The organism is Anaerobiospirillum thomasii (genome assembly GCF_900445255.1).
In the GTDB taxonomy this organism is placed as follows: Bacteria; Pseudomonadota; Gammaproteobacteria; order Enterobacterales; family Succinivibrionaceae; genus Anaerobiospirillum_A; species Anaerobiospirillum_A thomasii.
In genome coordinates, this window is the sequence record NZ_UAPU01000006.1 from 57,422 (window position 1) to 100,000 (window position 42,579).

Genomic DNA, 42,579 nt, shown 5'->3' on the forward strand with positions numbered 1-42,579 from the left:
TTGCTAACAGTAAATTATTTAATAAATAATAAGTAAATATAAATGGCCGAGCAAACTACTATATATTGCATGAAAAATTTAGGTTAAAACTCCTGTAAAGGATTAAGTTGCAACTATTGTAGTATAGAGGGCACAGAAGCTATTGAATTGGATACAGTAAAGTCTATCTATGTTCTGATAATAATAAGATTTAACAGTAATACCCTGAGATGAAATCTCCTGATTCATTCTGTCATAATCAGCGCTTTTAAATCCTTTATTGCTCATGACCCACTCCTATATATCTGGTATGGGTCTATTATTACAAGCAGGAAGGATGACGTCTGAGGGATCATGGATATCTTACAAAATATCTATTCAAACAAATTTTTAATTTTCACTTATCTTTGCACTTTCTCCAATACTATTATCTGTACCCAAGAATAGTATCAATTAGTAGCCATTTCATTTTTAAAATCATCATATGATCTAATATAGTCAGACTCATTATAAAAGTCACTGGCCAATACCAGCAATACAGCATCTGGAGAAAAATCAAACATTTCTCGCCACACAAGTCCTTCCATATAGAGCCCTTGAGATGGAGAGTTTAAACTATGAGTTTCTATTTTATCTTGATATTCACACTTAATATTTACACTTCCTGATACGCATATTAATAGCTGTTTTAATTTTTTATGGGCATGAAATCCCCTAGCCACATCTGTTTTTGTTCCAAAAATATAATATATTCTCTTGATTTCAAAAGGTACTTCTTTTAGGTTCTCTACAGCAATTAGTGAACCTCTATCATCACCTTTTATATCAAGCTCAACCTCATAAACTTTAGATACTGCCATTTTTATCTTAATACTCATTTAGTACAGAAATAATTTTATTAACCTCTTGTTCTGTCAACACAGGAGACATAGGTACAGAGATAATTGTATCAGCTATTTTCTCTGTTATTGGTAAAGAAAAACCATTCATTTCTTTATAGGCATTCTGTTTGTGTGGAGGAATTGGATAGTGAATCACTGTTTGGATTTCATGTTCTGTCAGATATTGCTGAAGCTCATCTCTTTTTTCTGTACGAAGTGTAAATAAATGCCAGACAGACTCTAGATCAGGTGTAACTTTTGGAAGTATAAGTTTTTCATTCTTGATATTGTGCAAATACTGTTTAGCAATTGCTCTTCTTTTGTTATTGTCCTCATCAAGATATTTGAGTTTTACATCTAGAATTGCAGCCTGTATTTCATCGAGCCTAGAGTTTACACCTTTATAGATATGATGATATTTATAGTCAGAACCGTAGTTTGCAAGAGCTTTAACTCTGTTGTAAATGTTCTCATCGTTTGTGACAACAGCGCCACCATCACCAAGACATCCTAAATTCTTTCCTGGATAGAAGGAAAAAGCCGCAGCGTCAGAAAGATTGCCAACTCTATTTCCATTATAAATAGCACCATGCGCTTGGGCGCAATCTTCAAAAACTTTTAAATTATACTGTTTAGCAATCGTATTGATTTGATTCATATCAGCGACAGAACCATACAAATGCACTGCCATAATAGCCTTGGTCTTTTGACTTATATGCCTATCAATCAGTAAAGGATCAATATTATAGGTCTTTATATCAGGTTCAACCAGGATGGGAGTACATCCGCAGGCTGTGATAGATAAAATAGTTGCTATATATGTATTTGCAGGAACTATAATTTCATCGCCTGGACCAAAGCCATGCGCTTTTATGAGCAATGTAAGAGCATCAAGTCCATTGGCAACACCAACACAATACTTTACTCCACAAAAGTCGGCAAAATTTTTACAAAACTTTGTATTTGCTTCTCCACCTATATACCATCCAGAGTTTATAACGTTGTTTATTGCCTGATCTATCTCTGTACGATACCGCTCATTTATAGCATGTAAATCTAAAAATTTAATCATTTTTGCCTCTACAGATATATTCTATAGGTGTTATAACAATATTGTTTGCTAAGTACAATAACGCTATTTTACAACTTCATGGGCAGGGTTGCCCACAACAATTGTATTTGGCTTTACATCTTTTACAACGACACTCCCGGCACCTATCATTGCATTTTCACCAATTGTAATTCCTGGCAGGATAGTAGCATTAGCTCCTATTGATGCTCCTTTCTTCACTTTAGTGTACATAAGTTTAAAGTCATTGTTTTTAGACCTTGGAAATATATCATTGCAAAAAGTTACATTAGGTCCAATAAACACGTTATCTTCTATAATTATACCATCCCATAGCTGTACACCACATTTAACAGTAACGTTATCTCCTATAACTACTTGATTCTCAATAAAAACGTGTGAGCAGATATTGCAATTATCTCCTATTTTAGCGTTTGGAAGAACAACGCAATACTGCCATATATTGGTATTAAGCCCTATATTTTTTGTCTGTACATCAGATAATTGATGAATCATAGTTTTATCCTACCTATATATTTGTTAAAAGATATACACAAAACCGTAAAACTATTCATATCCATGATTTTAACAAACTGTAAATTGTGCTTCAAATGCTGATGTGCATGCGCCTTCCTCCCTCATTTTGAGTACTGAATCTGCAGTATTTAGGTTTTCTTGTTTTTTACGCGACTGAAGGCTCATCTTATAAAGATGCGTGTAAGATATTCATGACCCCTTAGACGTCATCCATCCTGCTTGTAATACTAGACCCATACCAGATATATAGGAGAGGGTCATGAGCTATAAAGGATTTAAAAGCGCTGATTATGAAAGAATGAATCAGGAGATTTGTAACTAGTAACTATTGCGACCCTAGATTGTAAAACCAAGTCAGATTACTATAACTCCGATGGGGAAACCCATAGGATCTGCCTTGTTGCAAAATAGATTAGAGTAGCCATGCCGGCTTTGATATATGGCTATAGACGGTCAGCAGCTCGAGTGCAGAGAGTGTAGGATCATTAGAGGCTTTTATTCAAATGCATGCTTTGATAAAAAGCCTTGTTATCAGAGGTAAATTTTTCAGCAGCGCTTAATATAAGACACATTTAATCACTTATATAGGCCTTGGCTCACAAAGAGCCGAGGCTTGGTTATCATTCTCCACGACTTAAGATCAGAGTCTTGAAATCGTATGGGGTAAGTCCTTCATAGCTGATTTCATCAAATATGTTCTTATTAGCCTTATCATACAGCCAAATGCGGATCTTTACTTTATTGTCCCCATCTTCAATAGTTTCTGTTCTTGATTTTGGCAGTGAAACTGCATGTGACTGCATACCTTCGAGCATTAGTTTCTGCACAATTCTATATCTGATATTGGCCATAAGCCATAATGTATACTGCGTAAATGATACATTATTCATTGTACAGGTATTGGCAATAGTCAGGTGATCTGCAAAAGCCTGAGCACTGTCCGGGTGATTTAAAAACTGGAAACTGTGACGCGCACAGGCTCCCAGCCTTATAGCTCTTTCAGCTGCTGATGGGGATAGCTCTATATGTGGTTTATCTACAAACTCTCTGAGCTTTGTCTCCTGATTGAGCAGATAGATAAGAGGACCAGAGACAGCATGCTGATTTGATTTTCTGTATTTGACACGGCCATGGCGACTGCCAGAGCATTTAATAACTATATTGCCATTTTCTCTGATTATGTGTCTTACCACATCAAATATAGCATCCAGCACCTTAGAGGATATATTCTTTCTGTACTTTTCTATCTCATCTTCAAATGAGGTGCCTTTAATGATAGTTTCCTGCCAGACGCTGCTGTCTATATAAAACAGGCAGTTGATGAGGTAATAGACAATAAGACAGTCTCTGTTCAGAGCAGATAAAGATTTTGCACCTTTATTCTTTTGCTCATATTTTCTCAGGTTCTCCATAAAAGCACTCATCTAACAGCCATCTGGCAACAGATATTGATTGTAGATTTTAAGCAGTCCTGATTCAGTTAAATAGCGGTGCAGAGGTCGTCTGGCATGGGTCCAGCACGAGGCATGGCAGATATCTATGCCGGCCTTTTTAAACTCCTCGACGGCAGCATCATAACCTGCGTAGCCATCAGTGGTTATAGTATTAATTGACCCTGAGATCGCAGGTTAAAAATACCTAGTTTTTTTATTTTTCTTTATCCTACCAAAAATTCCTTGTTATCAATCAAATTTTTTTTGAATTATTTTTCTAAATGCCTCATATACAGGATCTTAAGCCCTTAAAAAATAAGGAGTTTTTGTATATGGGATAAATATAACTCGTTGTTATATATGAAGTAATGTGACTTACGGATCAAAAAAAAGGCATAGAATCACTTAAAATTATTATGTATCGAAAAAGCAATAAATTTAAGGAGATTCTATGCCAATTTCATTATCTCACCTTTTACCTGCTAACTCAAATGCTTAAGCTCAAATTGATAAGCAATTTAAAAAAGTTATCAGTCCTATAGCTTTAGGCAAGATGGCATCAAAATGTGGGCTTAAGCAGAGACAAAGCCATTTCAACCCTAGTGCCTACATGCAGGCTTTACTTGTTTGTAGTGGAAGTAATGAGCAATACAATTTTGCAACGATAAACAAGCAATATGGCATAACCTCTAAACATCCTATGCACGATAAGCCCTTTCATAACAGGCTAAGAAGCCCTGAGTCACGTGAATTTATTGAAAGTGCCTTTAAACGAATTTATTCCTTTGTAAACTCCATTTCGGCATCACCTACAAGAGGAAAAAATCTGCTCAATGCTCTTAGAAATAAGGGTCTTGATATTGATGACATTGTTTGCATAGATGGCAGTTACTGGCATGTTAAAGGAGAGCTTGAGCATATATTCCCCGGTAGTAGAGCCCATGTAAAGGCCGATAATTCAGCAGATGGAAGTCCTGTGCCATACGGCAGTAAAAAGAGTCAAAATGCTCAGATAGGCATACAAACCGTATATTCACCTGTAAGCAATTTTGTAAAAGAGGTTACTATTACAAGTGGAACAGCCAATGAAAAGGATTACGTTTCCATACCAGAAAACGAGCGATTATTATATACACTAGATGCAGGCTGGAAATTCTATTAGATCTTGATCCGGATATTATCAAACACAGATCCGCTGCAGGCCACTCTAATTTTACCTAAAATTCTATTAATACTGATCGTCATATTCTCATGCCTTTGATCCAAACTTTCTACACCCCTTTGATCCTTATATTCTACTAATACAGATCCCCCTTAACCACGCAAAACAGGACCTTGTGGGTCCTGTTGTTTAATGTTTTATAAGTGCTGGGCGTCATAACTTTACGCTGTCTGTGCTCTCTCCTTTTAACTCCTTATCACTTTGTCTAAATGAGTCTCCTTTAAGTTCAATTTTTAAGTCCTTACCCTCTCTAAAGAGTCTATCGACAATAGCATCTCTGGCCGCGCCTTTTTCTATACTTAAAGCGATACTGTCAGCCTTCACCTGTGTTGTTATGATTGTAGAGCCAATACCATATCTGGCATCTATAATCTCCAGAAACTTGTTGGCTATACCATTTTTCATAACCTGTATGCCAAAATCATCTATAACCAGGACCTTAAATCTTTTCAGACGCTTAACATAGTTTATAAGCTCGACATTTTGTTTTATATTGAGCAATGCCTCTAACTCATTTGCTTTTATAAATAAAGCAGGATAACCCATCTTCATAGCCTCGACAGCTAAAGCTGTTGCCAGTGTCGATTTACCTGATCCTGTAGGACCTGATAAGAGGCAGGATTTACCCTCTTTAAGCCAGGTCATAGAAAGCAGTGTGTCATACATGGCCTTGGATAGACCCCGAGAGCTGTCAGGGCAGATCTGGTTTAAATAAAAGACTCGGCTGATTTTTGAGTTCCTAATCATGCTCTTATACCTTTTATTTTCAATATGGCTTTTATACTGACCTATAATTTCCTGCATTCTGTCTTCAAATGACATAACTTCATATATATTAGGGAAATTAAACTGATTTATAATAGTGTCCACCATGACATCAAGTTCAGCATCATACATTGTAGAGATAAGTATTTTCTGCTCAGCTGTTAAAACATTATTCATTCTTCAAATCTCCATATCAGGTTAGTCTCTGTTATCGCGCAGGGCATAAATATCGGCATTGTGCTCATTGTCTGAAACACCAGCCTGCTCTGGTTTTGTCTCGTGTTGTGTATATAATTCACTGCGCATGTTTTCTCTGTTTAATTGTTGATATATGTTTTGTAATGTGGCCGTAGTGTGCATGCTTTCTGGAAGTTCGCACATACTTTTGCATGCCTGGGACAATAGCTCTTGAGAGTGATATTTAGACTTAAACATTTTAATCATAGCTATGCAGTTACTTCTGGCATTTGTCTGCTGCATGCCTGATACTTTGTCCTGCTCCTGCAGACGTCTGCGGCATAATACATGTAGAAATTCATTAAGCTCAGACGCCTCTTTGAGGATATCCTCATTGCTGCTATAGAGGCGTTCATTGGCTTTAATTTCCTTATGCTGAGGCGTCATATGCTCCTCACTGACGCTTGAGCCATCACCGTCGCATCTGGCATGGCTGGCAATTATTCTGCCATTTAGGTAGAATATAACGTTAGATGATGTAATTTTTATATCTACAAATTCGTGGATATATTTATATGGTACAGAGTACCAGTGCCCATTTTCCTTGATCTTATATGAGCGTGGCACTCTGACCATATACCTCCATACAGCCACCTCTGGAATCTTTGATGTAAGCTCTCTTGCCGCAGGTTTTTCCTTGTTTTTAAATAGAAATTCACGTGTTACTATAGAGCTGCCCCTATATGGAGCCTGATTTATATACTTATCCACGTACTCCATAAGTACGCGGTTATGCTCTTTAAGTGTCTTGCTTATAGCAAGCTCTTCACATATAAGACTGTGGACTCTGGTTTGAATCAGGTTTACATTGGCCTCAGCCTGCGATTTACCCTGTCCGTAGTATGGTTTTGCAGCCTCGGGCAGTATATGTAATTCATTTAAAAATCCTATAAAGCTGTCATTGAAAACAACATCTCCTTTATGTCTGGTAGTAACATAGATCTTAGCGTTATCATGCTTAAGCTTTATAGGCAGAACACCCCAGCGCGTAAAAGCATTGGCAAGTGCAGTACAGGTCTCCATTACTGTCTGCGATGTTACAAGCTGGGCATAGACGTAATTACTGCAGGGCCAGCATACTACAAAATACCAGCAGTTAACTGTCCCATCTGGTGTTAGTACAGGAGTTCGCAGACCTGAGTGGTCACACATTGTATAAACCCCATAAATATAATCCTGTGTCAGATAGGCAAGCTGCTGTTTTTCTTTGTCATGCTCTTCATTTGCTCTTAAAAGCTCTACCTCGCTCTTAACCCGTTTATAAAAATTGGACTTACTCATAGCAGTATGTCCAGTTTCTGCACAGTGCTTTTCATATTTTAAAAACTCAATGGCAATATCACTATGAGAGGAGATTTTACCCGCTATCTGTGTAAAATCAGGAGTTAAAAATAGGTTCGATCTTGTGGCTCCTGTTCCGTAGAAACTACTTGTATACAAACGGAAAAAATTTTCTCGCCCATATTTTTCATAGTCATCCATACTGGTAATTCCATTGTCTTTGAGCATATTTCTAATTTTTTTAACAGTATTAACTGAGCATCCAATACTTTGAGAGATAAAAGCTCTACTACGCCCAGAAAATATAGATGTAACAATTGCATCCAGTTTTTCGGGCGAGATGCTTCTTTGATTTGAGTTTTGCATAGCACCCCCATAAAAATAAATTTAAAACATCTGCATTACTTCTTGCAGAGCCTGTATTTTATTTATGGATTTATAGTGATTTACAAAAGTAGGGAAAAACAGGTTGAAAGACGCTTTTATGAGTGTTGCTGATATGTATTGGTACAGATTTCGTAATAATCTGTCACTTATAAACCTGATAGATATACCCATTATCACAAATGCAGGATAATGCTCTGCATATTGCAGATTGTTTTTGCCAAGAGATATAAAATTAGCTTTTAATTCATAGATGTGCTGCCTGACTTGCTTAATACGGCCGTTGAGGTAGTACCGCATTTGCATGTAAATAGTATTTTTATGTTTATCGTCTAAATTTCTTACATTTAAAGCCTCAGGATGCATCTTTAACTGTTCGATAAACTCAATAAAGTACATGGCCAGATTGTCACTCTTAATGAGATTGTCCTGAATCTTCTTATCAAACAGGTTGGCAAGCATTATTGTAAAAAATGGTACCGTATATCTGGTATATGGCAGAATAAAATCTGGCAGGATAATACTTTTATGTCTCCTGCCTAAGTGGTCTACCACAATGATATTTTCAAGCTTCAACAGCAATGTTTGGTTTCGCCAAAGCTTTGTGTGCCTTATTTTCTTTTCATAATAAATAAGACATCCAGGATACTTTTGTGAGTACTTTGCCTCAAGCTCCTTTTTATATGGGGCTTGTAGTGTGACAAGGACACGTCCGTCCTGATCACATATATAATCAAATAGATTATGTGATAGACTATGCATGACAATATGTCAGACTGTGGTTATCATGACTTCCAACCGACGATAACCACAGTTCCTTTGAGTAAAAATAAAATATTAAATCCTACAGTGTCTGTAAGCACGATTGATTGCGAAATATACTACTTCAAACTTCTAATCATCAAGAATTTTCCTAAGGATTTTTTTAACTGGATATTGTGGAATGCTTCCGGATCTTATAGATATTGCGGGCATTGCAAATCTTTTTGCTGTGTTTAAGTATCTAAAGCCGCGACGACAGCATGTTCCATGCTGTCTATATGAGTTTAATTTGCGATCCTGCTGCCCCTGCCTATTGAATGACAAGCCCTTCGGGTTAGCTACGCTAATCATTCAATAGGCAGGGGCAGCAGGTTGTGCTGAAAAAATAGAGTTATATCTTTTCTTTTAGAGCTCTAACATGTAAATAGGATTAAAAATGACATTTCACAGTGGACCATTAAAAAAATTTAAAGAAGGGGTATATTGAAAAATTTTTGGGGGTATTGATAAAAATTTAAAAAGGCATTGATTAAAGAAAGTTACCCGATCTCTGTTGGTAGAAATTGACGATCAGCATTAAATAGAATATCCAGCAGGCTACGTAAAATACAGTATGCTCAAAGAAATGGATGATAAAGGGCATTACTTTATGATACGTGGCAAAAGAAACATGGATGGAGAGATTATAGACTGCCATCTTAATGGTGTAAAAGAGCAGTCCTTTATTGGTCTGAGACTTAAAGATCGCCTGGTAGGATCTTATATGAAAATGGATGACATGACATTAACTGTCAGACTTAACAACGGCCTTACTGTGCGAGTTTTAAGGGTATGGAGCAGAAGCAAAAGCGATATATCATTCCTCATTACAAATATTAAAAATACCACGTTTACAGCAAGGGAGCTGGCTGCCATTCAAAAAATAAGATGGCAGGTTGAATTGTTCTTTAAAGCTTTAAAGGGTGGCGTTAATCTAAGAGGAATCAAGACAAAGATAGTTGATATAATATATAGCCTCATTTATGTTAGCTTTATTGTAGCTATGCTTAAATACCTGATTTTCTTGGCAGTTGATACGGGGCTTCAAAAAGGAGGCAAAACTATGCAAAGTGCCTCTTTCTATAAGATCTTTGTTTCAAGCATGACCTATTGGACCAGCTATATAAAATCATTGTTTTCAAAGGGAATTACTAAACTGCAAGAATTATTAAAGTCTTTCTTAAAACTGACGCATCTTTACAAGATGAGCCCTCAGTCGCGTAAAAAACAAGAAAACCTAAATACTGCAGATTCAGTAATTAAAATGTGGGAGGAAGGGGCATACGCATCGGCATTTGATGCACAATTTACAGTTTGTTAAAATCATGGATATGTAAATGCCTTGACTTTTTTCTTGTTTTATGGTACGATTTACCCAATAGGAGGACATCATGGCCAGTAAAGATAAGAATCAAAATCACCCAGTTTTCAAGAACGTTGTTGCCAGCAAGAGAACCTATGCCTATGCTCTCTTGCAGGGGAAATCTGTATGGAATGCTGAAAAAGGCTATTCAACCCGTGTGGCACCAACTCAGATTGGATCTATCAAAAGCAAAGATGGTATTGGTGAGTGTGTTTTTAATATTAACTTTCTCTCTGAAAATCCTGAGTTTATTCCATGGAAGGTTATACGTGTGGGACAGGGAAAGTTTGAGTACGAAAGACGCTCAGAAGCTGAAATCAAGGAAATAAAACAAAAACTAGCCGACTCTCAGGATATTTTGGATGATATTAAAGCAAATCCATCTAAACCCGGCATACGCACCAAGGCCTCTGTTGCCAGAAATTCTGGCTCTGCCACCCCCAAGACCTGCGGCACTGCTCGTAAGTTTGGCGATTATTATCTGCTCAAATCCTTTATGGATAAGATGCCATCATTTAATATCCTTAAAAAGATTATGCCTGATGACAAATACATCCTGCTGGTATACATGATAATGACCTGTCTGTCCAAGGGTATTAAATCTATATCTTATGAGATTGAGGCTTTTGTCAGAGAGCACGCTCTTGATTTAGATATAAACTCTTATAAAGATCATATACAGAGACTGTATAAATACATAGATGAAAACGGCGTTATAAACGAGTTTGCCAAATTTAAAACTCAGTATCATAAAAAGAAAAATAGCAATAAGCACATGCAGTTTCTGGCTCTTGATGGTACTAACGTAGATAATGCCGGCAACTGCCTGACTAAGGCACAGTACGGCAAATCTAAAAGCGGTACAGACAACAAGGTTATTAATTTTATAACACTGGTTGACCAGAGCACACATGAGCTGTTTTCCACTGTTACATATGCAGGCAATATTACAGATGTGCTGACTGTGGAGTCAGTATGCAGGCAGCTTGTGGACAGAGGCGCCGGCGACAATATATCTTTAGTCTGTGACAGGGGATTCTGGTCTATCAACAATATCTCGGCCATGCTTGAGCATAATATATCCTTTGTGTGCAACTGTAATATAGCCAAGAGCAAACTTATCAAAGAGCAGGTAGATGCCATATCACGCGATCTGCTAAGAGACAGGGGTCTGGTTTTTAGCAGTAGCGCAGATATTACAGACACTGCTCCTAAACTGCTTGCAGGAAAGACTATACAGCTCCCATGGTCTTATACACAGAAGATTCTAAGTAAAATGGCAAGAGAAAATAATGAGTCTTACAAGCCTGTAAGGCAAAAGGAGAAAACTCTGTATGTACACTTTATTTTCTCCCGCGAGATATATGAAGAGAGCATGAATAAATATCGTGTTTTAGTAAAAGAGCTCAATGATGCCTATGATATAGCCAGCAACTGGCAGGAGGTTATTGCAGGTAAAGAGCCATCTGAGCTTACTGCCGCTCATACCAATCTTTTAAAAGACAAGCTCGTTGATTTATTTCAATATAGTGATGAGGTTGCAGACACTGACTCCTCTTTTGACAAAAAGGAGCAGCCTCAACAACGCTATTACCCAAGGTACTATGCCATATCAAGGCTATGCAGACAAATAGCCACCAGAGTTCTGGTTTCTGACTGTGTGGATAATGTTATTGAGGCAAATGAAATATATGCGCAGAGAAATAATGTAGAGGTGGGCTATAGTATAATTAAAGGCGAGCTTGGAGGCTCTACACTCAATGCCTCCACCGATAAGACAGTAAATGCCAAAGTATTCATACTGTCTCTTGCATCAGAGGTGCAAAGACAAATGCTCGAGGCTAATAAAGTCTTTAATAAAGAGCAGATTAAAAACAATCTGCATCCTGTAAAGCTTTGTCATAACTCATTTAGAGGCACACTGCGCTCTCTGGAGGCTATAGAGGCCACTATTGATAAAGAAAATGGATCTATAATATTCTCTGGAGGAATATTAAAAAGGCAGTCTGAGTTAATACGCTCATTTGGCATTGAGCCATTAGATACGCTGACACGTGCAGCATATGCCAAAGAAGAGGGTTTTAGCTTTAAACGATAGTTAAAAAAAGAAGATCTGGTCGCGTCCGGCGACCGGCTTCTGGTCATGAAATTAAGATTGATTCTCGGTATGTTTGGAGTGCGATCTTAGGGAATTGAGCTTGGATTTTTACTGTCGAGCAAATCCAGGACATTGTCAGCATTTCTACTGTCTGAGGCTCTGAAATAGGTGGCACTTACCTCCTCCGTCCAGGATGTGGCCATACACCATAACTGTGACTTTTTAATATAACCGCCTTTAGTCTTTTGCGAGCGTACCTTAAGTGTGGTCTCGTCCATAATAACGCTGCGACAGTTATAGAGCATGTCATTATGAATAACCTCAGCCGCTCCATGGAAAAAAGCTCTTGAGCTTCCATTTATAATATCTGTGATATGTACACGCGACCAGTCAACACCCAGGCCGTTTAGCATGGTGGTAATACGGCTCTTAGGAGCACTGAGCATAGCAAACATTGAGTGTAATGCACTCATAAGTCCAGCAGATAGAGCGCATTTATTAAAGCATGGCAGCAAGGCAAAGGCATCAAAATCAAAAGTGTTGGGATTTATAATGTCATTTCTGCCCTTATAGCTGATTACATCATGGGCTATATCATGTGAGCTTTTAACTGCACCATCATGGCGGCAGATATTCTGCAGGATCTTCTTGTTAACCTTAGCTTTATTGTCTGAGTTTTTAAGCTCGCTGTTATCTGCAGACTCATTCGTGTGGGTTTAGGGTGTATTTTGTCTGTCCTGATTTGTAACAATAACCTCTTGATTTAATGACTGTTCTATTTTTGAGTCACATTCGTTTGAATTACGAACAGCTGCGTCAGACTTATCACTTCCTCCTGTTTTTACCTCATAGGTATCATAGGCAGTTATCAGAGCAGGATTGTATTCTATGGTAGTGCCGCAGCCTACACCTATGAGATTCTGTACAGCACTGAGGCTGATTTTGGTATCAATACCCTGATTCTCTTTAACCTCATTTGCTCTTTTAATCTTGCCATCAAATTTAAACTCATGGATATGTTTGCATGTAGGGCAGTAGCATCTGATCTTAAAACATGTAGGCACTTTGATGGCTTTTGTAATGTCGCTGTCTTGAGAGATTTAAAATGCTCCTTTCTTCTGCGAGTGGTTCTAAAACCACACCTGCTGAGTTTTTATTATTTTTTCTAATCTCACCCGACAGCTCAATGATACTTTGCACGCTTTGCTGTTTACTTTCTTATAATCGACATTGGAGTTATTTATCACGATTATCCGTGTATCAAGACATTTAATATAGCTATCACCCTGATTATGACGTTATTCTGGCTCAGCTGCAAATAGAAGAAAAATAATAAAAATGAGAGTTATAATTATGCCTTGATAAGTTACCATGCATGAAATCAATATAGATCGGCATATTTATAAAACCTATGAAGCATAATATTAAGCCAAGTTCAAGAGCTTTATCTCTAATTTTTAAAACAAATGGGTTTACTGGTCCTTTATATAACAGGCCATCTGCCAACAAATGAAACATAATTAATAGAGTAGAGCTTATTACAGAAGACAGAGCCGCCTGAATAAGCATACAGAATGGAATGTAGTTAATTGGTATTAAATAAATAACCATTGTATAAGACATTATAAAAGCAAATATTTTAATTAATATCTTTTGGTAGATATTAATCTTATTGTCATAGATAGTTTGTAATAAAATAAGGTACGTTTGTTGGCATATATCACAGATAATAAAACAATAGGTAAAGTTAAGGTTACTTGCGGCAAATGCAGCGTCATCATTAATTATTTTATAAATAATCACAGTAAAGCATAAATTTAGAATGTTTTTTGTACATAAATCAAAAAATTTGAAGCCGTAATATGTCCAGCAGTAAGAAAAAGTTACTGTATAAAAAAGAATTGCGCTCCAATTTGTCACAGAATCGACCGACTCTAATACGTTTATATATACCAAACCCATGCCAAAGTTAAATTGTAATTTCTGGTCTGTACTTTCATATTTTGGGTCAACTAAAAAAGATGAAATAAAACACAAGCTTTCTTTGAATCTTTTAACAACAATATTATGTTTTTCTCCTATCAATCGTAAGTGTTTAATATAATCTGACTGCACCTTAATATACTTGTACGAATAGATTATCAGACAAAAGACTAAGGTATAGATCAATATCATTTGTTTCTCCTATTTAGCCTAACTTAAGCATGCACTATAGTATACAAGATCTTAGAGAACACATGGTTTAAACCAGCTCTATAGCCGACAGATCAACACCTAATGCACCTAGGATGATTTTTTGGGTTTTTGTCAGAGCCTTGGTCAGAAAAATATCTGATTTCGAGCGTTTAATACTTATATCATCAAGCTCTCTTAGTAGTTTCTCATAGGTCATTTTAATAAAGCGTTTTGGCTCTTCGACCTTTAGCTTATTTATAACTTCCTGTATAAAGCTGTGTACAACTAGAGCCATAAAAATCACAAACATTTTACCTCTTGCAGTATTAGAGTTATGAATTTTTAATCTATCGCAGTCTAAAGTGTTCTTGGCAGTATCAAAGATCTTTTCCTGCACATCTTTGTGCCTGTAGGCAGACAGTACATCAGCGCCACTAAGATCAGAGTTAGTAGTAAACAGTGCAAAAAAGCCAAGCAGCTTCTGAGCTTTTATTATTTTATCTTCATCCTCTTTAAATACGTATCCACAAGGGTTACTGTCATCTTTTATGCAATTGTGAAACTTGCACAGAGACTTAGCTTTTCTTTGTGTTATTGGCATACCATCATCATTAACTTCCTTGATTTTTTCAATCTCAGCGGCAACTTCTTGACTGAGTATTTTATTATCTTCATAACACTTATTCATATCATGGTAAATATGCAGGACACCTTTTACATCTTCTATTGTATGCTCTATACGATGGCCGTAAATTCCTGGGTATTCAGACAATTCATATTTTGGCAACCTATATGCTTGAGAGTTAGACAGAGCCTCAATAACCTCAAGGGCTTGCTTATACCTGCTAAGAGAAACACCAACAATGAGTTTTAGCCCAGCATTGTCAAGAAAAGTAATGCCTTTTTGGCTAAAGAAACCTCTGTCAAAGGTACAGACATTGCGCGTGCTGATACCAAGACGCTTGGCATCATTGATTACGTATGGTAGTTGCGTAGAATCATTCAGAGAGCCATTGTACATTGAATAATACAGTGGCTTTTTACTTTTTATACTTGAGAACATGCCAAGATTAACCTGTGGCAAATCCTCTTTATCTCTGTTATAACCAAACTCAGCATGCTGTATCTCTTGTGCATATGAGGAAAATGAAGTTACGTCGTAACATATTGCTTCATTCAGATCCATATGTTTTTTCAGCCATAATTCGAAAAATGAATCTATATCTTCCTGTTCACAAAGAGAAAACAGCCTTGATATTGTTGAATCACTAACAGAGCCAATCTCAGGCTCATCAAAGACAAATGTCTTTGAAAAGTCATCAATATTACTCATGGTTGAATCACCAGAGGCTATAAGACATGCTGTTGCAGTTAAATAGTCAGACTCTTTTTTATCAAAGATCTTTTTTATACAGTCGCTCAAACCTGTATTTTCAAAAATCTTTTTTAATATCAGAGAGCTGCCTTTAACAACATCACCATTAACCACAGGTACACCATGAGAAATAGATGTAATCTTTGAACCTCTTTTTTGCTTTTTAGCTTTACGCTCTTCCTTTTTATCTAATACCACCTGAGGGATGGCCGCACCGGTAATAGCAAAATATTTGTCATTAGGGTGAAACAGTGTTGGATCAGTCTCACTGACTCGACCAACGATAACAGACTTATTGCGGGACTGTCCTTTTTCATTTCTAAAAAAGGAAGTGTACATATACAGATATTTAATAGGCCTGCCACCACGTATTTCAGACTGTGTATAGCACCTGCTTTGAGGAACAGCATATGTTATTTCGTAATAAATCATGAAAAGCCCCCTAAAATCACTACTATACAAATAACTATAAACCGATAATATATCGTATACACAAAAACAATAAAAAAGCAATGAGTTTTTACTAAAAAAAAATCATTGCTAACAGTAAATTATTTAATAAATAATAAGTAAATATAAATGGCCGAGCAAACTACTATATATTGCATGAAAAATTTAGGCTATATATAACAATCAAATATTCCTATTAAAGCTCCAAAAGAAACCATAGTCAAGTATAGATATGCTTAGGGTCTTCCCAATTTTAAAAGGACAATACAGTCTGTATTTACTTTTATAGTGGGATAGAGTCCACATTGATGCACGAAGAGTCAAAAATAAATGAACTTATATTTATTTAAGTTCAACCAGATCTTCGTACTTAAATACTTTAATATAAATATAAACTTTTTTATTTACTTTAAAACATACGTAAGAAACAGGTTTGACATAAAAAGTAATATTAAAAATAATTTTGGCTCTCTTAATGACATCTTCAGATATACCACTTTCATTTACACCTAAAATTCCCTTTCTAGTCTCATCATTAATCTTATTGGATTTTTCAAAGAAAATTTTTAAATATGATACTAACATTTTACTGTTAAGAAAATACATACAATGCATGTAAATTCCCATCAGAGTAGATAATGTAAATGCATATGACTTGATTATAGAATAAGTTTCTGGATCAAGTATCTCACCAGGTTTAAAATTTGGGTCCATGTTCAAAACAAATATAAAAATTAGAGATACACCTATTGGACAAAGAAATACAACAGATATAACATACTTTCTAATTCTGGTAAGAGAGTCATTTTTATAGTCATCATCTTGCTTAAAATATTGTTTAATTACGTTATATTTTTCAGGAGTTATTAATATCGGAAAAATCACCATTAATATTACAGTAATTATTATACAAGAATAGTTAGAATCCGTTACCATCCTGATTAAAATATTTGAAAATATTACTGTAATCAACGATATCACAGCAGTATGAAATAATATTTCAATTGGCAACCAAGTTCTCATATATGTAGCACGAAGTAAATATTTTATAGATCCTAAAGAATTTATAGAAATATTGATACTGTTTTTACTGAGCTCTTTATCAATATACATCATACTGCCAATAATTTTTATTTTTGTAAACCCAAAAATTAAATATCCTAGTAATAGTATTGGATAAAAAATTAGATTAAGATCTGATACCAAATAATTAATAAATTTAAATATATCTGTCATGAATATTCTCCTTTAATATATTTTATGTATAAAATCTGTATTTTTAAAATTATTAGTAATACTAATTTTCTTCGATAATGTTTATGAATGTTCTTTATTTTTAGGCTTTCAAAAAATTCATTTTTAATCTATTTACTATAACGGTATTCGTACATCTGAATAATATTTTTTTGCTAGGTAAGCAACCTATATAACAAAGATCTTCTTTATTGGTGTTAAAAATTGAATGCGTTATTTATATTTTCACATCTTAATGTTCTTTGTTAAAACTTATTTTGTGATATAAAATTTAATAACAATGTCTATCTATTTACTCTATCAATCTATTTATTCAGTTATTTGTATTATTTGAAGTTGCCTTTACAGTATCTGTACTTATCTTTTTATAACCCCTTAAAAGCAATTTTATCCAGACTTTTTACGTTGATCAATATTTAAAATCTATTTTTCTGATGATGTTTTGCAATTTCTAAATGTTTTTAGCACATAAGCAACCCGCATTTAGATTTTGATGTTAGAATGTGCAAAATGCATTAAATAGTGGGATAATTATGCCTTTAACCAATATACCAACCACATCTGACATCAAGCTTAAAGATTTGATGCAGGTCGTAGAATCAAAACTTTCACATACAATAACAGACTTAGCTATAGAAAAGCAGGTAAGCGATCTATGCCAGACCGTTATATCTGCAGGTGGCAAGAGAATAAGACCAAGAATCGCGCTTTTATGCGCAACCTCTTTACCTAATTATACTCCTGAATTTGACGATAAAATCACATCTGTTGCTGCAGCTCTTGAACTTTTACATACAGCAACCTTAATTCATGATGATGTAATTGATGAGTCACCTCTGCGTCGTGGACATGAAACATTGAATGCAACCGAGGGCAATCATATTGCAGTGCTGGCCGGTGACTATATGTTCACCCGTTGCTTTATAACGCTGCAAAGTGCATTATCTGTACAAATTATTACTGAGTTTTCCAAAACTTTAGGTACTCTGGTAGCAGGTGAGCTCTTTCAGCTTGAGCACGAGGGAGATCTGTCCATTACATATGAGCAGTATGAAAACATAATTTATGCAAAAACAGGTGCCCTGTTTGAACTTGCGGCATCATCTATCTGTATAGTTCTAGATGAGCCTCAGAGCACATATGATATTCTCAAAGAATATGGCCGTCAGATTGGCATTGCTTTTCAGGTTATCGATGATGTATTAGATTACCGTTCCGACAATGCTACCTTAGGCAAGATTGTGGGAGAGGATCTAAAAGATAGGAGAATTACTCTGCCTCTTATTATCACCCTTGAAAAACTTAGCAGCACAGATAAGGACAGCTTTATCAAAGCCATTGAGGAGGTTGATCTGAACACTGTTATTAGCTACATGCAAAAGACAGATGCACTCAAGCTCTCTTATGACTATGCCAAAAAGGCTATTGATAAAGCTTTATCCTGCCTTGCAGTGCTTAAAGATGGTGAGGCAAAGTCTATACTTGAAGCTCTTACTTTAAAGATAATTAACAGAGACAGCTAAGTTTGAGTACTGACAACTGATTTTTGACTGTGCTTTAAATGACATAGCTAATATTTAAAGAGGACCATGAGGTCCTCTTTAAATTTGCTTTATCCAAAAGCCTTGCAGCTTATTTGATACTAAGCAAATGGATCTTCAATAAATATGGTCTGATTGCGCTCTGGTCCTGTTGATAAAATAGCTATTTTAACACCGGCAAGCTCCTCAAGACGTCTCACATATTTTTGAGCATTTACAGGCAGTTTATCAAACTCTGTAACACCAAAGGTTGTCTCTGTCCAGCCCGGCATAGTCTCATATACAGGCTCAACCTCACCATACTCATAAGCTGCAAGTGGTGGAAGGTTGCTTACGCTGCCATCTTTGAGCTTATAGCCAACACAGATCTTAACCTCATCCATGCCATCTAAAACATCAAGCTTCATAAGAGCGATGCCTGTGAGGGAGTTAATGGTAACAGCACGGCGCATAGCCACAGCATCATACCAACCAGCTCTTCTTGCTCTGCCGGTTACTGCACCAAACTCTTTACCTCTTGTGCAGATACCCTGACCAATTTCATCTAAAAGCTCGGTTGGGAATGGACCGCCGCCTACACGTGTAGTATAGGCCTTGGCAATACCTAATACATAATCAATATGCAGTGGACCTGCGCCTGAACCTGTGCAGCAGCCACCAGCTACAGTATTTGATGATGTAACATATGGATAAGTACCATAGTCAATATCAAGGAATGATCCCTGAGCACCCTCATAGAGAATCTTCTCACCGCGCTCTCTTGCATCAGCTAAAATTGCAGAAATATCTGCAATCATTGGCAGGATTTTATCGCGCAGAGCCATAATGCTCTCCATGATACTCTCGTATGAAACCTCCGGCTCATCATAATAATGCTTGAGCATGAAGTTACGGTATTTGAGCAGATTCTTAAGGCGCTCTGAAAAACGCTCCATATCGAGCAGATCGCCTACACGCAGACCACGTCTTGCTACCTTGTCCTCATAGCATGGGCCAATACCGCGACCTGTTGTGCCAATGGCATTCTTACCGCGCAGTTTTTCAGCACCTCTGTCAATTGCAGGGTGGATTGGCAGTAACAGAGCGCAGGCACCTGAAATCTTTATTCTTTTGTGGGCATCTTTAAAGCCTGCAGCTTCAAGCTCGCTTATCTCTGAGAATAAGGCCTCAGGAGATACAACTACACCAGAGCCGATTAAACACTGACAGCTCTCATGTAAAATACCTGAAGGTACAAGTCTTACTACAACTTTCTTATCACCTACTACCAGGGTATGACCTGCATTATGGCCACCCTGGGAGCGAACCACAATACTTGCCTTTGAAGTTAAAAGATCAGCAATTTTACCTTTACCCTCATCACCCCACTGGGTGCCAAGCACTACAACATTCTTTGGCATGACTTTATCTCACCTTCGTTGCCCTGTATAAATAAACGGATCAAAAAAAGATCCCACAAACAGTGGGATCTTATAATTTTTTACTTAATTTTTCAATGCAAAGGGGCAGATCTTTTACCTGCGTCCTATAGGATCATCAAAGTATCTGAAAAATTCGTTATCAGGATTTATAACCATGACATCATTACCACTCTTCATGGAATTGCGATAGGCATCCATGGAGCGTAAAAAGTCAAATAATTCAGGATTCTGTGAATAGGCATCAGCATAGATCTTGGTAGCCTGGGCATCACCCTCACCCTTTAACATACGGGCTTTTCTTTCAGCCTGAGCCACTTTAACCACAACCTCTCTGTCAGCCTTGGCACGTATAGCCTCAGCCTCCTGACGGCCCTGTGAGCGGTGTAATTTGGCCACAGCATCACGCTCGGCACGCATACGCTGATAGATTGAGTTTGAAACCTCAGGTGGCAGATTGATCTGTTTTATTCTCACATCAACAATCTGAATACCAAGCTCTGTTGCAGATGAACCAATATCCTTAAGGGCATTTTGCATAACCTCATCACGCTTGGAGCTGCCTATAACTGAAGGCTCTGAGGCATCAAAGGTATTATCCTCATTACCCTGACCTGAAACAATTTCATGAATGGTAAGTTTACCAATCTGACTTCTTAAGGAGTTGGTGATACGACGGCGCAAAAGCTCCTCAGCCTGCATTTTGTTACCACCTGCTGTAGTCAGATAGTAGGTTGCAGGATCTGATATCTTCCACTTTACATAAGAGTCAATAATAAGATCCTTTTTCTCTGCAGTTACAAAGCGATCAGCCCTTGAGCTTAGAGTCTGTATTCTTGAATCAAGCATTCTTACCTGATCAATAAATGGTATCTTAAAGTGCAGTCCTGGCTGTGACACATTTAAAGCAGAATCTGAGGTTCTTATCACCTTGCCAAAACGGGTAACAATACCCACATTGCCCTCTTTAATCACAAAAAGAGAATTAAAGCCTATTACACCTGCAATAAGAGCAGAGGCAAATATTAAATTTAAAGTTGAACTGCGCATTATCTTACCCTCTGACCATATGAAGATGACTGATATCTTGATGAATTGCCATACTGATTTGGCAGCGGTTTGATAGTACTCTCATCTATTTTTGTTTCTATCTGATAATTGTCTTTAACCTCGTTTTGCACCTTAGGCTGGGCAACAGAGGCAGCATTGCCGTTTAGATTTGGCATAGGCATGTACAGCATTGGGCTCTGTCCGTTTTTGGTGTCAACTATAACCTTGGATGACTTGGATAAAACCTCCTGCATGGTCTCAAGATAGATACGGCTTCTTGTGATCTCTGGAGCTGCATTAAACTCAGGCAGGATCTGCTCAAAGCGGGCCACCTCACCTTGTGCCTTGAGCACAACCTGTGATTTGTAACCCTCAGCCTCATTTAAAATTCTCTGTACCTGACCTTCAGCACGTGGCAGCACCTCATTGGCATAAGCCTCGGCCTCACGCTTGAATCTCTGCTCATCTTCCTGAGCTGCAATGGCATCATCAAATGCCTCTTTAACCTGATCAGGGGCACGGGCTGGCAGGAAGTTTACATCAACCACACTAAGGCCCATATTGTAAGGCTCGATAATGGAGACTAAAAGATCGCGTGTATTCTGTCTTACCATCTCACGGCCAGAGGTTAAAATATCATCCATCATGGTATGACCTACAACATAGCGCAGAGCTGAATCTGTAGCCTCGGTAAGTGAATTGTCTGGATCAGTTACGCTGTAGAGATATTTGACAGGATCAGAAATGCGATACTGCACATCCATCTCAACCATTACCACATTTTCATCTTCTGTAAGCATGGAGCCTGATGACTGAATGGCACGTACCTGTTCAATATCCACAACAGTTACAGTGTCAATACCGCTCATTTTCCATCTAAGACCCGGCTCTACTACATCATAGACCTTGCCAAAGCGCAGTACTACACCACGCTCAGCCTCACGCACTGTATAAAAGCCTGTAAAGATATATACACCTAGGGCTACACCTAAAATAACTGTCAGACCAAGATTGCCACCCTTTTTACCAGAGGATCCTGAGCCTGATCCTGACTGATTGCCAAAGATTTTCTTTAACATATTGACTATGTTGTTCAGATCAAATCCCTGATTAGCCTTGGCTTTTCTACCCCATGGATCATCATTTTGTGTATTTCTGCCCCACTGCTGGTCATTGTCATTACTGTCCTGACCCTTTTCTTTGTCAGAACCGTTGTTGTCAGAGCCAGGAGCATTCCAGGCCATGGCATCAGCTATATTATTATCTTTCATAATGTCTCAATATCATCAAAGTCAAAATTAAAATCTGTATCTGTCTCAGGTTCATCATGCCTTAGAGTTTCTTCTGCCTGACTTACAAGCCACGGCTTTGCTCCTGATACACATTCACTCAAGGCACCTGAGGTTTTCTTGTCTATACGCTTAAGATCATCAGCTCTGGCCTTAACCTCAAGCAGCATATTGCCGCAATCATCATAACTTTCGTTAAATACGGCCTTAAGCTCATACAGGCAGGCTCTTACTTTTGTATGTTTAGGGCTTATCTTAGCAGTAAAAGAGCATAAATTAGAAGAGAGCAGTTCACTTATTGCAAATAAAAGTTCATCAAGTCCCATTCCTGTTTTAGCAGAAACATTTACTCTGACAGGACGTGAGGTATCATCATAGACTACCAGCGCCTCAACACCTGAGACCAGATCGGATTTGTTATAGACCAGAAGCTGCGGTACACCACTTGCCCCAATACTTTCTAAAACCTCATTAACAGCCTTTATATTATCTTCAATTCTAGGATCTGAGGCATCAATTACATGCAAGAGCAGATCGGCCATGATGCTCTCTTCAAGAGTTGATCTGAAAGCTGCCACCAGATCATGAGGCAGATGACGGATAAAACCTACTGTATCAGCAAAAACAGCCTTACCTACAACTGGCAGCATAACTGTGCGCAAAGTTGGATCTAGTGTGGCAAAAAGCTGATCGGCAGCATAGACCTGAGAGTCTGTCATGCGATTGAAAAGAGTGGATTTGCCTGCGTTGGTGTAACCTGCAAAAGATATAACCGGTATGGCGTTTTTCTTGCGCTGTGAGCGGCTTAAATTTCTGCGTTTGGCAACTACTGACAGCTCTTCATTCAAAGCTGCAATTCTTTCTTTTAAGGCACGGCGATCAAGCTCAATCTGTGTCTCACCAGGACCGCCTCTTAAACCAAAACCGCCCTTTTGTCTTTCAAGGTGGGTCCAGCCGCGCACCAGACGTGCCTGAGCATATTTCAAACGGGCCAGCTCCACCTGCAGTTTACCTTCATAGGTGCGGGCGCGCATGGCAAAAATTTCAAGAATCAGTGCGGTTCTGTCCATAACACGCACATTAAGTTCACGCTCAAGATTACGTTCCTGAGCTGGGGTCAGTGCACTGTTGAAAATGACGCACTCAGCCTCATAGGCATGAATGGCATCACGCACCTCGGCAACTTTGCCAGAACCAATAAAAAAGCGGGGATCAGGGGTGTCTCTGTTACAGATAATGGCAGTAGTCACTATACCGCCTGCAGATTCACACAGGCGATATAACTCTTCAAGATCTTCTACTGATTGTGCCTTGGGCAGCTGGACATGCACTAAAAGTGATGGCCCTAAGGGCTCGAACTCTTTATCTGACATATCCAAAACTTATTTTGTTGTTATTATTATAAAGCTCATTGGTGTTAAGAAGGCTTAACCTCAGAGCTATCCTCTAAAGAGGCACTTAATGTAATTGCCTTGTTTGGCACTATGGTTGAAATGGCATGCTTATACACCATCTGGCTTACCTGATTTTTAAGAAGCACTACAAACTGATCAAATGATTCGATCTGTCCCTGCAGCTTGATGCCATTGACAAGATATATTGACACCATGACATGCTCCTTGCGCAGAGCATTTAAAAAAGGATCCTGTAAAGATTGAACCTTGGCCATAAAAACTACCGTAAATATATAATCAATATGAACTAATTAAAGTTCTTTATAATAATAAAATTTTATCAAACTTCTGTTATGACACATATACACTCTGCTGTATGTCTGTACCTTTTCTCAGCAGATAGATACACTCAAGAACATCTCTTTGATAAGCAAATAAATATATTAGACTTTTGGTCTAAATACAAGTGGCATAAACTTAATGTTTATATTTTCCTATACAGAGTGAAGTATTTTCGTGATGTTATGCATAACTATGCACAAGGCATATAGTCACAAATGTTGCATATACAGACACATTTTCTATAATTATTATATGAAAAAAAACATAAATCTTAAACCTATATAACACTAAAGTTGTTTAAAAATTATCTATAGATAACAAAAGCATAGACATATTTACAATTGTTTTAACATAAGTTTATACGCTTACAATTGTTGAGCATCATAGATCTGTAAAGCATTTACAATTGTGCACAAATGGTAAGATTAAAGCGCCATAGTCAAGCACTTTAAGAGGGTGCGTATCTACTATTAGTTGCCATGCAGTTTAGCCTCAAGGGCCTTTTGCACAATTGACAGATTATCTTTACATCCAATTATGAGTTTATGTCTGTCATAGCTTAAAGATCCGTTGAGCCAGGTCATCTGATGCTTGGCAAGATGTGCAGTGGCCACCACAGCCTTTTCAATCATGGTGGTGTAATCGTACTGCCCGTCTAAATATTCAAGAACCTGTCTGTAGCCTACAGAGCGCATAGATGGCAGATCGCTGTGCAGATCGCCCCTGCTCTTGAGCGCTCTTACCTCATCGACAAAGCCCTGCTCAAGCATGGCCATAAAGCGTGTGCGTATCATTGCTCTTAGCTCAGTTCTGTCGTTATTCTGTGGCAAAAGTGCAAATTCAAGGCGCTCAAATGGGCATTTATCCACCTTCTGTGTATAAAAAGAGGATATAGCTCTGCCTGTCATATAATATACCTCAAGAGCCCGCGACAGACGCTGTTTATCATTGCAGCTTAGCTTCTCATAACTTACCTTATCTATATCCTTTAGCATCTGATGTATATAAGGCCAGCCTTTTTCCTGTGCCAGGTTAGAAACTCTTTTGCGTACGGCCTCATCAGTTGCAGGCAGTGGCGATAAACCATCCACCAGGGCTTTATAATAAAGCATGGTGCCACCGCAGATAACAGGGATGCGTCCCCTGCTTTGAATCTGCTCTACAAGATTTATACAGTCCTCTCTGAAACTTGCAGCACTGTAGCTCTCTTTTGGATCACATATATCAATAAGATGATGTGGACAGATGGCAAGCTCTTCTTTGCTTGGCTTGGCTGTACCAATATCCATGCCTCTGTAGATTAAAGCACTGTCAAGACTTATTATCTCAATATCAAAAATTCTGGCCAGTGACAGTGACAGAGCACTTTTTCCAGATGCAGTAGGTCCTAAGATAACAAGGGCAAAGCTCATTTAGCTATCCTTTGAGTTTAAAAGTTCAAGTGCCAAAGTGGCAATATCCACCTCTTTAACACTACCAGGATTCAATAGTTTAAAAAAGTCGGCAAAAGAGCATTTTTGCAGTATATCAAGCAGCTGATTTTCATTAAATGTCATATTGTCTGTGCACTCAAACATCTTTTTGGCAAGTGCATAGGGGCACTCAGAGTTTTGCAGATTGCTCTGATAATCACTAAATAGCTGCAAGATTGTAAGCATGGAGCTGTTAAGAGGCATTTCTTTTAAAGCTTTAGGCACGGCCTTTATTACAACACTCATGGTTTTAAAGGCAATCTCAAAGCCAAGGCGCTCAAAATTAAAATTCATGAGCTTTAATTTCTTTAAAAGATCCCTATCCACTCTAAACTCAAAAGGCATGGTCAGAGCATGTCTGTCTATATTGTTTATCCTGAATAAAAGTGTGTATTCATACGCTCTGTATGAGAGTATGAAATCTTTTATTTTAATAAGATAGTATGCGCTGTCATAGCGGACAAAAAAGACCTGTGATAATACTGTGCCATAGTAAAAAAGACCTTTGATGCCACTTATGTTTAAACTCTGTACCTGTATTGGAGCAAGATCTATAAAGTCTTTGTGCTGTGTCTGCTGCATCTGCCTTTCATAGGCTGAGGCAAATTCAACAGTTTTACCGCAGCTTACCTGACGCGAGGCATGCATGGCATTAGAGGCAGCACTTAACTTTGTGCCATTTGAATTGGAGCTAAAAGATCTATCATTATCCCTGCCTGCAGCGCCTGAGAGACTGTCTGTAGTGACAGCTGTACTCTCATCTGCCTTTTGTACAAAATCATTTAAATTAAAGACTTTGGTGCTGTCACTTGCAGCTACTATATTGTTGGAGTTTAAAAAGGACAGATCATCCCTGCCAATGACATGGCTATCAGGAGTCTCTGCTTTATCACTTGCAGATACTAAGACATTATCTGCTGATGGCACAAATGGATCAGAGCTGGGATGTACATGATTGTTATCATCTGCACTTTGTGTATCTGACAGACAGTCACTGCCCTCAAAGATATCACTCTGATGCTGTCTTGAACTTAAATTCTCATACTCAAGCAAAGTTGCAGCCAGGGTTTCAAGCAAGGTATCATGCACCAGTCTCTGCTCATGAAATCTAACCTCATCCTTGCGTGGATGTACATTGACATCAACATCCTTAGGATCACATCTTAAATATAAAACCACACGGCACGGACAGCTTCTGCCATATACAGTAATATAGGCCTGCCTTATGGCATGCATTAAAACCCTGTCTGCTATAACACGTGAGTTTAAAAAGATATAGATTAAATCACTAGCGCAGTCTGCCTCACTCTCAGGTGGCGGCAGAATAAAACCCTCAACACTCAAAGCCTGAGTATTACAGGCACTGTAAAGACTCTGCGTAAATTCAGAGCCAATAAGCGAGGCAATTCTATTGGCAAGATTCTCTTTTGTACTTTTTTCAACCTCTTTGACAAAGAGCATACGCTTTTCATCATTTATAAATTCAAACTGTATAGAGGGATTGGCAAGAGCTGTCTTTACAAAAACATCGCGTATGTGAAAGGATTCTGTTTTATCCGATTTTAAAAAGCGTCTTCTTGCAGGAGTGTTGAAAAAAAGCTCACACACCTCAACACTTGTGCCTACAGGATGAGCAGCTGGATAGATGGTATTATCCTTTTCAAGTCCCTGGGCATAGATGGCATGAGCCGTTTCACTGTCTTTGGTTCTTGAGGTCAGACACAGCTTTGAAACTGAGCTTATGGAAGCTAAGGCCTCGCCTCTGAAACCTAGGGTGTTGATACAGGCCAAATCCTCTGTTGTAGCTATTTTAGAGGTAGCATGAGCCTCAAGAGCAAGCTCCAGCTCATTCTCGTCAATACCGCAGCCATTGTCTGTAACCAGGATAAGACTTTTGCCTGCATTTTCAACTTTTAAAACAATGCGGCTTGCTTTTGAATCTATGGCATTTTCCAAAAGCTCCTTGACTACAGAGGCTGGTCTTTCTACAACCTCGCCTGCTGCTATCTGATTTAAAAGCTTTACAGACAGTTTTTTTATAGCCATGTATCTTATCTTGGTATTACAAGTTTCTGTCCTACAAATACAGTATCATTCTTAAGCTTGTTGGCATTTTTAAGTGCAGATACTGATACATTGTACTTTCTTGCAATTTTTGCAAGATACTCGCCTTTGCCTACAACATGCACACTGTGTTTGACTGTAGAACCTGCGCGCATCGCACTTTCCTGACGAGACTTGAACATCTGTGCAGGATATTTTTCATAATAGGTCTTGATGCCCATATAAATGGCATAGGCTAGCTGCTTTTGATAATTTGGCTGATTAAGCTTAATCTCCTCGTATGGATTTGATAAAAATCCTGTTTCTATAAGCAGTGACGGAATGTCAGGAGATTTGAGCACAGCAAGTGATGCAGGAATCGGTTTTTTATTGTGCAGATGGGTAAATTTACCAAGTCTTGCCAAAATCTCGGCACCTAATGAATAACCTTCAGATCTGGCATTATCTGATGTCATATCAAGAATTGTAGCTGCAAGATATGGATTCTGTGCTGACTGTGAAATAACAGTACCGGCACCACCTAAAAGCTGACTCTGCTTTTTCTTTTCCTTTAAAATCTTGCCGTTTTCTCTTTGAGCTCTGTTATTTGATAAAACCCAGACTGAAGCACCGCGGGCCTTGGAGCCTGAGGCTACAGAGTCTGCATGAATGGAAATAAGAATATGAGCCTTATGGGCACGGGCAATTTCAGAACGTTTATTCAGATCAACAAAGACATCGCGGTTACGAATAAGCTTGGCTCTGAACATTTTATTGGAGTTGATATACCTTGCAAGCTCTGTAGCCACAGCCAGGGTTACATTCTTCTCACGCACACCACGACGGCCTATAGCACCAGGATCCTTACCGCCATGACCTGCGTCAACTGCAATAATGAAAGGGTCAGGATTGGCCATAATAGGAGCAGGAGGTGGTGGGGCCTGTGTATCTAAAACCTCCTCTTCAAGCTGTGATGGCCTTTGCTGTGCACTCTGCTGCTGTTTCTTTCTTATGGCAAGAAGCTTTTCCTCATAAGCCTTGACCTGAGCTGGTGTCATGGTTCTGATACCGTCACTGCCCACCCTTGATAAGGAGTTTAACAGCTCCTTTTCAGCCAGATCTGCATCTTGCACAGTAATAACATTGACAGGAGGTTTGCCAACGCCGCTGCCCTGACCCTGCATAGCCTGAGCCTGCTGTGGCTTTAGTACAGTAAGCTTGTCTTTGTCATCCTTTTTGACGTAATTTGAAGATGAATGTGGAAAATCTATAACCAGACGGTGATTGCCACCTTTGTCATCTAACATAAAGACATTAGGGCTGCCTGAGCCTTTGAGAGAGAAAAGATAGCGCACATCCTGCTTATCAAGCTTTTTGGCTATGTGCACCACAGCACTTTTACTGTCAATTGCCACCTTGTAAGGTGCTGTTTTAAAATTACTTACATTATTTACTCTTAGGATAAAACTGCTGCCATCATTGCTTAAACTTGTAGAATAGCGGGCCTTAAAATCAAGATCCAGAACCACTCTGGTTTTATCATTGTTTGCATAGGCTCTGATTGACTTGATGCTGTCAGCCCCAGCCTGCCACGATACGGACATAAGTCCTATACAAAAAAATAAATATATAAATAATCTTTTCACTTTCAATCTTTTCTATAAGACGCAGCTTAAAAGCAAAAACTGCCATGCAAGGGGTCTTAACGTACAGCTAAAACACCTATAATCTGTTTAAAACCATAAATTTATTCTAATTATATATAATTATTAATGTTTAATAAATTCACTATTTAATTTGCAGGCAATCTCTATAAGATCGGCATTGTCAGACTCAAATACAGCCACTCTGCCCTCATCCTTATAGCTAAGATCAACTATAAGATCGGCCTTTTGCAACACTCCCTGTGCTTTATCCGGCCATTCTACAAGACACACGCCTGTCTTTTCAAAATAGTCTCTGATACCTATATACTCAAGCTCCTCAGGATCTGCAAGACGGTAGAGATCAAAGTGATATACACTAAAAAAAGGCAAATCGTAACTTTCAACCAATGTATATGTAGGAGATTTGACTATACCTCTATAGCCTAGAGACTGTATAAAAGCCCTTGAAAAGGTTGTCTTGCCAGCCCCCAGATCGCCATTTAAATAAATACACAGAGCCTTGCTATTCTTTAAAATATAGTCTTTAAGACTGCCGGCACAAAGAGCACCTAAAGTCTGTGTATCTGCATCATCTTTTAAAAAAATCTCTGTGCCCTTAAAAGCCATTTACAAGTCTCCTGATATATAAAGCCAGATCTCCTGCCTTGGTGCCTATAACCCCATTGTCACTGCCACACATCAACCCTGCTCTGCCATGCACGCAGCATCCTACAACAGCTGCTGTATTTAATGATGCACCCTGAGCTAAAAGCGAGGCAATAAGACCTGTAAGCAGATCACCCATACCACCTGAGGCCATAGCCGGCGATCCTTCATTAATCAATGTCAAATGCACGCCATCACAGACAATGGTACCAGCTCCCTTTAAAAGCACCACACCGCCATATTTTTGCCATAATCTGTAGCAGGCATCAAAACGATCATCATGTATCTTCTCAACTGTTGTATTTAAAAGTCTTGCGGCCTCACCTGGATGTGGGGTTAAGATCTTTTTTTGCAGAAAATTAAAGTTTTTAGTTGCTGCCATTAAATTTAAGGCATCGGCATCATACACAACACACTTATCAAATTTAGTTACCATATCAAAAAGATAGGTAGCCCTTTCATTTTGTGTAAGACCTGGACCTATTGCCACAACATCAGCCCAGGACAGTGCCTTGCCAAGCTCACTTGCATTGTCAAAATCAACAGTCATAAGCTCAGGGGCGTAGGCATTTATGGCACTGAAATTTCTTGCATCTGTGGCAATCTTTATAAGGCCGCCGCCACCGCGTAAAGCACCTATACCACAAAGCATAGAAGCGCCACCCATACCAAAGGCTCCGGCAATAATTAAAATCTTGCCACAATCGCCTTTGTTGGCACTTTTTAAGCGTAAAGGCAGATCTTCAATGATATTTTCATAATAACGGTTTAAACAAGGCAGATATGGTCCCCCCTCATCTGCACTTAATTTTTTATAATATGGAAGGGTGTCAAAGGATAATGACTCATAGCTGACCTCTCCTGTGTAATCGACAGCATCAGCTGTAAAAAGACCTGTCTTTAAGGCCAGCATACATAAAGTATAGTCAGCAATAACACAGTCAGAGCTTACAACACCAGTATCGGCATTAAGACCTGATGGCACATCAATTGAAATTTTGATGGCATTTAATTTATTTATAAATTCAATAAATCTGTCATACGGAGCCCTTATATCGCTTTTAAGACCAGTGCCTAAAAGAGCATCCACCACGATATCGGCATTGGCAGACTCTGATGGCAGTGATGTATAGACCCTACCCCCTGCGGCAAGATATCTTTTATACGCAGTTTCAGCCTCTGAGTTTGCTCTTGCAGGAGACGTTGCAAATAAAGATACATCAATACCCCGCTCTAAAAGCAGTCTGGCCGCTATGTAGCCATCTCCGCCATTATTGCCAGATCCAGCAAAGATAAAGACAGTTTTAACATCAGGCGTTATCTCAAGAATCTTTCTGAACACAGCCTCACCAGCTCTTTCCATTAACATAAAGGAACTGCCACCGTGAGACTTGGCGTAATCGTGCTCCATGCTGTAGACTTCAGCTGAATTGAAAATTAAATGAGGCAGGTTTTTTTGCATAATATTGACCTAATTTAGATAAATGTCCTCTAAGTATAAAGCATTAAAGGACAATAGAAAAACGCTGACATAAGCAATGAGAAAAATATTGATAGTACTAAAACCTTTTTTCAATTAAAACTCAAAGCATCAGATCACGTTTTATATCTTTTCTTTCTGTCTATATAGGGCAGATCCTTTATAATTTTTAACAAATTTCATTCTTTTTTAAGGATTTTACATATGCAGTTATTAGGTGTTGATATAGGCGGCAGTGGCATCAAGGGTGCCATTGTAGACACACAGACAGGTGAGCTTGTAACAGAGAGACTTAGAATTAAGACCCCAAGTCCGGCAACACCTGAGGCAGTAGCCCAGACTTTAAAGGAACTTTATACTCAGATTAACTATCAGGGACCTGTAGCCTGTGGCTTTCCTGCCCGCGTTATGAAAGGTGTGGTTCAGACTGCAGCCAACATTGATAAATCATGGATCAACACTGAAGTTGAAAAACTGTTTTCTGAAACTTTAGGTCAGCAGGTTTTTGTAGCCAATGATGCCGATGTTGCAGGCTTTGCTGAAATGGCAATAGGCGCAGGACGTGACTATCAAAAAGGACAGGTCATCTTTTTAACTATAGGCACAGGTATAGGCTCTGCTATTTTCCTTGATGGTGCCTTATATCCAAACAGTGAGCTTGGACATGTTATCTTCAAAGGCGACAGCGCCGAGAGATACTGCTCAGACTCTGCACGTGAAAAAAACGATCTTAAATGGAGTGAATGGGGCAAACGCTTTAATGAATATCTGTGCCATATAGATTTTCTTTTAAAGCCTGATCTGTTTATTCTTGGTGGCGGTGCCTCCAAAAAGTTTGAAAAGTACAAGGATGCATTAACTGTTGATACCAAGGTAATACCGGCTCAGACCTTAAACTTTGCAGGTATCATTGGTGCTGCCATGTATGGCGAGTCCTGTCTTAAACAGCTTGAATTTAAATAATATATTTTAAATACAAATAATTAAAGTCTAAAACAGTGCCGCAGTTTAAATTCAGCACTGTTTTTATTTTAAATACACTCAAGTGCCTCAAGCTTTACTGTCATCTTTTCAGTATTGTTATATCTGTCAACACCTAATGAGAATACTGCCTTGATCCTGCAGCCAGGTGACAGACTTTTTTCCTCTTCAGATGCTCTAAAGCGAATGGCATTGATGTGCAAGGTATTATCATCTGTGCGCAGTCTAAAGCGTATATGACGCCCTGCCATTAATTTCATATCCTCAATGATAAACTCACCATCAAAGTTTGGCTCGGCAAAGCCACTGCCCCATGGGCCGTAATCCTCAAGCAGATGAGCAAAGTTTAAATTAAAGTAGTTATTTGGCAGTGGTCCGTCACTTAAGACCTCATACTCACTTGGACTGTCTAAAAGTGAATTGGCAGCAACTTCAAAGGCATCAATAAAGGTATTTAAATCATCCTTTAAAATAGTGGCACCTGCGGCCATGGCATGTCCGCCATAACGCAAAAGTAGTCCTGGCTGTCTTTTATCTATCTCCTGCATTATGCTTGCAAGAGGGAAATTGGCAACAGATCTACCTGATCCTGTAATCTCATCGCCTTTGCCAGCAAAGACAAAACATGGTCTTTTATATTTGTCCTTAAGGCGTGAGGCTAAAAGACCTGATATACCTGTAAGCCAGTTTTCCTGAAATACTACAATTGATGATTTGTGCTCCTGCAGACAGGCTTTATCTATTGCCTCCTGTAAAAACACTCTTTCATAGTCACTGCGGCGTTTATTGCAAAAATCAAGACGCATGGCAAGCTCTAAAGCCTCATCCATATCCTGCGATAAAAGACACAGAATTGATGGATTGTCATCAAGCACAATACGTCCTGCAGCATTAAGACGCGGACATAAATCAAAGGATATGTTATAGGAGCTTATCTGCGCTGTATTGATTCTTGCAACCTCGGAGAGGGCCTTGACGCCTGTCTGACATGAGCCTCGTGCAATACGGTTTAGGCCAGCCTTCACCAGTCTTCTGTTGTTTGGATCAAGGCTTACCACATCACCTATGGTGCCAATGGCCACAAGATCAAGATAACTGCCAAGTATAGGAGCCTCCTTATTGTCAAAGGCACCGCTCTGTACAAGTTTGGCTCTCAGGGCAATCAGAAGATAAAATAAAACGCCGGCGCCGCAGAGATTTTTTGAGGGAAAGGCGCAGTCTGGACGCTTGGGATTGACCACAGCATAGGCCTTTGGCATCTGCTCACCTACCTCATGATGATCGGTGATAATTACATCTATGCCTATATCTGCTGCAAACTCAACAGCCTCAAAACAGGAGATGCCATTGTCAACAGTTACAATAAGAGTGGTACCAAGAGCCTTGGCTTTGCGTACAGAATCAAGTGACATGCCATAGCCTGTGTCATAGCGTGAGGGCACCATATAATCTACATGTTTGGCACCAAGGGCGCGGCTTACAAGCACACCAAGTGCTGTACCTGTAATACCGTCTACATCATAATCACCCATGATCATGATTTTTTCATCATTTAACACGGCTTGTGCAAAGCGATCGGCTGCCTTGTCAATATCTGCCAGGGTACCATAATGCAAAAGAAGCTTGGGGCTGTCATCAAGATCCTGTGGATCACTAAAACCGCGGCTTGCTAGTATCTGACGAAGTATAGGGTCTGCTATAGTATCTTCAAGTGCGCTGTCATCTACGTGCGTACGTCTTACAATCTTCACTCTCACTTACTCCTGTAACTTGTGAGCTCATGATATAACAAAAAAAATTGCTGTGAAAATCTTTTAAAGCCTTATGAAAAAAAACATTAAAAAGGCTGTTTTAAAAAGCTTTTGGCCTCTATAGATGCACAGGCCTTTGTCTGATAGAATAAGTGCAAAAATCTAAGCTTTATTGGGGGTTTTAAAGTTGCGCCGTCTGCAGAATCACAGTTATCAACAAAGAAGTCTGCTTATCTTTCTGCCGCTGGTGCTTTTAATCATTGCCTCATGGACCCTCTCAGCACGAATAAGTCCTTCAGTGCCTGAGGAGCTAAGAGTCTATGCCCTGCTCATCTGCCGCACCTTTGCTCTGTCTTTGTGTGCCATTACCATAGCCATGATTGTGCCTGTGCACAACAGAGCACTGCAGCTTATTATCACGGCTTTAAGCTATGTAATGCTGACAGTGATGCTGGCTAAAATCGATCCTGTAAATATCATATCGCCTGTACTTTGTGTACTGTGCTCTACAGCATCGACCCTGGCGCTGCTGCCGCGTTCGCGCCACAGCCGTTTCATCCCAAGAAATATAAAGCGCACCATCTTTGAAATTGCCCTGGCTTTGTGTCTGCCTTTTATCTCCATGTTTTTTGCCTTTGGTCTTTTAAGTCAGATAGGAGCCTTTGTTGAGTTTACCTTTTCACAGTCCATTGGCAAATCTTTATACTCAAGTATTTATGCGCCAATTTATCTTGTGCTGCAGACCTTTGGTTTTCAGTACACCATAGCAGATATAGCAAGCAGCAACTATCACAGCTCCATCATTGATGCCTTCACCAATGCCGTGGTTTTAACCACCATGCTCTCACTGCCTTCAATAATTATTGCCAAATCATTTTTTACAGAAAAAACCACACGTTTGTTTTTAACCTTTTTAGCCTGCACCTGTGTTTTAGGTGGATCCATTGGCTCTGTGGTCTCACTTATCCTGCTGTTAGTGCTGGTGCTCTGGCCTGGTACCTATTTTGTGCTCTTAAGCTCCTCTGTGGTTTTATTTTATATATCCTATTATCTTGGCTGTGATGCCATTATTCAGTCTGTGGCTCTGTACAATCCTGATCTTAATCTTGGATCTTTGGACTTTGTCTTCAGTCAAGATCTTAGAGTTTTAAATGCGCTATCCATAATTATTCCTATTTTTGCTCTGACCATAGGCATCTTTTTAAAGCGTGACAAGGAATTTAAAAGAAGGCAGCTTGAGGGCAATACCATTGCAGGTTACAAGATAACACCAAACAGCCCTATTGATCTGCAGATTGTATGTATTCTGCGCTCTGTAGGTGGCATATCCAATATAAGTCATATAGAGAATCAGGGTTCGCTTTTATATATCTATGTAAAATCAACAAAGCTGGTGCAAAGTGCCAATCTGCATCTTTTGAGCTCCAAGAAAATCATTTTTGACAGACACAGGCAGTTTTACAGCATAGATCTTTCCATACGCTGTAAGACCATTGAGATGAAATTAAAGCAGCTGTGCTCTGATGTGGTTTCATCTTCAAGCTTCAATCTTTTAACCAACAGCGTCACTATGACACGAGGACATGAACTTTAAAATGAGTGAATACAGACAGATAAAACTTATAGTCAAATCAGAGCTTGCCGACACCATATCAGATCTTCTAGAGCAGCTTGGATCACTTGCTGTAACCTATGAAGATGCCAAGGATGATCCTATTTTAGAGCCGCTGCCAGGACAGTTTCGTTTATGGCCCAATACAGCAATAACAGGTCTTTTTGCCTCTGATGCCCCAGTTGAGGCTCACATTGACATACTAAAAGCCATCTTAGGTGACAATATTCCTGTTATGGAAGTTGAGCTTGAGGACAGAGACTGGGTTAGAGCCTGGATGGATTCATTTGTACCTATGCGCTTTGGCTCACGCCTTTGGATCTGTCCTACCAATGCCAGAGTAGATGAAAAAGATGCCATTGTAGTAAGTTTAGACCCTGGTCTTGCCTTTGGTACCGGCACTCACCCTACCACAGCTTTATGTCTTGAGTATCTTGACAGTCAGGATCTAAACGATAAAAGTGTTATAGATTTTGGCTGCGGCTCTGGCATTTTAGCCATTGCCGCTCTAAAGCTTGGAGCAAAGGCAGCCACAGGTCTTGATATTGATGAGCAGGCTATCATTGCCAGCAGCTCCAATGCTGCTTTAAATAACGTACAGGACAGACTGACGCTGATTAATACCAATGAGCCATATACCATGGACAAAGCCCCTTATCTTGTGGCCAATATACTCTCAGGTCCTTTATGTGAGCTTGAGGAAATTATTGCAGCTCATGTAAAGCCGCAGGGGCATCTTGCTCTGTCAGGTCTTTTATCAGAGCAGGTGGATGAGGTGCTATCTGTCTATGAAAGGGATTTTGACAATCTTAAGGTGAAACATAAAGATGGATGGGCTTTAATCTCAGGCACTAAAAAGTAAGGTGAGAAAAAACTTTTATTCTAGCGCAGTTTAATAAGAAAAACTCTTATTATTTTCACAAAAATCAAATATTTAAAAATTAGTGTCACTTTGTGCCACTACAGGCTATAGCTGCCGTAAATTTTGCGTATAATGTTTTGACACAAAAGCAAAAATAAGCGGAGACATTATGGCAGCTGTATTAAGACCAAGAGAAAGAAATGCAATCATACAGTCATTAAAAGCTGGCGTTACCCCGCGCATTGGTCTTGAGCATATTCAGGTTGGCCGCGTCAACGAGGTTAAAACTCTTATTGCCGATTTAGAGCGTATTGAGGCCGGAGGCAGTGCCTTTAGAGTTATTATCGGTGACTTTGGTGCCGGCAAATCCTTCTTTTTACAACTTATACGCTATATAGCTCTTGAAAAGGGTATGGTCGTGGTCAATGCCGATCTGTCCCCTGATCGTCGTTTATACTCAAGCTCAGGACAGGCCCGCTCACTGTATCAGGAGCTTACACGCAATATTGCCACCAGAACCTTTTTAGACGGCAATGCTATGGGTGCCATAGTTGAAAAATTCATAACCATGAAAAAACAGGTGGCCGATGACAAGGGCACAAGCGTGGCCGATGAAATTAAAAAGAGCTTAAATTCAATCTCCGATCTTGTCGGTGGTTATGATTTTGCCTCGGTTATTGCGCAGTATTATGAAGCTTATGAAAACGGCAATGATTTTAAAAAAGAATGTGTCATACGTTATCTGCGTGGTGAGTATACCTCAAAGGCCGATGCCAAAAAGGATCTTGATGTCAGAACCATTGTAGATGATGCCTCTGTCTATGACAGATTGAAACTTTTAGCCAAATTTGTACAGGAGGCCGGTTTTAAAGGTCTTTTAGTCAATCTTGATGAAATGGTCAATCTGTATAAGATACCAAATTCAAAATCACGCAATGCCAATTACGAGCAGATTTTAAGAATATTGAATGACTCTCTGCAGGGCAGCTGTGAGGGTATAGGCTTTTTACTTGGCGGTACACCTGAGTTTTTAATTGATCAGCGCCGCGGTCTGTACAGCTATGAGGCTCTGCGCTCTCGTCTTAGTGAAAACACCTTTGCGCAGGTGGCCAATGTTGTAGATTACAACAATATAGTTTTAACGCTGCAGAATTTAACTCCTGAGGAGCTTTATGTTCTTTTGGGCAATATAAGACATGTCTATGCCAATGGCAAAGAGGAGAACTATCTGCTGCCTGATGAGGCTTTAAGTGCCTTTTTAAAACACTGCAATGACAATATAGGCGAGGCTTATTTCAGAACCCCGCGCAATACCATCAAGGCCTTTGTCGATCTGCTCTCTGTAATTGAGCAAAACCGCGATCTCAAATGGCAGTCACTTATTGGATCAATTGGAATTCAGAGCGAGGAGGGGGCTGCAGTTCATAGCGTCAGTGAAGCTGATACTGATGACGATGAGCTTACTGCCTTTAAACTTTAATGACTACAAACAGCTATGATCTGCTCCATCAGGGTTTAAAACGCTTTATTTATAAAAAGGGCTGGGGCTCACTGCGCGACATTCAGCTCAAAGCCATAAAACCAATTCTTGCAAAAAAATCTGATGTTATCATAGCTGCATCAACAGCCTCAGGTAAGACCGAGGCTGCCTTTTTACCCTCAATTACTGCTATAACACAGAGCAAAAAAGCCGGTGTTAAAATTCTGTGTATCTCCCCGCTTAAAGCTTTAATCAATGATCAGGCTCAACGTATATCAGAGATGGCCTCATACGTTGATCTAAAGGCAATACCCTGGCATGGTGATGTGGGAGCACACAAGCGCAAGGCTGTAACTGATGAGAATAATGCAGATATTTTAATTATTACACCAGAATCGCTAGAATCGCTTCTTATCAATAAAAGAAACAAGGTGCCTGAGATTTTCGGGGCTCTTGAGTATATTATCATTGATGAATTTCATGCCTTTATCGATACGCCGCGAGGTGAGCAGCTAGCAAGTTTAATGCACAGAGTAGAAACTATATGTAATCGTATTATCTGTCGTATAGCCATATCTGCAACCTTTGCCTCCACTGCTCAGGCCTCAGCCTTTTTGCGCCCCAACAATCATACGGGTATGGATGTGGTCTTTATTGAAAAGGATAAGGAAAAAAGCGACAACCTTTTAATACAGATACGCGGTTATCAGTCTTTATACAGTAAGGATAAAATAGATGATGAGGGCCGTGTTAAAGGCTATGATTTAATTGCAGCTGACATATTCAGACTGCTGCGTGGCAGCTCCAATCTAGTCTTCTGCAACACCAAGGCTGTAACCGAGACTATTGCCAATGAGCTTGATGCCATTTCACAAAGAGCGCATGTGCCGCTTGAGTTCTATCCGCATCATGGCTCTTTATCCTCAGATTTAAGAGAGAGCATAGAGCACAGACTTAAAAACTCACGTCTGCCGACAACTGCCATCTGTACAGCCACACTAGAGCTTGGTATTGATATAGCAGATGTAAGCTCCATAGGACAGATAGATGCACCGCCATCTCCTGCCTCGCTGCGACAGAGACTAGGAAGATCAGGCAGGCGCGATGGCAATGCCGTACTGCGTATCTTTGCCCTAGAGCGGGTAAATCCTCAGGTGCCGCAGATGCTGTTGCACTTAAATGAAAACACAGTATTGTGTGCTGCCACCATAGCTATGATTTTAAAGCGTCATTATGACAGCTCCTTAATGCCCAATCTGTCACTCTCAACTCTTATACAGCAGATACTCTCGGAAATTGCCTCTGGCAATGGTATAAAAGCTACAGCCATTTATAAGCTCTTATGTCAGACAGGACCATTTGAGAGTATAGATAAGACAACCTTTGCACAGGTCTTAAGATCGCTTGGCAGCTGTGATTTAATTGAGCAGATGCCAGATGGATCGCTTATCTTAGGTTTAGAAGGTGAGAGGGTTTGCACTGATTTTAGCTTTTATTCAGCCTTTAACTCAGAGCGTGAGTTTAGAATTGAGCATGAGGGCAAAACCATAGGTACTATACCTAATATAAGCTATCTTAGTGTAGGTGAGAGCTTTTTATTTGCAGGCAAGGCCTGGGAGGTTATCTTTTATAATGAAGAGACTCTGACACTTGGTGTCAAGCCTTATCCATTCAGAGCCGAGCCTTTAAACTTCAACGGCAATTTAAACTCACTTGATAAGTCTATACGGCAGCAGATGTATAAGATCTATACAAGCGGCGAGTATCCTGCCTGCCTTAATAAGAAGGCTAAAGAGAATATAGAGCAGGGTCTTGCTCTGTTTAAGGAACTTGAACTTGATACAAGACATATTATTGAGTCTGTAGGTGGTATTGCCCTTTTTCCATGGGAGAGTGACAAGACCTTAAATACCATTGCCCTTATTCTGCGCTCACGCAGTATCAGAGCCACACGCGTAAACTCCCATCTTGAGCTTATACAGTGCTCTTTAGACAATTTAAAGGCAGCTGTGGCCAATATTCTAAGTACTGAGCCTGATCCTATAGCTCTGAGCTCACATGTGGTCAATCTTGATATAAATAAATTTGATAAATATCTAAGTAATGATCTTAAGCGTATATCCTATGCCAGATCGCATCTTGATATTAAAAGTGCCATTAAGTTTTTTGAGCTTATAGCCAAAGAGATGTAAAGAGTGTTGGTGGCAGATGAAAAATCTGTCCTGTCATAGCATAGGGTTTTGTAGAGTGCCCATAGCAAAAAAGCCACCTCAGATGAGATGGCTTCTTTTAAAAAGGTGAGCCTGGCGATGACCTACTCTCGCACAATCGTACGTTGCACTACCATCGGCGTAACTGCATTTCACTTCTGTGTTCGGAAAGGTAACAGGTGGTTCTACAGCACTATGGTCGCCAGACAAATTCTGTAAAAAACTTATAACAAACTGATTTTTAACTCTTGAGTATTAAGAGGTCTTTAAATGTCCATGCCCTCCGGGGTTGTATGGCCAAGCCTCACGGTTAATTAGTACTGGCAAGCTTCACACATCACTGCGCTTCCACATCCAGCCTATCAACGTCGTAGTCTGCAACGAACCTTTAGGAGCTTAATGCTCAGGGATGACTCATCTTGGGGCCTGCTTCCCGCTTAGATGCTTTCAGCGGTTATCAGTTCCGCGCTTGGCTGCCGGGCCGTGCCATTGGCATGACAACCCGTAAACCAGAGGCGCGTTCACTCCGGTCCTCTCGTACTAGGAGCAATCCCCCTCAATCATCCAACGCCCGCGGTAGATAGGGACCAAACTGTCTCACGACGTTTTGAACCCAGCTCGCGTACCACTTTAAATGGCGAACAGCCATACCCTTGGGACCAACTTCAGCCCCAGGATGTGATGAGCCGACATCGAGGTGCCAAACACCGCCGTCGATATGAACTCTTGGGCGGTATCAGCCTGTTATCCCCAGAGTACCTTTTATCCGTTGAGCGATGGCCCGTCCATGTGGAACCACCGGATCACTATGACCTGCTTTCGCACCTGCTCGAGATGTGCCTCTCGCAGTCAAGCCAGCTTATGCCATTGCACTGACCTCACGATGTCCGACCGTGATCAGCTGACCTTCGTGCTCCTCCGTTACCCTTTGGGAGGAGACCGCCCCAGTCAAACTGCCTACCAGACACTGTCCTCGTATGTGTTGTACTTAGTTAGAACCTCAAACATGTCAGGGCGGTATTTCAAGGTTGACTCCATAAAAGCTGGCGCTTCTACTTCAATGTCTCCCGCCTATCCTGCACAAACAGGTTCAAGGTTCAGTGTCAAGCTGCAGTAAAGGTTCACGGGGTCTTTCCGTCTAGCCGCGGGTACACTGCATCTTCACAGCGATTTCGGTTTCACTGGGTCCCGGGTGGAGACAGCGTGGCCATGGTTACACCATTCGTGCAGGTCGGAACTTGCCCGACAAGGAATTTCGCTACCTTAGGACCGTTATAGTTACGGCCGCCGTTTACCGGGGCTTCACTCAAGGGCTTCAACTTGCGTCTGACCCCATCATTTAACCTTCCGGCACCGGGCAGGTGTCACACCCTATACTTCCCCTTTCAGGTTCGCAGAGTGCTGTGTTTTTGTTAAACAGTCCCAGCCACCATTTATCTGCGGCTGTGTGCAGCTTCATCTGTGCAGATTGCACCGCTCACAGCGTACCTTCTCCCGAAGTTACGGTACATTTTTGCCTAGTTCCTTCACCCGGGTTCTCCCAAGCGCCTTGGTATCCTCTACCCGACCACCTGTGTCGGTTTGGGGTACGGCCACATATAACCTGAAGCTTAGAGGCTTTTCCTGGAAGCCTGGTATCAGTTGCTTCATATCCGTAGATACTTCGTCTCAGCTCTCAGTTTTTCACACATGTCTTTTAACCCATATGCTCCCTACAGCCTTTCACAGAAACTACCGTTCTTCTGCCAACCTAACCTTCTCCGTCACCCCATCGCAGCTATATGCGGTACAGGAATATTAACCTGTTTCCCTTCGACTACGCTTCTCAGCCTCGCCTTAGGCACCGACTCACCCTGCCCCGATTAACGTTGGACAGGAACCCTTGGTCTTCCGGCGAACGGGTTTTTCACCCGTTTTATCGTTACTTGCGTCAGCATTCGCACTTCTGTTACCTCCAACTCGCCTCTCGACTCATCTTCGTCAGTTTACAGAACGCTCCCCTACCACTTGCAGTATTCTGCAAATCCGCAGCTTCGGT

General features: G+C 39.7%; 33 protein-coding genes and 2 rRNA genes (1 of these 35 running past the window's edge). 9 read left to right on the top strand and 26 right to left on the bottom strand.

Annotated elements, in window-relative coordinates; all coding sequences use genetic code 11:
• Nucleotides 1-102: 102 nt before the first annotated feature.
• The 6 genes from DRZ93_RS13530 to DRZ93_RS14015 form a co-directional block, all read right to left on the bottom strand.
• Nucleotides 103-267 (bottom strand): hypothetical protein, encoded by a 165-nt coding sequence (locus DRZ93_RS13530; RefSeq protein WP_172458087.1) that lies wholly within the window; start codon nt 265-267, stop codon nt 103-105.
• A gap of 161 nt (nt 268-428) precedes the next feature.
• Nucleotides 429-839 carry a sugar 3,4-ketoisomerase gene (locus DRZ93_RS06120; RefSeq protein WP_172458091.1) on the bottom strand — a complete coding sequence of 137 codons (411 nt, stop codon included), beginning with the start codon at nt 837-839 and terminating at the stop codon, nt 429-431.
• A 7-nt stretch (nt 840-846) separates the two neighbouring features.
• Nucleotides 847-1,932: a DegT/DnrJ/EryC1/StrS family aminotransferase gene (locus DRZ93_RS06125; protein ID WP_113746119.1), complete on the bottom strand. Its 1,086-nt coding sequence runs from the start codon at nt 1,930-1,932 to the stop codon at nt 847-849.
• A gap of 63 nt (nt 1,933-1,995) precedes the next feature.
• Nucleotides 1,996-2,445, bottom strand: a complete 450-nt coding sequence (locus DRZ93_RS13870) for an acyltransferase (protein ID WP_113746120.1) — start codon at nt 2,443-2,445, stop codon at nt 1,996-1,998.
• Between the two features lie 641 nt (nt 2,446-3,086).
• Nucleotides 3,087-3,890, bottom strand: a complete 804-nt coding sequence (locus DRZ93_RS06135) for an IS66 family transposase (protein ID WP_113746121.1) — start codon at nt 3,888-3,890, stop codon at nt 3,087-3,089.
• A complete protein-coding gene (locus tag DRZ93_RS14015; protein WP_113746197.1) occupies nt 3,891-4,088 on the bottom strand; it encodes an IS66 family transposase in 198 nt (65 codons plus the stop codon).
• A gap of 511 nt (nt 4,089-4,599) precedes the next feature.
• Between DRZ93_RS14015 and DRZ93_RS06145 the strand changes: the two genes are divergently transcribed.
• Entirely contained in the window at nt 4,600-5,061 is a 462-nt protein-coding gene (locus DRZ93_RS06145; protein WP_146741100.1) for a hypothetical protein, read from the top strand.
• Nucleotides 5,062-5,274: 213 nt separating this feature from the next.
• Here the strand turns inward: DRZ93_RS06145 and DRZ93_RS06150 are convergent, their stop codons facing one another.
• The 3 genes from DRZ93_RS06150 to DRZ93_RS06160 form a co-directional block, all read right to left on the bottom strand.
• Nucleotides 5,275-6,063, bottom strand: coding sequence for an ATP-binding protein (locus tag DRZ93_RS06150; RefSeq protein ID WP_113745671.1), 789 nt, complete (start codon nt 6,061-6,063; stop codon nt 5,275-5,277).
• Between the two features lie 21 nt (nt 6,064-6,084).
• Complete coding sequence (locus DRZ93_RS06155) at nt 6,085-7,605, bottom strand: Mu transposase domain-containing protein (protein ID WP_146741084.1); 1,521 nt, start codon at nt 7,603-7,605, stop codon at nt 6,085-6,087.
• 186 nt (nt 7,606-7,791) lie between these two features.
• Nucleotides 7,792-8,364, bottom strand: a complete 573-nt coding sequence (locus tag DRZ93_RS06160) for a hypothetical protein (protein ID WP_146741083.1) — start codon at nt 8,362-8,364, stop codon at nt 7,792-7,794.
• Nucleotides 8,365-9,130: 766 nt separating this feature from the next.
• On the opposite strand from DRZ93_RS06160, the gene DRZ93_RS06165 reads away from it, so the two are divergent.
• Both DRZ93_RS06165 and DRZ93_RS06170 read left to right on the top strand, forming a co-directional pair.
• Nucleotides 9,131-9,910 (top strand): transposase, encoded by a 780-nt coding sequence (locus DRZ93_RS06165; RefSeq protein WP_281268120.1) that lies wholly within the window; start codon nt 9,131-9,133, stop codon nt 9,908-9,910.
• A gap of 70 nt (nt 9,911-9,980) precedes the next feature.
• A complete protein-coding gene (locus tag DRZ93_RS06170) occupies nt 9,981-12,050 on the top strand; it encodes an IS1634 family transposase (protein WP_113746124.1) in 2,070 nt (689 codons plus the stop codon).
• Nucleotides 12,051-12,136: 86 nt separating this feature from the next.
• Here DRZ93_RS06170 and DRZ93_RS06175 read toward each other — a convergent pair whose 3' ends face one another.
• From DRZ93_RS06175 to DRZ93_RS06195, 4 genes are all read right to left on the bottom strand, one after another.
• A complete protein-coding gene (locus DRZ93_RS06175; protein WP_113746125.1) occupies nt 12,137-12,523 on the bottom strand; it encodes an IS66 family transposase in 387 nt (128 codons plus the stop codon).
• A gap of 243 nt (nt 12,524-12,766) precedes the next feature.
• Nucleotides 12,767-13,114: a hypothetical protein gene (locus tag DRZ93_RS06180; RefSeq protein ID WP_113746126.1), complete on the bottom strand. Its 348-nt coding sequence runs from the start codon at nt 13,112-13,114 to the stop codon at nt 12,767-12,769.
• Nucleotides 13,115-14,292: 1,178 nt separating this feature from the next.
• Nucleotides 14,293-16,032 carry an IS1634 family transposase gene (locus tag DRZ93_RS06190; protein ID WP_113746128.1) on the bottom strand — a complete coding sequence of 580 codons (1,740 nt, stop codon included), beginning with the start codon at nt 16,030-16,032 and terminating at the stop codon, nt 14,293-14,295.
• 360 nt (nt 16,033-16,392) lie between these two features.
• Nucleotides 16,393-17,286, bottom strand: a complete 894-nt coding sequence (locus DRZ93_RS06195; RefSeq protein ID WP_113746129.1) for a hypothetical protein — start codon at nt 17,284-17,286, stop codon at nt 16,393-16,395.
• Between the two features lie 551 nt (nt 17,287-17,837).
• Here DRZ93_RS06195 and DRZ93_RS06200 point away from each other — a divergent pair.
• Nucleotides 17,838-18,827, top strand: a complete 990-nt coding sequence (locus DRZ93_RS06200; protein WP_113746130.1) for a polyprenyl synthetase family protein — start codon at nt 17,838-17,840, stop codon at nt 18,825-18,827.
• Nucleotides 18,828-18,946: 119 nt separating this feature from the next.
• On the opposite strand, the gene DRZ93_RS06205 is transcribed toward DRZ93_RS06200, so the two are convergent.
• The 10 genes from DRZ93_RS06205 to DRZ93_RS06250 form a co-directional block, all read right to left on the bottom strand.
• Nucleotides 18,947-20,245: an adenylosuccinate synthase gene (locus DRZ93_RS06205; RefSeq protein WP_113746131.1), complete on the bottom strand. Its 1,299-nt coding sequence runs from the start codon at nt 20,243-20,245 to the stop codon at nt 18,947-18,949.
• Nucleotides 20,246-20,359: 114 nt separating this feature from the next.
• A complete protein-coding gene (gene hflC / locus DRZ93_RS06210; RefSeq protein ID WP_113743098.1) occupies nt 20,360-21,313 on the bottom strand; it encodes a protease modulator HflC in 954 nt (317 codons plus the stop codon).
• Nucleotides 21,313-22,557, bottom strand: a complete 1,245-nt coding sequence (gene hflK, locus DRZ93_RS06215; RefSeq protein WP_113746198.1) for an FtsH protease activity modulator HflK — start codon at nt 22,555-22,557, stop codon at nt 21,313-21,315. The genes hflC and hflK overlap by 1 nt, the downstream gene beginning before the upstream one ends.
• Nucleotides 22,558-22,580: 23 nt before the next feature.
• On the bottom strand, nt 22,581-23,975 hold the full coding sequence (gene hflX / locus DRZ93_RS06220) for a ribosome rescue GTPase HflX (RefSeq protein WP_113746132.1): 1,395 nt from the start codon (nt 23,973-23,975) through the stop codon (nt 22,581-22,583).
• 44 nt (nt 23,976-24,019) lie between these two features.
• Nucleotides 24,020-24,271: an RNA chaperone Hfq gene (gene hfq, locus DRZ93_RS06225; protein WP_113743100.1), complete on the bottom strand. Its 252-nt coding sequence runs from the start codon at nt 24,269-24,271 to the stop codon at nt 24,020-24,022.
• A 537-nt stretch (nt 24,272-24,808) separates the two neighbouring features.
• Nucleotides 24,809-25,750, bottom strand: coding sequence for a tRNA (adenosine(37)-N6)-dimethylallyltransferase MiaA (gene miaA, locus DRZ93_RS06230; protein ID WP_113746133.1), 942 nt, complete (start codon nt 25,748-25,750; stop codon nt 24,809-24,811).
• Nucleotides 25,751-27,856 carry a DNA mismatch repair endonuclease MutL gene (gene mutL / locus DRZ93_RS06235; protein WP_113746134.1) on the bottom strand — a complete coding sequence of 702 codons (2,106 nt, stop codon included), beginning with the start codon at nt 27,854-27,856 and terminating at the stop codon, nt 25,751-25,753.
• Between the two features lie 5 nt (nt 27,857-27,861).
• Entirely contained in the window at nt 27,862-29,457 is a 1,596-nt protein-coding gene (locus DRZ93_RS06240; RefSeq protein ID WP_113746135.1) for an N-acetylmuramoyl-L-alanine amidase, read from the bottom strand.
• A 165-nt stretch (nt 29,458-29,622) separates the two neighbouring features.
• The gene (gene tsaE, locus DRZ93_RS06245; protein WP_113743104.1) at nt 29,623-30,126 is read right to left on the bottom strand and encodes a tRNA (adenosine(37)-N6)-threonylcarbamoyltransferase complex ATPase subunit type 1 TsaE; all 504 of its coding nucleotides are present in this window, start codon (nt 30,124-30,126) and stop codon (nt 29,623-29,625) included.
• Nucleotides 30,116-31,627, bottom strand: coding sequence for an NAD(P)H-hydrate dehydratase (locus DRZ93_RS06250; RefSeq protein WP_113746136.1), 1,512 nt, complete (start codon nt 31,625-31,627; stop codon nt 30,116-30,118). Before DRZ93_RS06250 ends, tsaE begins: the two co-directional genes overlap by 11 nt.
• A 222-nt stretch (nt 31,628-31,849) precedes the next feature.
• Between DRZ93_RS06250 and ppgK the strand changes: the two genes are divergently transcribed.
• Complete coding sequence (gene ppgK, locus DRZ93_RS06255; RefSeq protein ID WP_113746137.1) at nt 31,850-32,608, top strand: polyphosphate--glucose phosphotransferase; 759 nt, start codon at nt 31,850-31,852, stop codon at nt 32,606-32,608.
• 68 nt (nt 32,609-32,676) lie between these two features.
• Here ppgK and recJ read toward each other — a convergent pair whose 3' ends face one another.
• On the bottom strand, nt 32,677-34,377 hold the full coding sequence (gene recJ, locus DRZ93_RS06260; protein WP_172458093.1) for a single-stranded-DNA-specific exonuclease RecJ: 1,701 nt from the start codon (nt 34,375-34,377) through the stop codon (nt 32,677-32,679).
• Between the two features lie 187 nt (nt 34,378-34,564).
• Between recJ and DRZ93_RS06265 the strand changes: the two genes are divergently transcribed.
• The 4 genes from DRZ93_RS06265 to DRZ93_RS06280 all read left to right on the top strand — a co-directional run bounded on the left by DRZ93_RS06265 (nt 34,565) and on the right by DRZ93_RS06280 (nt 40,523).
• Nucleotides 34,565-35,971: a hypothetical protein gene (locus DRZ93_RS06265; RefSeq protein WP_113743113.1), complete on the top strand. Its 1,407-nt coding sequence runs from the start codon at nt 34,565-34,567 to the stop codon at nt 35,969-35,971.
• A gap of 1 nt (nt 35,972) precedes the next feature.
• Nucleotides 35,973-36,851, top strand: a complete 879-nt coding sequence (gene prmA, locus DRZ93_RS06270; protein ID WP_113746199.1) for a 50S ribosomal protein L11 methyltransferase — start codon at nt 35,973-35,975, stop codon at nt 36,849-36,851.
• Between the two features lie 169 nt (nt 36,852-37,020).
• A complete protein-coding gene (locus DRZ93_RS06275) occupies nt 37,021-38,331 on the top strand; it encodes an ATP-binding protein (protein ID WP_113743114.1) in 1,311 nt (436 codons plus the stop codon).
• Nucleotides 38,331-40,523, top strand: a complete 2,193-nt coding sequence (locus tag DRZ93_RS06280) for a DEAD/DEAH box helicase (protein ID WP_113746139.1) — start codon at nt 38,331-38,333, stop codon at nt 40,521-40,523. The genes DRZ93_RS06275 and DRZ93_RS06280 overlap by 1 nt, the downstream gene beginning before the upstream one ends.
• A 109-nt stretch (nt 40,524-40,632) precedes the next feature.
• On the opposite strand, the gene rrf is transcribed toward DRZ93_RS06280, so the two are convergent.
• Together rrf and DRZ93_RS06290 are read right to left on the bottom strand one after the other, a co-directional pair.
• A 5S ribosomal RNA gene (gene rrf / locus DRZ93_RS06285) occupies nt 40,633-40,748 on the bottom strand.
• Nucleotides 40,749-40,834: 86 nt separating this feature from the next.
• Nucleotides 40,835-42,579, bottom strand: a 23S ribosomal RNA gene (locus DRZ93_RS06290); it runs 1,136 nt beyond the window's last position.

Coding starts and splice junctions, on each gene's coding strand:
- tsaE (WP_113743104.1), bottom strand. CDS start 30,126: ATGGCTTTTAAGGGCACAGAGATTTTTTTAAAAGATGATGCAGATACA.
- DRZ93_RS06190 (WP_113746128.1), bottom strand. CDS start 16,032: ATGATTTATTACGAAATAACATATGCTGTTCCTCAAAGCAGGTGCTAT.
- DRZ93_RS06125 (WP_113746119.1), bottom strand. CDS start 1,932: ATGATTAAATTTTTAGATTTACATGCTATAAATGAGCGGTATCGTACA.
- ppgK (WP_113746137.1), top strand. CDS start 31,850: ATGCAGTTATTAGGTGTTGATATAGGCGGCAGTGGCATCAAGGGTGCC.
- DRZ93_RS06145 (WP_146741100.1), top strand. CDS start 4,600: ATGCACGATAAGCCCTTTCATAACAGGCTAAGAAGCCCTGAGTCACGT.
- hflK (WP_113746198.1), bottom strand. CDS start 22,557: ATGGCCTGGAATGCTCCTGGCTCTGACAACAACGGTTCTGACAAAGAA.
- DRZ93_RS06135 (WP_113746121.1), bottom strand. CDS start 3,890: ATGAGTGCTTTTATGGAGAACCTGAGAAAATATGAGCAAAAGAATAAA.
- mutL (WP_113746134.1), bottom strand. CDS start 27,856: ATGGCTATAAAAAAACTGTCTGTAAAGCTTTTAAATCAGATAGCAGCA.
- DRZ93_RS06195 (WP_113746129.1), bottom strand. CDS start 17,286: ATGACAGATATATTTAAATTTATTAATTATTTGGTATCAGATCTTAAT.
- hflC (WP_113743098.1), bottom strand. CDS start 21,313: ATGCGCAGTTCAACTTTAAATTTAATATTTGCCTCTGCTCTTATTGCA.
- miaA (WP_113746133.1), bottom strand. CDS start 25,750: ATGAGCTTTGCCCTTGTTATCTTAGGACCTACTGCATCTGGAAAAAGT.
- DRZ93_RS06120 (WP_172458091.1), bottom strand. CDS start 839: ATGGCAGTATCTAAAGTTTATGAGGTTGAGCTTGATATAAAAGGTGAT.
- DRZ93_RS06275 (WP_113743114.1), top strand. CDS start 37,021: ATGGCAGCTGTATTAAGACCAAGAGAAAGAAATGCAATCATACAGTCA.
- DRZ93_RS06240 (WP_113746135.1), bottom strand. CDS start 29,457: ATGTCCGTATCGTGGCAGGCTGGGGCTGACAGCATCAAGTCAATCAGA.
- hflX (WP_113746132.1), bottom strand. CDS start 23,975: ATGTCAGATAAAGAGTTCGAGCCCTTAGGGCCATCACTTTTAGTGCAT.
- DRZ93_RS06280 (WP_113746139.1), top strand. CDS start 38,331: ATGACTACAAACAGCTATGATCTGCTCCATCAGGGTTTAAAACGCTTT.
- DRZ93_RS13870 (WP_113746120.1), bottom strand. CDS start 2,445: ATGATTCATCAATTATCTGATGTACAGACAAAAAATATAGGGCTTAAT.
- prmA (WP_113746199.1), top strand. CDS start 35,973: ATGAGTGAATACAGACAGATAAAACTTATAGTCAAATCAGAGCTTGCC.
- hfq (WP_113743100.1), bottom strand. CDS start 24,271: ATGGCCAAGGTTCAATCTTTACAGGATCCTTTTTTAAATGCTCTGCGC.
- DRZ93_RS06150 (WP_113745671.1), bottom strand. CDS start 6,063: ATGAATAATGTTTTAACAGCTGAGCAGAAAATACTTATCTCTACAATG.
- DRZ93_RS06200 (WP_113746130.1), top strand. CDS start 17,838: ATGCCTTTAACCAATATACCAACCACATCTGACATCAAGCTTAAAGAT.
- DRZ93_RS06205 (WP_113746131.1), bottom strand. CDS start 20,245: ATGCCAAAGAATGTTGTAGTGCTTGGCACCCAGTGGGGTGATGAGGGT.
- DRZ93_RS06170 (WP_113746124.1), top strand. CDS start 9,981: ATGGCCAGTAAAGATAAGAATCAAAATCACCCAGTTTTCAAGAACGTT.
- DRZ93_RS06175 (WP_113746125.1), bottom strand. CDS start 12,523: ATGAGTGCATTACACTCAATGTTTGCTATGCTCAGTGCTCCTAAGAGC.
- DRZ93_RS13530 (WP_172458087.1), bottom strand. CDS start 267: ATGAGCAATAAAGGATTTAAAAGCGCTGATTATGACAGAATGAATCAG.
- DRZ93_RS06250 (WP_113746136.1), bottom strand. CDS start 31,627: ATGCAAAAAAACCTGCCTCATTTAATTTTCAATTCAGCTGAAGTCTAC.
- DRZ93_RS06155 (WP_146741084.1), bottom strand. CDS start 7,605: ATGGATGACTATGAAAAATATGGGCGAGAAAATTTTTTCCGTTTGTAT.